This is a genomic window from Agromyces sp. Y782, from assembly GCF_059445405.1.
Genome location: NZ_JCAIUG010000002.1, coordinates 110,932 through 167,191, shown reverse-complemented (window position 1 = coordinate 167,191; position 56,260 = coordinate 110,932). Strand labels below are relative to the sequence as shown.

52 protein-coding genes and 1 pseudogene (1 of these 53 cut by a window edge) are annotated in these 56,260 nt (G+C 67.8%); 23 read left to right on the top strand and 30 right to left on the bottom strand.

All coding sequences use genetic code 11. From position 1 onward, the window contains the following. Positions 1-244 precede the first annotated feature (244 nt). A complete protein-coding gene (locus AC1C2S_RS15010; RefSeq protein ID WP_495354402.1) occupies positions 245-550 on the bottom strand; it encodes an arsenate reductase/protein-tyrosine-phosphatase family protein in 306 nt (101 codons plus the stop codon). A 340-nt stretch (positions 551-890) separates the two neighbouring features. Here AC1C2S_RS15010 and AC1C2S_RS15005 point away from each other — a divergent pair, with 340 nt between their 5' ends. Then, positions 891-1,688, top strand: coding sequence for a helix-turn-helix domain-containing protein (locus AC1C2S_RS15005; RefSeq protein WP_495353413.1), 798 nt, complete (start codon positions 891-893; stop codon positions 1,686-1,688). Between the two features lie 14 nt (positions 1,689-1,702). On the opposite strand, the gene AC1C2S_RS15000 is transcribed toward AC1C2S_RS15005, so the two are convergent. Beyond that, positions 1,703-2,251 (bottom strand): nuclear transport factor 2 family protein, encoded by a 549-nt coding sequence (locus AC1C2S_RS15000; protein ID WP_495353412.1) that lies wholly within the window; start codon positions 2,249-2,251, stop codon positions 1,703-1,705. Between the two features lie 448 nt (positions 2,252-2,699). Here AC1C2S_RS15000 and AC1C2S_RS14995 point away from each other — a divergent pair, with 448 nt between their 5' ends. Continuing rightward, positions 2,700-4,463 carry a lipase family alpha/beta hydrolase gene (locus AC1C2S_RS14995; protein WP_495353411.1) on the top strand — a complete coding sequence of 588 codons (1,764 nt, stop codon included), beginning with the start codon at positions 2,700-2,702 and terminating at the stop codon, positions 4,461-4,463. A 25-nt stretch (positions 4,464-4,488) separates the two neighbouring features. Here AC1C2S_RS14995 and AC1C2S_RS14990 read toward each other — a convergent pair whose 3' ends face one another. Together AC1C2S_RS14990 and AC1C2S_RS14985 are read right to left on the bottom strand one after the other, a co-directional pair. Then, a complete protein-coding gene (locus AC1C2S_RS14990; protein ID WP_495353410.1) occupies positions 4,489-4,614 on the bottom strand; it encodes a hypothetical protein in 126 nt (41 codons plus the stop codon). 630 nt (positions 4,615-5,244) lie between these two features. Further along, entirely contained in the window at positions 5,245-6,546 is a 1,302-nt protein-coding gene (locus AC1C2S_RS14985) for a glycosyltransferase (RefSeq protein ID WP_495353409.1), read from the bottom strand. 338 nt (positions 6,547-6,884) lie between these two features. On the opposite strand from AC1C2S_RS14985, the gene AC1C2S_RS14980 reads away from it, so the two are divergent. The 3 genes from AC1C2S_RS14980 to AC1C2S_RS14970 all read left to right on the top strand — a co-directional run bounded on the left by AC1C2S_RS14980 (position 6,885) and on the right by AC1C2S_RS14970 (position 12,326). Beyond that, positions 6,885-7,226: a PadR family transcriptional regulator gene (locus tag AC1C2S_RS14980; RefSeq protein ID WP_495353408.1), complete on the top strand. Its 342-nt coding sequence runs from the start codon at positions 6,885-6,887 to the stop codon at positions 7,224-7,226. Position 7,227: 1 nt separating this feature from the next. After that, on the top strand, positions 7,228-8,202 hold the full coding sequence (locus AC1C2S_RS14975; RefSeq protein ID WP_495353407.1) for a hypothetical protein: 975 nt from the start codon (positions 7,228-7,230) through the stop codon (positions 8,200-8,202). Positions 8,203-8,564: 362 nt separating this feature from the next. Continuing rightward, positions 8,565-12,326 carry a YobI family P-loop NTPase gene (locus AC1C2S_RS14970; protein WP_495353406.1) on the top strand — a complete coding sequence of 1,254 codons (3,762 nt, stop codon included), beginning with the start codon at positions 8,565-8,567 and terminating at the stop codon, positions 12,324-12,326. Between the two features lie 509 nt (positions 12,327-12,835). Here the strand turns inward: AC1C2S_RS14970 and AC1C2S_RS14965 are convergent. The 9 genes and pseudogenes from AC1C2S_RS14965 to AC1C2S_RS14925 all read right to left on the bottom strand — a co-directional run. After that, the gene (locus tag AC1C2S_RS14965; RefSeq protein ID WP_495353405.1) at positions 12,836-13,297 is read right to left on the bottom strand and encodes a hypothetical protein; all 462 of its coding nucleotides are present in this window, start codon (positions 13,295-13,297) and stop codon (positions 12,836-12,838) included. A gap of 74 nt (positions 13,298-13,371) precedes the next feature. Beyond that, entirely contained in the window at positions 13,372-13,980 is a 609-nt protein-coding gene (locus AC1C2S_RS14960) for a hypothetical protein (protein ID WP_495353404.1), read from the bottom strand. Then, entirely contained in the window at positions 13,977-14,585 is a 609-nt protein-coding gene (locus tag AC1C2S_RS14955; RefSeq protein ID WP_495353403.1) for a hypothetical protein, read from the bottom strand. The genes AC1C2S_RS14960 and AC1C2S_RS14955 overlap by 4 nt, the downstream gene beginning before the upstream one ends. Before the next feature lie 159 nt (positions 14,586-14,744). Beyond that, positions 14,745-15,506 carry an ABC transporter ATP-binding protein gene (locus tag AC1C2S_RS14950; RefSeq protein ID WP_495353402.1) on the bottom strand — a complete coding sequence of 254 codons (762 nt, stop codon included), beginning with the start codon at positions 15,504-15,506 and terminating at the stop codon, positions 14,745-14,747. Then, positions 15,503-16,450 (bottom strand): ABC transporter ATP-binding protein, encoded by a 948-nt coding sequence (locus tag AC1C2S_RS14945; RefSeq protein WP_495353401.1) that lies wholly within the window; start codon positions 16,448-16,450, stop codon positions 15,503-15,505. The genes AC1C2S_RS14950 and AC1C2S_RS14945 overlap by 4 nt, the downstream gene beginning before the upstream one ends. Then, positions 16,447-19,236 (bottom strand): hypothetical protein, encoded by a 2,790-nt coding sequence (locus tag AC1C2S_RS14940; protein ID WP_495353400.1) that lies wholly within the window; start codon positions 19,234-19,236, stop codon positions 16,447-16,449. Before AC1C2S_RS14940 ends, AC1C2S_RS14945 begins: the two co-directional genes overlap by 4 nt. Before the next feature lie 11 nt (positions 19,237-19,247). Further along, a complete protein-coding gene (locus AC1C2S_RS14935; RefSeq protein WP_495353399.1) occupies positions 19,248-22,652 on the bottom strand; it encodes an FtsX-like permease family protein in 3,405 nt (1,134 codons plus the stop codon). A gap of 278 nt (positions 22,653-22,930) precedes the next feature. Beyond that, entirely contained in the window at positions 22,931-23,311 is a 381-nt protein-coding gene (locus tag AC1C2S_RS14930; protein ID WP_495353398.1) for a hypothetical protein, read from the bottom strand. Positions 23,312-23,481: 170 nt separating this feature from the next. After that, positions 23,482-23,601: pseudogene (locus AC1C2S_RS14925) on the bottom strand (DUF6357 family protein); the annotation flags it as partial. A 107-nt stretch (positions 23,602-23,708) separates the two neighbouring features. Here AC1C2S_RS14925 and AC1C2S_RS14920 point away from each other — a divergent pair. The 3 genes from AC1C2S_RS14920 (at position 23,709) to AC1C2S_RS14910 (ending at position 25,158) form a co-directional block, all read left to right on the top strand. Then, the gene (locus AC1C2S_RS14920; RefSeq protein WP_495353397.1) at positions 23,709-24,293 is read left to right on the top strand and encodes a DapH/DapD/GlmU-related protein; all 585 of its coding nucleotides are present in this window, start codon (positions 23,709-23,711) and stop codon (positions 24,291-24,293) included. A 176-nt stretch (positions 24,294-24,469) separates the two neighbouring features. Further along, positions 24,470-24,760 carry an ArsR/SmtB family transcription factor gene (locus AC1C2S_RS14915; RefSeq protein WP_495353396.1) on the top strand — a complete coding sequence of 97 codons (291 nt, stop codon included), beginning with the start codon at positions 24,470-24,472 and terminating at the stop codon, positions 24,758-24,760. After that, positions 24,757-25,158, top strand: a complete 402-nt coding sequence (locus AC1C2S_RS14910) for a VOC family protein (protein ID WP_495353395.1) — start codon at positions 24,757-24,759, stop codon at positions 25,156-25,158. Before AC1C2S_RS14915 ends, AC1C2S_RS14910 begins: the two co-directional genes overlap by 4 nt. Positions 25,159-25,161: 3 nt before the next feature. On the opposite strand, the gene ychF is transcribed toward AC1C2S_RS14910, so the two are convergent. The 3 genes from ychF to AC1C2S_RS14895 are packed head-to-tail and all read right to left on the bottom strand — an operon-like array spanning position 25,162 to position 27,990. Beyond that, positions 25,162-26,235 carry a redox-regulated ATPase YchF gene (ychF, locus tag AC1C2S_RS14905; RefSeq protein WP_495353394.1) on the bottom strand — a complete coding sequence of 358 codons (1,074 nt, stop codon included), beginning with the start codon at positions 26,233-26,235 and terminating at the stop codon, positions 25,162-25,164. 6 nt (positions 26,236-26,241) lie between these two features. Next, a complete protein-coding gene (locus tag AC1C2S_RS14900) occupies positions 26,242-27,147 on the bottom strand; it encodes a DMT family transporter (RefSeq protein WP_495353393.1) in 906 nt (301 codons plus the stop codon). 27 nt (positions 27,148-27,174) lie between these two features. After that, the gene (locus AC1C2S_RS14895) at positions 27,175-27,990 is read right to left on the bottom strand and encodes a class I SAM-dependent methyltransferase (protein WP_495353392.1); all 816 of its coding nucleotides are present in this window, start codon (positions 27,988-27,990) and stop codon (positions 27,175-27,177) included. 138 nt (positions 27,991-28,128) lie between these two features. Between AC1C2S_RS14895 and AC1C2S_RS14890 the strand changes: the two genes are divergently transcribed. Together AC1C2S_RS14890 and AC1C2S_RS14885 are read left to right on the top strand one after the other, a co-directional pair. Continuing rightward, positions 28,129-28,746, top strand: coding sequence for a 3'-5' exonuclease (locus AC1C2S_RS14890; protein ID WP_495353391.1), 618 nt, complete (start codon positions 28,129-28,131; stop codon positions 28,744-28,746). Between the two features lie 195 nt (positions 28,747-28,941). After that, positions 28,942-30,342, top strand: coding sequence for a DNA recombination protein RmuC (locus tag AC1C2S_RS14885; RefSeq protein WP_495353390.1), 1,401 nt, complete (start codon positions 28,942-28,944; stop codon positions 30,340-30,342). 90 nt (positions 30,343-30,432) lie between these two features. On the opposite strand, the gene AC1C2S_RS14880 is transcribed toward AC1C2S_RS14885, so the two are convergent. Together AC1C2S_RS14880 and AC1C2S_RS14875 are read right to left on the bottom strand one after the other, a co-directional pair. Further along, positions 30,433-31,065 carry a MurR/RpiR family transcriptional regulator gene (locus AC1C2S_RS14880; protein WP_495353389.1) on the bottom strand — a complete coding sequence of 211 codons (633 nt, stop codon included), beginning with the start codon at positions 31,063-31,065 and terminating at the stop codon, positions 30,433-30,435. A gap of 93 nt (positions 31,066-31,158) precedes the next feature. Next, a complete protein-coding gene (locus AC1C2S_RS14875) occupies positions 31,159-32,109 on the bottom strand; it encodes a S66 peptidase family protein (protein WP_495353388.1) in 951 nt (316 codons plus the stop codon). Between the two features lie 176 nt (positions 32,110-32,285). Here AC1C2S_RS14875 and AC1C2S_RS14870 point away from each other — a divergent pair, with 176 nt between their 5' ends. After that, positions 32,286-33,167 (top strand): serine hydrolase, encoded by an 882-nt coding sequence (locus AC1C2S_RS14870; RefSeq protein ID WP_495353387.1) that lies wholly within the window; start codon positions 32,286-32,288, stop codon positions 33,165-33,167. A 6-nt stretch (positions 33,168-33,173) separates the two neighbouring features. On the opposite strand, the gene AC1C2S_RS14865 is transcribed toward AC1C2S_RS14870, so the two are convergent. The 4 genes from AC1C2S_RS14865 to AC1C2S_RS14850 form a co-directional block, all read right to left on the bottom strand. After that, positions 33,174-33,569 (bottom strand): VOC family protein, encoded by a 396-nt coding sequence (locus AC1C2S_RS14865; protein ID WP_495353386.1) that lies wholly within the window; start codon positions 33,567-33,569, stop codon positions 33,174-33,176. 75 nt (positions 33,570-33,644) lie between these two features. After that, positions 33,645-35,024, bottom strand: a complete 1,380-nt coding sequence (locus AC1C2S_RS14860; protein ID WP_495353385.1) for an MFS transporter — start codon at positions 35,022-35,024, stop codon at positions 33,645-33,647. Positions 35,025-35,101: 77 nt separating this feature from the next. After that, positions 35,102-36,103 (bottom strand): class II fructose-bisphosphatase, encoded by a 1,002-nt coding sequence (gene glpX / locus AC1C2S_RS14855; protein WP_495353384.1) that lies wholly within the window; start codon positions 36,101-36,103, stop codon positions 35,102-35,104. 148 nt (positions 36,104-36,251) lie between these two features. Continuing rightward, positions 36,252-37,229 carry a fructose-bisphosphatase class II gene (locus tag AC1C2S_RS14850; protein ID WP_495353383.1) on the bottom strand — a complete coding sequence of 326 codons (978 nt, stop codon included), beginning with the start codon at positions 37,227-37,229 and terminating at the stop codon, positions 36,252-36,254. Between the two features lie 121 nt (positions 37,230-37,350). Between AC1C2S_RS14850 and fbaA the strand changes: the two genes are divergently transcribed. Together fbaA and AC1C2S_RS14840 are read left to right on the top strand one after the other, a co-directional pair. Further along, positions 37,351-38,382, top strand: coding sequence for a class II fructose-bisphosphate aldolase (gene fbaA / locus AC1C2S_RS14845; RefSeq protein ID WP_495353382.1), 1,032 nt, complete (start codon positions 37,351-37,353; stop codon positions 38,380-38,382). A gap of 7 nt (positions 38,383-38,389) precedes the next feature. Next, positions 38,390-39,049, top strand: coding sequence for a DUF6264 family protein (locus tag AC1C2S_RS14840; protein ID WP_495353381.1), 660 nt, complete (start codon positions 38,390-38,392; stop codon positions 39,047-39,049). Between the two features lie 382 nt (positions 39,050-39,431). Here the strand turns inward: AC1C2S_RS14840 and AC1C2S_RS14835 are convergent, their stop codons facing one another. Continuing rightward, entirely contained in the window at positions 39,432-40,472 is a 1,041-nt protein-coding gene (locus AC1C2S_RS14835) for a 4-hydroxy-3-methylbut-2-enyl diphosphate reductase (RefSeq protein ID WP_495354401.1), read from the bottom strand. A gap of 87 nt (positions 40,473-40,559) precedes the next feature. On the opposite strand from AC1C2S_RS14835, the gene xseA reads away from it, so the two are divergent. From xseA to AC1C2S_RS14810, 5 genes are all read left to right on the top strand, one after another. Beyond that, positions 40,560-41,849 (top strand): exodeoxyribonuclease VII large subunit, encoded by a 1,290-nt coding sequence (gene xseA, locus AC1C2S_RS14830; RefSeq protein WP_495353380.1) that lies wholly within the window; start codon positions 40,560-40,562, stop codon positions 41,847-41,849. 1 nt (position 41,850) lies between these two features. Further along, the gene (locus AC1C2S_RS14825) at positions 41,851-42,114 is read left to right on the top strand and encodes an exodeoxyribonuclease VII small subunit (protein WP_495353379.1); all 264 of its coding nucleotides are present in this window, start codon (positions 41,851-41,853) and stop codon (positions 42,112-42,114) included. Further along, positions 42,114-42,755: a DUF4245 domain-containing protein gene (locus AC1C2S_RS14820; protein WP_495353378.1), complete on the top strand. Its 642-nt coding sequence runs from the start codon at positions 42,114-42,116 to the stop codon at positions 42,753-42,755. Before AC1C2S_RS14825 ends, AC1C2S_RS14820 begins: the two co-directional genes overlap by 1 nt. Before the next feature lie 10 nt (positions 42,756-42,765). Further along, positions 42,766-43,422 carry a carbonic anhydrase gene (locus tag AC1C2S_RS14815; protein ID WP_495353377.1) on the top strand — a complete coding sequence of 219 codons (657 nt, stop codon included), beginning with the start codon at positions 42,766-42,768 and terminating at the stop codon, positions 43,420-43,422. A gap of 67 nt (positions 43,423-43,489) precedes the next feature. Further along, positions 43,490-44,902 (top strand): class II fumarate hydratase, encoded by a 1,413-nt coding sequence (locus AC1C2S_RS14810; protein ID WP_495353376.1) that lies wholly within the window; start codon positions 43,490-43,492, stop codon positions 44,900-44,902. 57 nt (positions 44,903-44,959) lie between these two features. Here AC1C2S_RS14810 and AC1C2S_RS14805 read toward each other — a convergent pair whose 3' ends face one another. After that, positions 44,960-45,637: an HAD family hydrolase gene (locus AC1C2S_RS14805; RefSeq protein WP_495353375.1), complete on the bottom strand. Its 678-nt coding sequence runs from the start codon at positions 45,635-45,637 to the stop codon at positions 44,960-44,962. A 127-nt stretch (positions 45,638-45,764) separates the two neighbouring features. Between AC1C2S_RS14805 and AC1C2S_RS14800 the strand changes: the two genes are divergently transcribed. After that, on the top strand, positions 45,765-46,391 hold the full coding sequence (locus tag AC1C2S_RS14800; protein WP_495353374.1) for an MSMEG_1061 family FMN-dependent PPOX-type flavoprotein: 627 nt from the start codon (positions 45,765-45,767) through the stop codon (positions 46,389-46,391). A gap of 89 nt (positions 46,392-46,480) precedes the next feature. Here AC1C2S_RS14800 and phoH2 read toward each other — a convergent pair whose 3' ends face one another. The 3 genes from phoH2 to AC1C2S_RS14785 form a co-directional block, all read right to left on the bottom strand. Beyond that, positions 46,481-47,827, bottom strand: a complete 1,347-nt coding sequence (phoH2, locus tag AC1C2S_RS14795; protein ID WP_495353373.1) for an RNA 5'-3' helicase PhoH2 — start codon at positions 47,825-47,827, stop codon at positions 46,481-46,483. Positions 47,828-48,102: 275 nt separating this feature from the next. Continuing rightward, complete coding sequence (locus tag AC1C2S_RS14790; protein WP_495353372.1) at positions 48,103-49,221, bottom strand: aminotransferase class V-fold PLP-dependent enzyme; 1,119 nt, start codon at positions 49,219-49,221, stop codon at positions 48,103-48,105. A gap of 93 nt (positions 49,222-49,314) precedes the next feature. Beyond that, positions 49,315-50,100, bottom strand: a complete 786-nt coding sequence (locus tag AC1C2S_RS14785; protein WP_495353371.1) for an isoprenyl transferase — start codon at positions 50,098-50,100, stop codon at positions 49,315-49,317. 73 nt (positions 50,101-50,173) lie between these two features. Here AC1C2S_RS14785 and trhA point away from each other — a divergent pair, with 73 nt between their 5' ends. Further along, on the top strand, positions 50,174-50,977 hold the full coding sequence (gene trhA / locus AC1C2S_RS14780; protein ID WP_495353370.1) for a PAQR family membrane homeostasis protein TrhA: 804 nt from the start codon (positions 50,174-50,176) through the stop codon (positions 50,975-50,977). Between the two features lie 32 nt (positions 50,978-51,009). On the opposite strand, the gene AC1C2S_RS14775 is transcribed toward trhA, so the two are convergent. Beyond that, positions 51,010-51,339, bottom strand: coding sequence for a hypothetical protein (locus AC1C2S_RS14775; protein WP_495353369.1), 330 nt, complete (start codon positions 51,337-51,339; stop codon positions 51,010-51,012). A 90-nt stretch (positions 51,340-51,429) separates the two neighbouring features. Here AC1C2S_RS14775 and AC1C2S_RS14770 point away from each other — a divergent pair, with 90 nt between their 5' ends. Together AC1C2S_RS14770 and greA are read left to right on the top strand one after the other, a co-directional pair. After that, on the top strand, positions 51,430-51,840 hold the full coding sequence (locus AC1C2S_RS14770) for a DUF4307 domain-containing protein (protein ID WP_495353368.1): 411 nt from the start codon (positions 51,430-51,432) through the stop codon (positions 51,838-51,840). Between the two features lie 106 nt (positions 51,841-51,946). Further along, positions 51,947-52,438 carry a transcription elongation factor GreA gene (greA, locus tag AC1C2S_RS14765; RefSeq protein WP_495354400.1) on the top strand — a complete coding sequence of 164 codons (492 nt, stop codon included), beginning with the start codon at positions 51,947-51,949 and terminating at the stop codon, positions 52,436-52,438. Positions 52,439-52,482: 44 nt separating this feature from the next. Here greA and ilvA read toward each other — a convergent pair whose 3' ends face one another. Both ilvA and AC1C2S_RS14755 read right to left on the bottom strand, forming a co-directional pair. After that, a complete protein-coding gene (gene ilvA, locus AC1C2S_RS14760) occupies positions 52,483-53,730 on the bottom strand; it encodes a threonine ammonia-lyase (RefSeq protein ID WP_495353367.1) in 1,248 nt (415 codons plus the stop codon). Then, complete coding sequence (locus AC1C2S_RS14755) at positions 53,727-54,857, bottom strand: AI-2E family transporter (protein WP_495353366.1); 1,131 nt, start codon at positions 54,855-54,857, stop codon at positions 53,727-53,729. Before AC1C2S_RS14755 ends, ilvA begins: the two co-directional genes overlap by 4 nt. A gap of 203 nt (positions 54,858-55,060) precedes the next feature. Here AC1C2S_RS14755 and AC1C2S_RS14750 point away from each other — a divergent pair, with 203 nt between their 5' ends. Further along, a protein-coding gene (locus tag AC1C2S_RS14750; RefSeq protein WP_495353365.1) for a winged helix-turn-helix domain-containing protein crosses the window boundary here: on the top strand, positions 55,061-56,260 show its 5' portion. It continues 9 nt past the right edge of the window; the window shows 1,200 of its 1,209 coding nt (coding positions 1-1,200); it begins with the start codon at positions 55,061-55,063; its stop codon lies off the right edge, out of view.

The following is a 56,260-nucleotide window of genomic DNA, read 5'->3' as shown; positions in this document are numbered from 1 at the left end:
TTGGGCACACGCTACATCAGAGACCGCCGTGCCACCGAGATGGTGGGGAACAATACCAGTTCGCCGCTTCGGAGGTCAGAAACGGTCATTTCTGACCACGAGGCAGACAGGGCTCGCCAACTGGGGCCGATTGTGGCCGTTGAGGATCCTTCAACGGGACAACCGAACTTGGCTCGCACACGGGCTCTTGGCGCGACACGGTCCCCTTCGAGCGCCGCTCCATCCGCAAAGGGAGCTGACCGGGTCAGGTCAGCGCGAGCATACGTGGCGAAAAGTCGGGTGACCCGGGCGGTGAGATCCGCGAAGACGGCCTCGAACGCCTCGTCCGTGGAGGCGGGAACGGGATCCGGAACCGACCAGTGCACCGCCCCGGCCAGGGAACTCCTCGTGCGCGATCGCAGACGGTGACCACGAAATCGGTGTCATGGACGAGCCCATCGACTTGCTGCGGAACTACCCCTACGAAGTCAAGGCCGTGGCGAGCGGCGGCCGCGACTGCGCCAGGGGCGACACGATCAGCGGGATGCGTGCCGGCACTGACCGCAGGAATCTCGCTGGCTCGTACTGCCGATCATCGGCCTCTCCCGCGCCCATCAGAGCACTCCGGTGATCGCTGCCGCAGTCGGCTCCTACATCGGCGCCGCCTACTGGTTCACCAGCTCCACCTCATTTGCCAATACTGCCGTGACCATCGGCCGCGTCTTCACCGACACGTTCGCCGGCATCGCCCCTACCTCCGTCCTCCCCTTCGCCGCCGCCCAACTCATCGGCGGCGGCATCGGCATCCTCCTGGCCGTGCTGCTGTGGGTGAAGGTCTCGGTGGCGCCAGTCGCATTCATACTGGAACGCAGTCCAGTCCTCTCGCATCAGAAGGGGAGGAGAATGGTCGAATGCAGGTTCGCGCGCGTCCCGAGTTCGGAGAGTTCCTGCGCCAGCAGCGAGCCCTCAAACAGCCGCCGATACGCTCCGGGAACGCCAGAGCGTCTGCGCGGCGAGTTCCTGGATTGCGGCGTCAAGAGCTCGCGGAGGCGGCTGGAATTTCGGTTGAGTACTACACGCGCCTCGAGCAAGGCCGGGCGCCGCGGCCGTCCCGTGAAATTCTTACCGCTCTCCAAGAAGCCTTCGGACTGTCCATGGCAGAACGCGATCTGCTCTTCCGTCTCGCCGGCGAGCACCCACCGGAGCTCGACGCGCCATCCAGCGTCATCCGACCAGGGCTCGAGCTGCTTCTCCGCGGGCTCGACAAGGTGATGCCGGTGACCGTCCACGATGGTCGGCTCGACCTCCTGGCCGCCAATGAAGCAGCGATCGACCTTCTCGGGCCACTCCTTGAGACAGGCCCGTTCGGCCGAAACGTGGCCCACCTCGCGTTCACGTCGCTCCGGGTGAAGGCGATCGTCGGCGAGGAAGGCGCGGAGCAGCTGGCCCGCATCACAGCCTCGGAACTGCGGATGGCACTGAGTCGCTACCCGGAGGATGCCTATCTCCGCGCGATCTTTCGTGACCTCGCCGAGCGAAGCGCGCGGTTCCGCGAGTACTGGGACATCGGTGAGGTCGGCACCTGGCGATCCGCGATGAAGGAACTACACCATCCTGAGAGGGGCTGGCTACGGTTCGAAAGCGAGATGCTCCACGACCCCGAGAACGACCACTGGATCATGCTGTACACGCCTCGCGGCGACGCGTAACACGTCGCACCAGATCAGTGTCCAGACGTGGCCGAGAGGGTCGGATTGACCATCCGACCCACCGCGCGCAACAATGCCCGGAATTCTGCGCCATTGGGGCGAACGCCCAGACCCGCGTATAGGAAGGCGTTGGCGTACTCCGCCATCTTCACGATGTGGCCGCTCTCGACGTCGAAACGAGTCACGTAGGTGTTGCGGTACGGCTTCCGGTTTGATGTGAGGAGCATGTCGCCCCGCCCAAAGAAATACACCGCCCCGTCTTTCTGCGAGACGGTCCAGCTGTGGTCGCGCCAGATCAGCGGGGTGAATTTTCGAAACAGTGCCTCCGTGTAGGCCATGATCTCGTCTCGGCCGTCGACATCGGCCACACAGAAACCCTTGGCGCGGTCGGCGATGAGGTCGGCTGCACCGGCCTCTGTAGTGGTGCGGCCCGAGTGCATGAAGAGCTGACGAGCATCAGATGAAAGGGTCGCCTGGACTGCGTCGAAGTCCTTGGCCTCGACAGCCCTGATGAACTCCTGGGCCGTCTCCAGCACGGTGCGGACGGCAGGTGTGATGGTCATGTGTTCTCTCCAGAGTCCCGGGCGGCTGATCGAGAACCAAGTCTTGCTTCAACCAAGACGTCCCGGAAGACCCCGTCGAGACTGGTAACGCCAGGGACAGGCAGTCCAGGGCGGTCCCAGCCGTGTATGACCGAGCGCCCACGCTCGAGCTTCGACACTGTGCCGGGCGCACCCGCCATTGAACGATCACAGATCGCCGCCAAAGAACGGCAAGGTCCACAGCTCCCCTGAGCAGGCTTGAGTAGGTGCCCGATAGACGGTCCCCCACCGCGACACGTCGAGTCGCGGAAACGGATCCTCTACCGAACTTGGGTTGAAGTTCCTTTATGGATGGCACAGCCCACACCCCGAGCTGTCTAAACATGTCGTGGTCGTCGAGAACTCACGGTTACAGCGCCGCTCGGCAACGGAGTAGGCTCCAGCCACGACTGTCCATGGGGAGGACGGGATGGCGCACGACGGTACCGGCGGGCTTGTAGTGTTCATCCGCGGTCTGCCGCAGGGTGAGCGTGGAAACCGGCGCGGGGGCGGCTCGCAGTCATTCGCGCAATTGATCAGCCGCCTCAAGGGAGACCTCGGTGATGGCTGGCGTGTGGAGGTCTACGATCACGGGCAGAAGGCCACGAGCCGAGCCGACTTGGACGGCATCGTCCGCGACCTCGCGGCGCACATCCGCGAGTGGGCCGGAGAGATCTCCGAGGGCGTCGAGCCGCCCGATCGGATCATTCTGATCGGACACAGCTTCGGCGGGGTCCTCGCGCGCGCCGCGTTCGTGCTCGACGCAAACGATCCGCGGTCCGTCAACGGCCGCCGATGGACCCGAGTGGTCGACCGGATCGTGCTGCTCGGCAGCCCGAATGCCGGCTTTCGGCTCGAAACTCGCTACACGCCCTTGGCGTGGAAAATCGCCTGGTACCTCACGACGCCGTTCGTGGACTTCACGATCGAGAAAGTCGTCGTGGGTGGCTACTGGATTACGAACCTGCGTCTCAGATGGCTGGAGACCTTCCGTCGGCTCGCACGAGACGGTGAAGCGGGTGATGCATCCCGACCACCGACGGTCGTACAGGTACTGGGTACCCGCGACGACCTCGTCGAGCGCGAGGACATCCTAGACACGCGGTACATGGGCGACACCATCGTTGTCGAGATCCCCGGCGCCACGCACCTTGGCCTGATCGACTTGTCGATCGCCGCCGACCCCGACCTTCGGTGGGAGCAGCTGCGCGGAGCGATCCTCGGCCGGGCCGACGAGGTGGCCTCGCCGCCGACGCCCCTATCTAGCGCGCCGACCTACTTCGTGCTGCACGGGATCCGCGCGTCCGCGTACGTGGACTGGGGCCGCGACCTCGAGGCGGCGATCCGCCGGGCCGAGGGCGACGAGAACGAGGTGCAGGTCGTGCGACCCGACACCGGATACTTCAGCGCGATCGAGTTCGCGCTTCCCTTTACGAGGCGGCGCAAGATTCACGAGTTCCTGAAACTCTACGGCGACGCCTACGCGTCCACCGAGCCCGACCGCTTCCGATTCGCGGGGCACAGCAACGGGACATACATGATGGCGCACGCGCTCGACCGCATCCCCGCGATGCACTTCGAGCGCATCTACCTCGCTGGGACGGTGCTGCCACGCAACTACGCGTGGGGCGACGTAGTGGACCGCGGTCAGCTCGCGGGGCGGGACACGTCGTCGGTGCGTGTGCGAACCGATCGTGCAACTGCCGACGTCCCCGTCGGCATCCTGTGCTCGTGGCTTCGCGGTCTCGGCAGTCGCGACATCGGCACCGCCGGCGTCGACGGCTTCGAGTTCGCGCCGGACCTCGTGCGCGACGGCGGGCTGATCCGAGGCGGTCACGGCGCGGCATTCATCCAGCCGCCGGCGCCGAATGAAGCAACGAAGACGCTCGCGGCGACGGCGACGGCGACGGCGACGTCGGTCGATCCGCCGGATAATCCGAACATCGAGTCGATCGCCGGGTTCCTGGTTCGGGGCGACGCCGGCACACCCGGGAATGCGGCCCAGCACCCCCTCTTCCGGTTCCTGAGCCGGTTCGTTGGTAACCCCGTGGTCGCTTGGACAGTCGCCGGCGGGCTCGCCGTCGGCGCGTGCGTTGGATTCGTCGCATTGGTGGGTCTGATCGGGCGCACGCGAGCGTCCATACTGGCGGGAGGCGCGCTGGCCGCCATCTGGGCCGTGCTCCGGACGATCTAAGTAGCTGCGGCATACTCTCGCCGCCTCAGGCCGCCGTACTCGCGAGTTCTGGCGCGACTGACGCTTGGATGCCATCGGGGCGAAGGTTGAGGCCAGGATTGAGCGCCGCGACCTCGAACGCCTGGCGGATCGCGCCCATCTGTGCCGCCACGGCTGGTTCGTGGCGAACTGCTGTCACTAGGAGCCATCCCCGCCTAAAGAAGCGACCGCACGCAGCGGTGACGGACCGCCCTCTCGACGGGTCTGCCATCGTGTGCCGCCCCGGGCGGCACCTCGCTACGGATGTGTTCATCCTGAGCCTGCCCGTTCGACGGTCGTTATTCGGCGTTCCGCAGAGGAGTCAGAAACTCCCGCCCCCGCCGCCGATCCCTGTGCCGCGCCCAGCATCTGCCGCATATGCGCGGCCCATCGCTGCTGCATGCGACGCATCTCCGTGAGCCCCGGAGTGATGCTCGCTCAGTGAACGATTCCGGCGCTCGCGAACGACGAGGAGCGCCGTCGCGACGACTGCGAGTACGGCGGCTACGACCGCCGCAACAACTACCCACTCCATTGTGATCCTCCGCATCGGTTGGGCACACGCTACATCAGAGACCGCCGTGCCACCGAGATGGTGGGGAACAATACCAGTTCGCCGCTTCGGAGGTCAGAAACGGTCATTTCTGACCACGAGGCAGACAGGGCTCGCCAACTGGGGCCGATTGTGGCCGTTGAGGATCCCGATGAGCGATCGATGCCCGCGATGGTTTCGGGAGTTGGTCGGTGTGCCTCATAGTCGGTGTCAGCCGCCGGATCGAAGGGTCGACTCGTTCGCCGGTTGAGCGAGCTGCTCGAGCAGTTCGGCTGCTCGAGCAGCCCCGCCGAGCGACCGCAGTTGTGTGCCGACGCGGGCTGCGGCATCCCGGTATGACGGGTCTGTCGTCACTCTGTCGACTGCGGCTGCGACCTGAGCCGCGGTTGGCGAGCCGGTCTTGAGATTGACGGCTGCTCCGGTCCACGCGACGCGGGAGGCGATCTCGGGTTTGTCGAGGTCCCCTCCAGCGATCACGAGGGGGATGTCGTGGGCGAGCATCGCGAGCGTTCCGCCCCATCCCCCGTTCGTCAGGGCGACATCCACTCGCGGAAGGAGCTCGGCGTAAGGGAGGAATCCTGCGACCCGCGTGTTGGACGGGACGGGGAAGGACAGCTCATCATCTCCGTCGACGCCCGTCGCCACCACCACGAGCAGGTCGTCGCGGTCGGCCAGGGCCTTCAGCGTGGGCACGATGAGGTCGGCGGGATCGATGTTCAGGGTCCCCTGCGTGACATGCACGACCCGTCGGCCTTCGAGTTCGCTCCACCACGCCGGCCGCGTATGCGACGCCTGCGGAGGCAACCGGAGCTCGCCGACGAAGTGCAGGTAGTCGGGCCGATCGGCGCGCTCAAAATCCAGCAGCGGGGATCCGCTCGCAACGATGAGCTGACGTGAGAAGGTGACCTCCTCCATGGTCATCCCTCTCGGCCGGAGGCCGATAGATTCCTCGGATCTCGCGATCGCCTTCACGAGCGATCGGGCTATGAGCGGCGCAGTCGCGCGGAGGGCGGCATCCCTCACCTTGGTGAACGGATTCGTACCGGGCCACAGACCCATCCCGGCGGGAGGGCCCTGCGTTCCGGAGAGATTCAGCGGGGTGATCGAGACCGTTGCCCAGGGGCCGCCGTTCTGCGCCGTGTACAGCGCCGCGCCGATCGAGACGTCGTCGCCAGCGATCGCATCCCACGGTTCCCGGACCCACTCCTCCCGCAAATCCTGCACCTGCCCGGCAGAGGTGTTGATGAAGACGTCTTCGACGTTGATGAGGAGCTGACTGAGCCCCTTCTTGCCCCTGAGCCGCGGGAACGTCGCGGTGAGGTCACTCTCATCGAAGTCGGGAGCGTGATGCCACGGGACGAGCCGCGAGCCCGTCGACTCGACGGCCGCGCGGAACGCCTCGCCCGAATAAACGCGCACGTCGTGTCCGCGAGCAACGAGCGCAGTCGCCAGGGCGCGAACGGGGTTGACGTGCCCCGTGAACGGCATCGCCGAGAGCAGGAAGCGAGCCATGCGACCCAGCATGCCGTGCGGAATAGGATCCCGCCACCGGGGGGCTTCACAAACCGCAAGCCCGCCGGCAATACGAACGGCGAAGCAACCAAGCTGGCGAATGCCCGAAAGCGGGCCCCCTTCGTGCATCGCCCGATTCCGGATCCGCCTACGCGACATCGGCTGCCGCGCCTGCATCGCAAATCAGCAGTGGCAATACGGGGCTGCGATATTCGCCCTCGTGTGGCGTGGCGGCGGTGTCAAGACCGAGCCGCCGCACGTCACCAATAGTGGGGCGGCTCGATGAGGTACGTGCGTCATGGTTGCGACACTGTGTGGCGCTATGTACTATACGCGGCATGGTAGATAGCCCGACACAGCTCGGTCGGCTCGAGCAGGACCTCCGCAAGGGCGTCCTCGTGCTGGCCGTGCTCTCCCAGCTGCGAGCCCCGCAGTACGGCTACTCCCTGCGACAAGCACTCGCCCAGCGCGGGATGCCGATCGAGGAGGGAACGCTCTATCCGCTTCTGCGGCGGCTGGAGAGCCAGGGACTGCTCGCTTCGCAATGGCAGGCGGACGACGGGCCCCCCCGCCGCTATTACGAGCTCAGCGTGCTCGGGACCGGCGTGTACCAAGATCTGACCTCCGCGTGGGGGTCGCTGGCGTCGGTGATGAACCGTCTCCTGACCGAGGAGGACTGAAGTGGATCCCAACGCCATCATCGACAGCTACGTGGCCGACGTCGTGCGTCACCTGCCGCGACGCCAGCGCGCCGACGTCGCCCTCGAACTCCGCTCACTGCTCGACGACGAACTCGGCGGCCGGGCAACGGATGCCGGCCGCCCCGCCGACTCCACGCTCGCCATGGAACTGCTCACAATGTTCGGCGCACCCCGGGATGTGGCCGATCGTTATCGACCCGCCGGCTTCACGATCATCCGCCCCTCCGACGCCCCGCGATTTACCTTAATCGCACTCGGCGGGGTCGCGCTGATCTGGGCGATCACTCTCCCGGCAACCATGTTGGGCGTCATCCCGGTCACCGGCTGGGACTACGGCGCAGACGCCTGGTGGGGTCGCCTCACCGTCTGGTGGCTCGGCCCGGGCATCGGCGCCCTCTGGTGGCCCGGCGTCGTGATCACCTTCACACTCATCGGGGCGCTGATCGTTCGCCGCCGCGAGTCCGCTGCAGAGGCGTGGATCCCTGTCCCGCCCCGGACGATCGACCGCGACCTGGTTAGTCGCCCGGCCACGGTCGTTGGAATCGCGGCCGGGGTGATTTGTGCCACCCTCGTCATCGCCCTCCCCTGGCTTGCCTCCTGGGCGCCCGGGCTGCCAGAACCCGCCATCGAAGCCCTCGCACTCGACCCCGAGTTCCTGCAGTGGCGTGCGCCCTGGGTGCTTCTCTTGTGGGCGGCGGAGCTGGTCCTCTACGTGCTCGTGCTCATCGCAGGGCGTTGGACTGTGCCCACTCTGCGCGCCCGCAGCCTGCTGTCTCTGGCCGGGGCCAGCCTGCTGCTTTGGTGGTCGCTTGCGGGGCCGGTGTTCACTGCCCCAGTGACAGACAGCACAGCGAGGATCCTCTTGGGACTAATCGCCATATACCCAGCAATCGACGCGGTCATCGCCTTTCGACGCAGTAAGTCAACGTCCCGAAGAACACCCAGCCTGGCTTGACATCAAACGCTCTGGGCACACGAGGTCCCGCCGGAACTTTGCCGGCGGGACCTCGCCGTACATCAAGCGAGCCGTTTGGTCAGTTGCGCGCGTGGTTCAGGCGAGTCGTCCGGTGCAGCAGAACCGCGCGAAGAGAGCCAGACGCATGAGCGTGCCTCTCACGCCACCTTCCGCAGGGCTAGCCGTAAGCCGATCGTCATCCGGCCTCTTCTCATCGCGACCCGCGTCAGCAATGTCGCTTTGCACAGGTGAGCGGACGGTGCGGTGACGACATGCTCCTAAGAATGCGCCTGTCTCGTCGGTCTGGCCTATAGCGTGGCGAAGGGCGCGCGCCGTCACCGCGCGCGTTGGGAGAGTTTGCCGTGTTGAGGGCAAGAATATGGTGGGAAAAGGCGGAGGAGTCTGCGTCTGCCAAAGTGGATGAGGCGGCACCACAGGAGCAAGCTAGCTGGGATCTACTCGACCTCACCCCTGGCTTCATAGAGGAACAGCACGGTGGCTACTCCCGAGCGTTGGTGAAAGCCCTCAAGAACGATGAGCTGCGCAACATCGCCTTGTCTGGCAACTACGGTGTCGGCAAGAGCAGCATCCTTCGAAGAGTCGGCGAGCTCGAGGGTAGGCGCGTCGTCGAGCTTTCTCTCTCTACCCTGGCGCCAATACAAGCCGGAAAGACTGCCGATGCGATTCCCGCGCAGGCGACAACTGCAACCAACCGAATCCAGCAGGAGATTGTCAAGCAACTCTTGTATCGGGTGCCACCGCGGAAGTCACCAGCGTCTCGCTTTCGTCGAATCGAGCGCCCGAGCTGGCTTCGCCAGCTCGGATTCAGCGTGTCAGTCGGGCTCGTGGCTACAGTTGCGTTTCTGCTGACGGGATGGGCAACGACCATCTCAACGGTTATCACGCCACTTTGGTCCCCGGATCTCTGGATATACCCATTGTTGTTCATCACTCTGACGGCGGGAATCTTCACCATTGCCCGTTCGCTGCGCGGAGGATTGCGGATTAGAGAGGTCTCAGCGGGCTCCGCAGCCGTCACACTTGACGACAATTCCGTCTCGTACTTCGATCAATACCTGGATGAAATCGTCTACTTCTTCGAGACGTCGAAGAGGGAAGTTGTCATCTTCGAAGACATCGACCGCTTCGATGATGCCCATATCTTCGAGACTCTGCGTTCCCTCAACACCCTGCTCAACGAATCGCCTCAAATCCGGCAGAAGATTCGATTCGTTTATGCCATCAAGGACAGCATCTTTGACCAGCTAGGTCTCGAAGAGAAGGAGCGGCTCGCTGTGGGCAACAGCGCGCCAAACCCAGCGCAGAGCGCCACAAGTTCGACGAGTGCGGAGATCCCGGAAGGTGTGACAAATGTAAGTGACTCGACTGCTGGCGATCCCGCGCGGTCAGAACTCGCACGCGCGAATCGAACGAAGTTCTTCGACCTTGTGATCCCGGTCGTGCCATTCATCACACATCGCAGCGCGCGTAGCTTGGGTGCACAAGTCTTAGAGGGTTTGCCGCACAAGATCTCCCCAGAGCTCATGGATCTCGTGGGACGGCACGTGCCGGATATGAGGTTGCTCAAGAACGCCCGCAACGAGTTTGTGGTTTTTCGCGACCGGGTGTTCTCGGGCGACGGCGCGCTTCTCGGGCTTACCGAGACGAAGCTTTTCGCCATGATGCTCTATAAAGGCACGCACTTGACGGAGTTCGAGAACGTGCGGTTGGGGAGAAGCAAGCTCGATGACTTGTACGCGTCTGGTCGTGAACTTGTCACCGGGAATATGGATCGCATCGACGCAGAGGCCAGGCAAGCTCAGCGAAATATCACCACATACGGCGATCCAAAGCAACGAGCAGTCCGCCTTGGAAAGAAGTTACTCGAGTATGTTGACGCCGCACGTAGGGTGGCTGGATTCCAATCGAACCCGGAGTCATTCCGCCTAGGACCCAATACGAAGAGCCGCGACGAGATCCTGAGGCCTGCGTTCTGGGAGGAGTTGTCAAGCTCGGCGGAGGACATCGCCTTCGTGTGGGTGAACACGAGCTACGGGCAGACTCTGACATTCACACGTGATGACCTTAGGCTCCCGCTTGGGGCGATAGCCAATCCCGGTGGCTGGCGCGTGGTAGACACTCAAGATCTTGAAGATGATATAGCTGCAAAGCGCGACGAACTCGATATCCTCCGGGGCGCAGATATGGATGTCTTGATGCAGCACCCAGAGTGGAAGGTCGGAGTAGCGAACGAGTCGCTTGAGGAGGTTGCGGAGCGATTGCTATCGCGCGGACTCGCATTCGAGCTAGTGCGAGCGGGTCATATTGACAGCAACTTCACCCTGTATACGTCAACGTTCTACGGTGACCGCGTCAGCCCGGCCGCAACCTCTTTCATAATCCACCACGTTGAGAAAGCGGTGATGGACGCACAGTTCCAGCTGACGCCCGACGACGTGGACGCCATCGTGCGCGAACGAGGCGTTTCCTCGATGCGAGACGCCGCCTATTTCAATATCAACATCCTCGATCGCGTCCTACGAACGAACCCCAAGGCCACGGACGCCATACTCAGGGGGCTCATACATTTCGACCAGAATGCCAGCCGATTCCTTAAGTCGTACATGGACAACGGGATCGAACGCGAGCTCTTTGCGGAGCGGCTGGCTGGTCGCTACTCTGACGTGCTTCCCTTCCTGGCCGGCGACCTCGAGGTCGAATTGCCAGTGCGAACAGCTCTCATCAGCCGTGCCCTCCGGGGTTTGCGAGGACGGCCCGCACCGGCGATCGACCAATCTGTGGCTGATTTCCTCCGCGAACATCACGACGCACTGGCCGCACTTCGCGAGGAGAAGAGTCAGAGCTCAGCATTCCGCATCGCGAGAGTTTTCGAGCAGGCACAGGTCCGAGTCACGCGTCTAACCCCGATGAGCGAGCAGATCCGCGACTCGTTCATCGCGCGGGACCTCTATGTGCTCAGCCGCGAGAACATCGCCATAGCAATTGGTGGCGACAGATCACTGGCGCTCGACTCGATTCGATCGGCGGACGACCGGGTCTACCAGTACGTCCTACACCACCTCGGCGACTACCTGTCCGCGATCGGCGACGACCTCTTCACGAATGATGTTGAGGATGAGTTCGCCGAAACCGTCGATAACGTCCTCGAAATGGCCCCGGAGCATCTTGATGAAGTTGTACGTAAATCCTCCCCAAAGAGTCGAATCGAGCACCTCACAAAGGTCGCAAACGGTGCGTGGGGTTCGCTAGCACGCGATCGCCGCTTCGACGCTTCTTTCGGCAACGTCTCCGCGTACATCGGTGCCGGTGTGATGGTCGACGCGGACCTTGCGGAAGTGCTCCGGGCCGATGGTCGCATTCGGACTGGCAAACAGCGCCAACAGTCAGAAAGGATGAGGATCGCGCGTGTGGTGCTTCAAAGCGCCGACGTGCTCGCACCCAGGCTTCGCGCCGAACTGGTCGGAAGTCTAGGGCTCACCTCATACCTCGACGTTCAAGAAATAGCCGTCGAGAATTCTGTGTTGTTTCCCGCGCTGCTTGAACTTGATGTGATCGCGGATGACGCGGTAACGTACGCGCGCCTGGAAACTGCAGACTGGGAAACACGCAAGCGACTCGTAGGGGCGTCGCCGATAGCCCACGAGTTGCTTACGCCAAGCTTCGTCGGGGGCGATCTTGCTCTACTGCTGCGGGACAGCGGGGTCAGCGACAACGTCAAGCTCGCAGTTGTTGAGAGGGCGAGCGAGTTCGTGCCCACTGCCTCGCGAGGTGGGCTGCTCGCGCTCGCCCAGTTCGCGGTGGAGCGCTCAGTCGATCTGCCGCTGACGGTTCTCCCCTTCATGGGCACCGCGCGAGTGGAGGCGGAACTGGTACTGGTACTTCTCCGTCCGTGGTTGAAGACAATTGACGGCCCAACCCTTGAAAAGCTTCTGACCGACCTCGGGGGGAAGTTTGCGCAGCTCGCCACAGTCGGAAGCCATCGTCCGAGCTTCACCTCCTCGCCGCCACTCGTCGCGCTACTGGACGAGCTGAAGCGGCGGCGAATCGTCGCGTCATTCGACCGGAACGCCGACCTGATTCGCGTGCACAAACGACAGAAGTAGCGGACCGAGCTAGGCTCGCGGGCGCGGCGTGTCGGCCCAGTGGCTTCACGTTGCTGCAACAGATCTCGGCGAGATTGAGAATCCGGCTGTGACGGCGCCGGAGCTACCCATCCCGCTCATCAGTGCTGGCGCGGCATTTAGTCGCCGATCGACGACGCACGCCGGCGACCGCCCGATAGCCGGTCCCCCAGCGGTGCTCGCGCTCGAGCGGAGCAGCTCGAGGGCAAGAACCGGCCGCGATTCCCGTATGCCCCGCCCGCGTCACTTTCGCGTTGACGGGGCGCTAAACGCTTCAGGTGCGAGCTTTGTGGAAAAACGATTGAGGGACTTCACCATCACAGCGGGGCTGCTCGCCCGGCACGAAGTAGCGCAGCGGGGACATGCTTGTGCGCACGACTGCGTCGCCCGCCGCATCGACGCAACACTGATCGAACCGGACGGATCGGCGATCATCACATTATCGACCACCGGCAGCAGCGTCGCAGTGCCCTTCGGCCATGCCGCGAACGTTACCGTTGCGCCGCAGTCGAGCACCGGATTTTGGGGTCGGCGAGGTGAATATCGGGACGCTGCAGCGCTACGGTCTGAGCCTCGTACGCACGCACGCCGAACAGTCGAAGCATCCGCTGGATGCGCAGCTCAAGCGCCGGGAACCGCTCAAGCCATGGGAAGCGAGCCCACACGCCGTCAGCAAGAACGACCGGGTGGGCGCTCACGAGCGGGCCGCCCGCGTCATACAATTCGTCGCCCAGATCCAAGACGCGCGCGATGCCAACTTCATCATCCGCTCCGACGACCACAAGCCGATCGCGAGACAGTGCGAACACGACGGGAACACCTACGTGCCGCGTCCCTGCGACGACCCGCGCAGGATCGAGTAGGACAGCGGAGGCCGCCTCCTCATCGTCGACGATGATCGTGCCTTCGACGGGCTCAGGCAGCGGCCGTGGCGGTACGATCGCCGCGGTCACCACCTCACCGAAAGGACGAGCCCATCCCGTGGACTGTCCCTGCGTCACCGGCACGCCGGCCTCGCCGAGCGCCTTCAGCCTGACATCGACGCGGAATCCGCGTCATCGGCGTCTCCGCCATCAGCAACGACCAGGGGCCACGCCCACGCCGCATCGGCAGCCTTCAACTCGCGCATGAGCCGTCGATGGCGCGACAGCTCTCGCTTGTGTGGGGTGCCAAAGGAGACGTACCACACCCAGTCCTTCGGGATCACGTGGAGGGACAGGCTCGTGAACGCCCGACTCTGATCAACCGCGTGAACGAGCACGACGGCGAAGTGCTCGACCGACCACCAGCGCGGCAGCCTTTCGAGTGCTCCAGCCTCAGCGAGTGTACGACCGTACGTTTCGTCCATCTCGACGCTCGACAGCCGGTCGTAGTTGCCTCCGTGTGCGCGTCCCCATTGGCTCTCCAGAGCGTTCGCCACCTTCTTCAGGAGCTGTTCGTCGTCGGAATCTCCGCCTTCTGTGACGGCCGCGGCCGAGAGCGGGAAGATCGCATATCCACCCCGGTCGACCACGGGGAGGCCAAGTTCCGGCCACCGCGGGGTCCTGCCGATCTGGCTGCGGATCGCGCCATCGATCACGTTCGCCGTCGACACGGCACTCCCGTATTCCTTCAGAAATTGCTCGTACTCGGTCACGAATTTTCCGCTTCTACCACTGACGACTGGCCCGCGAGTTCTCTTCTTGCCTGAGAGGCGAGCAGCAACATCAGGAGCGCCCACACTGACGCCAGAACCGCACCGATGACGGGGATCAAATACAGCCAGAAGTGCGGAGAAAGCTGCTCCTCGTTGATCCGCCACACCATTCCGACAATGGTTACGAGTCCGAAACCCGGGGTCCATAGCGCACTCCGGGTCATCGCCGCTGCGTGCGGCACGTTCGGCGCGTCCCGGCGCACAACCAGTATCAGACACACGATGCCGACAAGAGCGAGTGTGAAGAACACTGCGGATGCCGGGTACACCACATCTGCCGTCCACACTGGAGTACCCCACGAGAGCTGACCGAGATTCGACCACCGCAGTACATCGCGCACTGTGTAGATGGCCCATATGCCGATCGCGCCCGCCGCAGACAACAGCGCGGAGTACCCGGCGACGACGACGAGGAGCCCCGCCTCTCTTTGCGTACGCAGGCTGGCCCAGGTGTCTCGCTTCCACCGTTTCCAACCGCCGTAGCGCCGAACACCGACGAACGCGCCAATGATGATTGCGGCAGAGACCAACAAAATCGTTATCATGTCTCGTTCCTGTGAGGAGTAGCGCCTTGGGGCAGACCGGTACCTCCACGATAGAGCGGGGGCGCGATCCGCGTGCGTACGCGCACCACCGGTTTCGTCATCGCGCTGTTTGCGATGTGGTGGCTGCGGCGTCGTAGCGGCGGGCGCGCAGCCCCGTCGTCAGCCGCGATGCCGTCCGGATGCCGGCATCCGTCCGGCGCCGTCCTGAAGCGTGCCGTCGGCCAGCACGAGCACGACGTCGGAGCGCTCGCGGATGCGCAGGTCGTGGGTCGCCACGATCGCGGTCATGCCCTGGTCGCGTACGAGACCCTCGAGCAGCACCATGATCGATTCGCCGGTCTCGGCGTCGAGCTGGCCCGTCGGCTCGTCTGCAATGAGCACGCGGGGCGAATTCGCGAGTGCCCGCGCGATGGCCACCCGCTGTTGCTGCCCGCCCGAGAGCTCCGCCGGGCGCTGCCGGGCGTGATCTGCCAGCCCCACGAGGTCGAGCAGCTCGGCCACCCGCTGCTCGCGATGCCGTGAATCCACGCCGCGCATGCGCAGGGGCAGGCCAACGTTCTCGGCGGCCGAGAGCATGGGCACCAGCCCGAAGGTCTGGAACACGTAGGCCAACCGGTCCCGCCGCAGCGCGGTGCGGCCACGGTCATCCAGCGCCCCAACCTCTGTCCCGTCGACGATGACCGAGCCCGAGGTCGGGGTGTCCAGCCCGCCGAGGCAGTTCAGCAGTGTGGTCTTGCCAGATCCCGACCGGCCGACCAGGGCGATCAGGGCGCCGACGGGCAGGCTGAAGGTGACGCCGGCCAGTGCGTGCACGTCGCCGCCGCCCGAGGAGTATGTGCGGGTCAGGCCCGTAACGACCACGATCGGCGCGGGCTCCGGTTCCCGCTCCACGACGACAGACGGATCCGGTGTCGCGCTCATGCCTCGTCCTCATTCCCGGGCTCGCGGTTCCCTCGCTTGCCATTCCCTGGCTCGTGTTGCTCCGCCCAGACCCCGACATGGTCGGTCTCGAGTTCCAGTCGCACCCGCCGCTCGAGTCCAAGCGCCTGCCGATAGCCGGCAGGCAGTTGCAGCCGACCGGCACGGTCGAGCACCGCGAACTCGCGCGCGATCACGTGCGAATCGCCGAATTCATCGACGCGCGTGCTGCGCTGCACCTCCGATGACGTGCGGCCGTCGCGGATGGCGAAGGTGAGCTGCACCTGGTCTGAGACCGCCGAGTCGTGTGTGACGATCACCACGGTCGTACCGCGCTCGGCATTGACACGGCGGAAGGCCGCGAACACCTCCTCGCCGGTGTCTGAATCGAGCTCGCCGGTCGGCTCGTCGGCGAAGACCAGCTGCGGCTCATTTGCCAGCGCCACGGCGATGGCGACCCGCTGCTGCTCCCCTCCTGAGAGCTCACCAGGGCGCCGCCCGGCCTTGTCCACCATGCCGAGGGATGCCAGCAGCTCGCGGGCGCGCTCCCTTCTGGCGGAGGCGCGGGTGCCGCGCAGACCCATCGGCAGCTCGACGTTCTCCAGCGCGCTCAGGTAGGGCATGAGATTGCGGCCGGTCTGCTGCCAGACGAAGCCGACGGTCGAGCGTCGGTAGGCGAGCCGATCCGCAGCCGACATGGTCATCAGGTCCCAGCCCGCGACCCTCGCCGCGCCTGCAGTGGCTGCGTCGAGTCCAGACAGGATGCCGAGCAGGGTCGACTTGCCCGATCCGGATGCGCCGACGATGGCGACCATCGCACCCTCCTCCACGTGCAGGTCGAGGCCCTGCAGCGCCTGCACCTCGACCTCCTCCGTCTGGTAGATGCGCACGAGGTTCTCGCACACGATCAGCGGATCCTTCGCCGGTGTCGTCGTCGTCACACTCATATCGTCTCCCCTGCTCTCAGCACATCCCGCGAACGCCGCTGCCGTGAGGCCAGAGCGTCGATTCCCAACCCGACCACGAGGGCTGCGACCAGTCCGCCTACGAGCACCGCAGCCGTCCCGGCCGGCACGACCGGATGCGGTGCACCGATCCCGCCGGTGAGGGTCGCGAGGCCGAGACCGGAACTCGTCATCCACACGATGGCCACGCCCGTCGCAGCACCGCCGAGCAGGGCGGCGAGCACGAGCGGCAGCTCATCCGCAAGCCCCAGCCAAGCCCGCACAGAAGCCGGCATGCCGACGGTGCGCAGCAGTGCGGCCGATCGAGCCCGCTCCCGGCTGCCTCCGGCGATCCAGCCGGCGAAGCCGATCAGCGCGAGAACCGCCAGCACTGCGATGCCCCAGGTGAGGCCGGCCTGCACACCGGCGACGTCGGCCTGGTCTCGCCACCGCGCCAGCCAGCTCGCTCGGGTCGTCACCTGTCCGACATGCGCATCCCGCGCGGCCTGGGCCGCACCGGGCCCGACCACCAGGAGCGTGTCGGGGTGCCCCGCATCCGAACCGGCATCGGCGAGCGCATCGGCGAGCCCCGCGAGGTCGACATAGAGGAATGGACCGGCCCCCGAGCCGGTCGGGCCGGCATCGATCGTGGCCACGACGTGCACGGGTACTTTCGCTTCGCCGATCTTGAGCGTGATGTCGTCGCTGATGAGCCGATCGGCGAGCGCACGGTCGACGATGGCTGGCAACACCGCCCCGGCGGATGGACGGAGCGAGTCGAAGATGGCGGCATCCGTCGAGGCATCCGCACCGACCGACCCCACGACCCCGGGAAGTGCAGGCAACGCGGCCACCAGCTCGGCGTGGTGGCTGTCGACCGCGAGCACTGTCGCAAGCGACGATGCCGTGCCGAGGTCGATCGACGTCTCGGGGGAGGTGAACTGGGCGGATGCCGCCTCCACGCCGGGCGAGCTCCTCGCCTGGTCGGCGATCTCGGTCGTCACCGGGCCGTCGACGCGCGCATCGGCACCGACCCTGGCCCATGCGGCATCCTCCTGCCCTGACCTCACCGTCGTCGCCAGCGTCGCGTCGGCCGCGAGGAGTGCGACGGCCAAAGTCAGGGCCAGCAGTGGCAGCACAGCCAGTGAACCCTCCGCGCGCACGGATGCGAGCAACCCCCACGGACCACGAGCCCGACGAGTCACGGCCGCGACGCCGCGTACCGGCCAGCGGTACATGCGCAGCACGAGCACCGTCACTGCTGCCGCGGCCAGCACGGGAGCGCCGGCTGCGATCAGGTCGATGCCGCCGCCACTGATCGTCAGACCGCGCGACTGCAACGAGGCCATCGCGAGCACGGCGAGCACGACCACCGCGATGTCGACGACCGCCCGGCCGGTCGTCCTCCGCCGCTGCAGTGCGTCGCGATCACGCCGATTGGCCGGCGAACGCCGACCGCCTGCCTGAAGGCGTGCCACCGCGATGGTCTGCACGGGCAGGGCCAGCACCGCCAGAGCGAGCACCGCGATCGGCCAGGCGGGTTCGACGATCGGGCCGGACTGGATGACCGCGGCCACCCCGACTCCGATCACGAGGGCCACGGCGCCGAGCAGCAGCGCCTCCCATCCTGCGCGCAGCGCAACGGAGGCAAGCGATGACCCCCTCGCCCGTTCGAGGGCGACATCCGCAGCCCTCCGGCGCACCAGGATGCCGCCGACGATCAGCTGCACGAGCACCGCGACGGCGAGGATCCCGACGATGAGCACGGTGAAGTGGGCACGCACCGTGCGCTCCATGGCGGCGAAGGCGTTCTGCACGTCATCGAAGTCGCTGCGCACCTGGATGGTGTATGCCGAGTTCTGCAGCAGCAGCGAGGGGTCGAGCTCGAGCTGCCGCGACTCGAGGGCGACCTCCTCGAGCAGCGCACCGGTGAAGGCGTCGGCGTCCGCACGCATCCGCAACGTCGCGGTTGCGGGCTCGCCACCTGCTCGAACGGATGCCGCCAGCCCGGCCGGCGTCACCAGCACGGTCACTCCCACTGAGGTGTCGCCGCTGCCCGGCGCCCGGGCGACGTAAGACGCCGGGATCTGGCGGGCGCCGTCGTCCGCGTCCGCGTCCGCACCGGCAGCCGCATCCGGCCGCGGCGCAACCGTGATGCCGACGATCACCACGTGCGCTGAGACCTCGCCGGCGAAGAGGATCCCCAGGCGCGATCCGACCACGAGGCCGGCCGCGCGCGCAGACGGCTCCGAGACGACGGCCTCGATGTCGTCGGGCGATGCGTCGGCCGGCAGCCGACCGTCACTGATCGTGAGCGTGCCCGATGCGGCGTCGGTCAACAGGCCGGTACTCAGCAGCACGCGGCGCGATGGCGATGGCGCCATCGAACCGTCGATGGGCGCGGCCGCGATGGCCGGTGTCATCACCGAGAAGGTCGTGTCCCGGTGCACGGTGGCGAGCGCGATCGGCAGGGTGCCGGCCAGGGAATCGGCGACCTCGGAGATCTGATCGGGCGGAATCACTGGAACCTGGATCGACATGCTCGGCTCTGCCACGCGCGCCTGCACCACGAGATCGGCGGATGCGCCTGCCGTCGCCACGGACTCACGTGCCGCGGCGTCGATCACGACAGCGGCCAGTCGTGGGCCGCCGATCGCGACCAAGAGGGTCAGGGCGAGCAGCGCCGTCCAGCTGACCAGCACGCCGAAGTCGCGGCCGGCACGGCGACGCGGCAGCGTGAATCCGAACGCGGTCAGTGCCCGCCACCGCACTCCGATTCCCGGTCGCATCCGCAGCTCGTTCATTCGGCGGCCCCCCGCAGCGCGCGCGACGGCTCTTCGGACCGCTGCCGAAGGCCGACGGCGCTCACCACGACCGCGATCACCGCCACGAGACCCAGTGCGAGCGCAACGACCTGCAGCCACAGGATCGAGACCACGACCGATGGCACGGCGGGAACACCGCTCGGCGACACGGCCACGACCGGTGCCGTCATCATCGACAGCAGCAGTCCGATGGCAACTCCGAAGACGATGCCGAGTGCGCCGACCACGAGTGCCTCCGCGGCGATCACTCCCGTCAGGGCGGCGCGGGTGAGGCCGATGGCGCGCAACTGCGCGAACTCCAGCCGGCGCGCTCGCACGGTCGCGGCCGTGTGCGCCGCGAATCCGATCGCGGCCAGTACGGCCGATCCGCCGATCACCAGGAACAGGGCAGCCTGAGCAGCGATGCGCAGCGGTCCGCTCTGCAACGCGCGGGCGACGCCGTCGACGCTGAGGGTGGGCTGGTGGCCGGCGGGCGACGGATGCCCGGCCGCATAGGCCTCGCCCGTGCCATCCGGCACGTCGACCCACCACTCGTCGACCGATGCACCATGCTGGCCTGCCTGAACGAGCGCCCGGGAGAGGGCCTGCTGGTGCACCACGACGACAGCGCCGTCCGGCTCGTCGGTCCCGGTGCGCAGGCTGCTGCCGGATGCACCGGGTACGAGGGCAGCCGAACCGCTCAGCACGATCGGCACCCGCGCCCCCGCGATGCCGAGCGACAGCGGCAGAGCGTCGCTGAGGCCGAGCTGCTCCACGAGTTCCGACGACACCACGGCCGCCATGCCCGTGGTCGGGAGCCAGCCCAGCAGCACATAGCTCGCCGGATTCACGGCGAGGTCGCCGGGCAGCTGCACGTTCAGACGCAGTTGTGAGCCGGCCGGGGCATCGCCGGTGATGGGTGCAGAGCCGTACGCCACATTCGTGGACGCTTTCCAGGCCGTCGCGGGCGCCATCTCGAGAGGACTCGCGGTGAGCTCGGCCGGCTCGGCCGCCGGTGCTCCGGTCAGCGCTGCGACGTCGCCGACCAATACGTCGGCGGATCCTCCCGGCTGGCCGGCGTACCCCTCGGGATCGCTCACGAAGACATCGACCTGCAGGCCGACCAGCCGCATCGGCTCATGGGATGCGGGTGCGGATGCGGATGCGGTCGCGGGTTCCTTCGCGGATACCGCGGGCAGCGCAGCCCTCAGTTCGACCGGCCGACCGTCGAGGGCTGCTGACCCGAGGTCGAGGGTGTCGAGCAGGCCGGCGGCATCCTCGAGCACGGCGTAGATGCGCGCCGTCGCGCCCAGCAGGGGCGCATCCGCATCGCCGACGCTCACCGTCGCGGCCACGCCGCGGGCATCGACGCCGAGATCGACCCCCTCCGCAGTATCGATCGAATGCTCGGCGGCCAGCCCCTTCGCCACGTCATCGCCGCCCTCCGCGCCGAGCCGACCGCGCTCGATCAGCGGCATGGCCGTGGCCGGCAATCCGAGCACCGTCGCGGATGCCACCCCGCTCGAGTCGTCCACGGTGAGGTCGGCGGCGGCCCTCGCCAGCCTGGCCGATCGCCGGATGACCGGCTGCGGTTCGCCGATGGCGCCGCCCGCGAGCTCGGACCGCTGCGAAGCGGCGTCGACACTGTCGGCCGAGACCACAACGGGCGCGCCGAGGGCGAGCGCGGCCTGGTCCACCTGCGCCTGCCGCCAGGTGGAGAGGAAGACCACGCCGAAGCTGCTGACACCGAGGGCGAGGGTCAGCAGCAGCACGGCCGCCGTGGCACTGCGAGTGCGCCTGGCGACCTCCCACGTCGCCAGTGGAAACACCACCCGGCGCGAACTGGACGCGATCCGATCGAGCGGCCTGGCCGCGAGAGGAATGAGGTGGGCCGCCACGAGCGCACCGGCCACGAGCACGAGCGCCGGCGCTGCCACGAGAACCGGATCGATGGCGAATGCCGCCTGCGCATCGACCGGGCTGCGGTAGGCCAGCAGGCGCGCGAAGGCGACCCCGGCGACTACGACGACGGCCAGGTCGATGCCGGCGCGCAGCAGGCCTCCGGCACGGCCCCGACTGGAGCGGTCATCCTCGCGGTCGGCGCGCAGCACGGGCGCGGCGAGCACCACCACGAAGGCCGCGGCGACGAGCGCCGAGACCGCCCACACGGATGCCGGAACCAGGACTGCGCGTGGCATCCCCGCTGCCGTCATCGCCGGCAGGGTCGCGATGGCGGCATAGACGAGCCCCGCAAGCACCGGCGCCAGCGCGAAAGTCACGACGGCCAGAACCACGCCCTCGAACACCGACATCGTCAGCAGCTGCCCGGTCGATCCGCCACGGGCACGGAAGAGCCCGCGCTGCACGGTTCGACTGTCGGAGAGCAGGGCGGCGGTCTGCGCGAGGGCGACGAGAGCGACCACGAGCAGCAGCAGCGCGACCACGGCGACGGTGGATCGTGTGACGACGAGGTTCGCCGATGCCCGCGACACCGTCTCGGCGAGGTCGCTCGATGACGAGACGCTGTCGGCGATGTTCCCGACACCAACGGTGATCGCCTGCGACAGCTCACCCAACTGCTCGTTGAGAACGGGCAGCTGCTCGACGGTCAGGGTGCTGAAGTCGGGATGGAAGTCGATGTCGATGCGCTGGACCGGCACCTCCGCGGCATCCAGTGCACCCGCAGCGGCCACGAGCGGCCCGAAGCCGTGCATGGGAACGTAGACGCTGACTCGCGGCTTCGGGAACCCGGGCACATCGCCCTGCCCGGCAAACGGGTCACTCGCCCAGAACGCACTCGTGGGGTCGTCCGCCCGGTACACCCCCACGACGCGCACCGATACCGGCGCGCCTCCCGCGCCGGCCTCGACGCTCAGTCGATCGCCGACAGCGAGCCCGAGTGCCTGGGCCGCCGCGTCGGGTATGGCGACGGCCACTTCCGACGTCGACACTGCTCCGGATGCCGCATCCGGTGCTGCATCCGGGAAGGAGCCGCTCACGAGATCCGCGTGGTCGGCGAAGTTGTCGTACTGCGCCAAGTAGGTCAGCGCCGGGGTATCCGCATCACGATCGGGCACACGCGCGAAGTCGGTGAGCGCAGCGGCCTCCGTCGTCACGTCGAGCCCGCCGAGAACGTCGTCCTGCACGGCGCGCGTCGCGGCGTCGGTCACGACCTCGACAGCCACCGCGGGACGAGAGATGTGCACCGAGATGTCCACGCTGGCATCCGATGCCCCCGCGAACGTGGCGCGCAGGCCGGCGGGCTCGCTCACCACGACCAGGAGCACCAACGCAGCGATCGCGGTGGTCGCCGCGACGGCGAGTGCGAACGCCACCAGCAGCAGGCGAGCATCCGCCCGCATTCGTCGCAGCGCCGTGCGCAGCATCCAGACTGCGCTCACCGGGCGCTCACCGGTGCGTTGCCCGCGGCGCTCACCACGCGGTTCCGCGCCGGTCTCGGCAGTCCACGCATCCCCCGTCTCCCCCGGCGAACGTCAACGGGCGCCCGGCAATACTAGTAGGCCCGGTCGCCGATCATGTCGAGCCCCTTCCCCTGTACCCAGCCGCAACGCGATGTCGGCAGTTAGGTCCAACAATCCACCGGGGTAGCATCTTGGCCAATCCCCGCACGAGAATCGGGTTAATTCACTCGCCACCTCCGCGGTTTCACGAACGCTCCTCAGCTGTCGAACTTCGGGCGCAACTCCTCGACAAGCTCCGTGTAGTTCCGTAGGGTCACCTTCCAGCGCGTCACGTCAGCCTCTTCGAAGGTCACGTTGTATCGCCCCGACGTACGGTCGAACTGAACGAGGAGCTTCACCGGCAGTTTCTCATCCTGCTGGTAGTAGCCGTCCGTATACGCCTTCACCGCAGGCGCGACGGCCCACGGGTCTGAAACCACAGCCGAGATGACGTTTCCGGGAGAGTACGCGTATCCATGCGCCTCGTTGAACTCTGATTCGGGGAACTCGAGGATCATCGCGAACGAGTCCCAGCCGCTGTCGCCCTTCATGTTCTCGACCAGCGCTCGAATGAGTTCGACTGTGACGTCGCTTGGCATAGGACTCCTTGTTGTCGGATCGAAGAGCGTTCCTGTATTCGCGGGCTCGCGCTCGGCCGTCTGGCCGGACACATGATCACTCATCGGCCAATCAGCGTGCATGATCTCCCCACCCGTCAGGGTCGTGATCGCTTACGAGACTCGACAATACTGCGCCCGACGTAGAGGTATCACTGAGAGGACGGGACGTGCTGATCGGGGTCGTCGCGTCGCCGACGCGCCGCCTCGAGCTCAGTATGGTCAGACATCCAGGGCGCAAACCCATCCAGGGCGTCGAATCCGCCAGTGGCGCGGGATCGCGCGCTCGAGCGTCTCGAGGTCGGCGAGGATCAGCTCGGTGTTGAAGGACGCCCGAGACCCCGTTCCTGTGCCGTCGATGGCACGATACCGTCGGTAGATGGTTGAAATTCAGGGACTCGACGATCTTCTGGCGGCATTGAACGCCGGGGAGACGATCCCAGGAAGTTCGGCGCACCACGCAGCCATGCACGCCACGAGCCAGGAGTCGCTGCGAATCACCGCCGAGCTCAACGGGCGATACCACTCTCCCGATGGGGTACGAGCCCTGATGAGTGAACTGACCGGGCGCGAGGTCCCCGACTCCTTCCAGCTCTTCCCGCCATTCAGCGCTGACTTCGGCAAGAACATCCGCTTCGGTGAGGATGTGTTTGTCAACAGCGGTTGCCGGTTCCAGGACCAGGGCGGAATCGATATCGGCGATGGCGCCCTCATCGGCCACAACGCCGTCATTACGACGTTGAACCACGACATGTCGCCCAGTCGACGTGCTGACATGCACCCGGCGCGAGTAGTCATCGGCCGAGGCGTGTGGTTCGGGGCGAACGTGACGGTACTACCGGGCGTGTCGATCGGCGATGGGGCGGTAGTGGGCGCGGGTGCGGTCGTCACGAAGGACGTACCTGCGGGGGCAGTGGTCGTTGGCGTGCCAGCGAAGCAGGTCGGCACGGTGTCGGACGGGTAGTCGAAGCGCAGGCCAACTCGCTGTGCTCAGGATCAGGAGTCCTTCCCAACCGATGAACCGGAACGCGACTACACGTTGAAGCGAAACTCCACCACGTTCCGCTACGGAGCAACCTCTCCAGGTCGGATTCTGTCGGGTAGTTGACATGCAAGCGGGCACTTGCATAAAGTGACGATGTGGATCACACCCCAGAGCTCTACCGGGCGCTCGCCGATACGACGCGTCGCCTGATCCTGGATGAGCTCGTCGAACGCGACGGGCAGACGCTCTTCGAGATCTGCGGACGGCTCACGATGAAGCACGGTTTGACATCGTCTCGCCAGGCCGTTTCCCAGCACCTCGATGTCCTCGAATCCGCGGGCCTCATCCATACCCGCCGCGAGGGCCGATACAAGTTCCACGATCTCCACACCGAACCGCTCGCGGCGATCGCTGAGCGGTGGCAGCGAAAGGCATCCGCATCATGATCAGCATCAAGATCACCAGTATCTACGTCGATGACCAGGGGAAGGCGCTCGATTTCTACACCGAGAAGCTCGGTTTCATCAAGCAGCTCGACGTGCCGACCGGCGAGTACCGCTGGCTCACGGTGAGCAGCCCCGCCGATCCCGACGGTGTGCAGGTGCTGCTCGAACCCGATCAGCACCCCGCCGCAAAGGTGTACAAGGCCGCCCTGGTCGAGGACGGCATCCCGTTCACGCAGCTGGCCGTCGACGACATCGACAGGGAAGTCGCGCGCATGAAGGACCTCGGCGTCACATTCACGCAAGACGTGACGGACTACGGAAACGTGGCCGTCGCTGTCTTCGACGACACGTGCGGCAACCTCATCCAGCTCGCGATGATGAAGGATCCCAACGCCTGATCGTCACACGTTGAAGCGAAACTCCACCACGTCGCCATCGTGCATGACGTAGTCCTTGCCCTCCATGCGGGCCTTGCCCTTGGCGCGGGCCTCGGCGACCGACCCGGTCTCGACGAGGTCATCGAAGGAGATCACCTCGGCCTTGATGAAGCCGCGCTCGAAGTCAGTGTGGATGACGCCGGCCGCCTGCGGCGCCTTCGCGCCCTTCGGGATCGTCCAGGCGCGCGATTCCTTCGGGCCGGCCGTGAGGTAGGTCTGCAGACCGAGGGTGTCGAAGCCGATACGGGCGAGCTGGTCGAGGCCCGACTCCTCCTGCCCGGTCGAGGCCAGCAGCTCTGCGGCGTCGGCGGGGTCGAGATCGATGAGCTCCGACTCGATCTTCGCGTCGAGGAAGACCGCCTCGGCGGGAGCGACGAGCGCTGCGAGTTCGGCCTTCTTCGAGGCATCCGTCAGTACCGCCTCGTCGACGTTGAAGACGTAGATGAAGGGCTTCGCGGTGAGCAGGCCGAGTTCCCTGATGGGCGCCAGGTCGACGGATGCCGCGGAGAGCGGCGTGCCCTTCTGCAGCACCTCCTGCGCTTCCTTCGCCGCCTCGAGCACCGACGGGTCGATCTTCTTGCCCTTGAGCTCCTTCTCGTAACGCGGGATGGCGCGTTCGAGCGTCTCGAGGTCGGCGAGGATCAGCTCGGTGTTGATCGTCTCCAGGTCTGACTTGGGGTCGACGGCCCCCTCGACGTGCACGACGTCGTCGTCGGTGAAGCCGCGCACGACCTGCGCGATCGCGTCGGCTTCGCGGATGTTGGCGAGGAACTTGTTGCCGAGGCCCTCACCCTCCGAAGCGCCGCGCACGATGCCGGCGATGTCGACGAACGACACGGCGGCGGGCAGGATGCGCTCGGAGTTGAAGATTCCGGCGAGCGTCTCGAGCCGCGGGTCGGGCAGGTTCACCACGCCGATGTTCGGTTCGATCGTCGCGAAGGGGTAGTTCGCCGCGAGCACCTGGTTCTTGGTGAGCGCGTTGAACAGGGTGGACTTGCCGACGTTGGGCAGGCCGACGATGCCGAGAGTGAGAGCCACGGGGGTCTATCGTACCGGCAGGCCGCCCGAGGCATCCGCTCGGCTGCGTCGGCCGACTCTGAGCGTCAGGTAGACGCCGAGGATCACGAGTGCTCCGCCCACCATCGTGATGGGCTCGAGCGACTGGCCGAGCAGCACCGCGATGAGCACCGTGAAGACCGGCAGCAGGTTCAGGAAGATGCCGGCGCGGGTCGGGCCGACCGCGCCGGCGCCGAGGTTCCAGAACGCATACCCGAGCATCGACGGGAAGATCACGATGTACGCGAGCCCAAGGGCGCCGCCCGTCGAGGCGGGGAGCGTGACACCGACGACGGCGATGAGCGGCAGCATCGTCACGACGGCCATCACTGCCTGCACGGCGGTCGCCGTGATCGGCGGCGTCGTGAGCCGCCGGGAGAGGATCGAGTACGCGCACCACGAGATGACCGCCGCCACGATGAGGAGGTCGCCGAGCTGGAAGCCCTGCCGCACGACGGCGATCACGTCGCCGCCGGTGAGCACGAGCAAGACGCCCGCGAACGCGACGACGAGACCCGCGATCTGTGGGCCGCGCAGTCGCTCGTGCAGGAAGATCGCCGCGGCGAGCGCGATCGTCGCGGGGTTGATCGCCGAGATGACCGAGGCGTTCACCGCCCCGGTGAGTCCGAGCCCGCTGTAGAGGAAGAGGGTGTACCCCGTGAGGCCGAGCACCGAGAGCAGCAGATGCCACGGCCACTCGCGGGCGGCACCACGCCAGTCGGGGCGCTCGATCGCCCACGCGAGCACGAGCAGCGGGATCGCGGCGAACGCCCAGCGCCAGAAGGTGAGCGAGATCGGGGAGATCTCGGCGATGACCATCTCTGCAGAGATGTAGTTGCCTGCCCAGAAGAGATTGGCGAGCGCGAGTGCCAGGTACGCCCGTCTGCGATTCATCCCCTCAGGATATGGGCGGAGTCGGACTCACTTCGCGAGCACGGTGCGGAAGCACCGGGTGACGTACGGCACCACGAGCTCCTCGGCGCCCGCGATGTCGGGATGCGTCGTGAGCAGCGTCTCGAGAGCGCTGATGGTCGCCTGCTGCTCGACGGATGACGCGGTGATGAAGTAGCTGCGCGAACGAACGAGGTCGAGGAACCCCTCACGCGACATCCGTGCGCCCCATTCGACGGTGTGTTCGGCGATCTCGCCGAACGGTGGCCCGACCTTCACGTAGCTCTCGAACGTCGCGCTCGCATCGTGCCGCTCGTGCATGATCTCACCCGCCTCGCGCAGCCAGTCGACGCTCGTGTCGCGGCTGTTCCAGACGAGGCCGAGCACGCCGCCCGGCTTCAGCACTCGGGCTATCTCGGGGATCGCGCGATCGGGCTGGAACCAGTGCCAGGCCTGGCCTGCGACGACCGCGTCGACGGCGTCGTCTTCGATCGGGATGTCTTCGGCCGTACCGAGGATGCGCGGAACCCCCGGCACCGCGACCTCGAGTTCCTCGAGCATCTCCTCGACGGGGTCGACGGCGATCACCTCGCGGTCGAGCGCGACGAGCGCTTCGGTGAGCTTGCCGGTGCCTGCGCCGAGGTCGAGCACTCGCGTCGCGTCGCCGATGAGCCAGGCGACGGCTTCCACCGGGTAGCCGGGACGGGCCTGATGATAGACGGATGCCGCTGAGCCGAACGAGCGCGCACTCGCGAGCGTCTCGGGGTCGGCCGGGTCGGCCGGGTCGGCCGGGTCGGCCACGAGACCGTACTCGCGCGTCGCGTCGGCGTCTTCGTGCATTCTCATGCTCCGCTCCCTCAGCCTGTCGAAGGGAGCATCCTGCTCCACCACGGCCATTCCACGCCCTGCCCGGGGCATCCGTCAACCTCGGCGTTCGCGGCGGGGGCGTCGGGCGGTGTCGGCCTGACGTGCGACGATGCATGTGTGCCAGTGGACTTCACCGCGATCGACTTCGAAACCGCCAACTCCTCTGGCGCATCCGCCTGTTCAGTGGGGCTCGTGAAGGTGCGGGCCGGCGTCGTCGTCGATCGCGAGCACTGGTACATCCGGCCGCCGTTCCCGCACAACGAGTTCTCGGAGTGGAACATCCGCATCCACGGCATCACGCCCGAGATGGTGGCGGGCGCGCCCGACTGGTCGGTGCACCTGCCCGCGCTGCGCCAGTTCGCGGGCGACGACATGCTCGTCGCGCACAACGCGGGCTTCGACATGGGCGTCATCGCAAAGACCTCGACCGCGCTCGGCCTCGACGTACCCGACTTCCGCTACCTCTGCAGCCTGCAGGTCGCCCGGCGCACCTACCACCTCGACTCGTATCGCCTGCCCGTCGCCGCGATGGCCGCCGGCTTCGAGGGCTTCTCGCACCACGATGCCCTCGCCGACGCCGAGGCGTGCGCTGCGATCATCGTGCACGCGGCGGCGCGCCATGAGGTCGACGACCTCGACCGGCTCGCGCACATCACCCGCGTGAAGGTCGGCGCCATCGGGCCGGTCGCCACGCGCGACGACCGTGCCGCGCACGGTCCCATGGCCCTGCAGTAGGCCGGCCCGCCGGTCGAGGAGCGAGCGCCGGCGAGCGTATCGAGCCCCACCCGTCGGTCGAGGAGCGACCGATGAAGGAGACCGCGTATCGAGACCCACCCGTCGGTCGAGGAGCGACCGATGAAGGAGACCGCGTATCGAGACCCTCCGTCCGCGTCGCCCGCCGTTGTCGGTAGCCCCTGCGACACTGTCGACATGGACATCCTCGCGCTCGTCATCGGCCTCCTCGTCGGCGGCGCCATCGGCGCGCTCGTGGTCGCGCTGCTCCTGCAGCGGCGCACCACCGCCTCCCCCACCGAAGACCCCGCGCTGATCGAGGCGCGCCACCAGGCGCAACTCGCCGAGGGCCGTGCTGCCGAGGCTGCGGCCCTCGCCGAGCTGCGAGCCCACGAGCAAGAGGTGCGCGCGAGCCTGCAGGCCGAGCTTGCCTCGACGCTCTCCACTGTCGATGCCCTCGAAAAGCAGATCGACGAACACCGCGCCCGATACCGCGACCTCGTCGAACAGCAGCGCACCGACCAGACCGAGCGAACAGAGCGGGAGAAGCGCGAGAGCGCAGTGCTCCAGGCGCTCAGCCCCGTTCGCGAGACACTGCAGACGATGCAGACCAAGGTCACCGAGCTCGAGCGCCAGCGCAGTGAGCAGTACGGCTCGCTCGCCGAGCAGCTCAAGCAGGCCCAGGTCTCCGGCGCCGAACTGCGTGCCACGACCGAGTCGCTCGCGTCCGCACTGCGCTCGAACAGCACGCGCGGCGTGTGGGGTGAGACCCAGCTGCGACGCGTCGTCGAGGCTGCAGGCCTCACGCAGTACGTCGACTTCTACACCCAGCAGAGCATCGTGACCGATGCCGGCTCCGGCCGGCCTGACATGGTGGTGCGTCTGCCCGGCGGCAAGTCCATCCCGCTCGATGCCAAGGTGCCGCTCGAGCACTACCTCGAAGCGAGCCAGATTCCCGTCACCGCCACCGGAGACGAAGGCGCCCGTCGCAAAGAACTCGTGAACCGCCATGTGAAAGCCGTGCGCGGTCACATCGACGCGCTCGCGAAGAAGACGTACTGGGAGGGGCTCGACGCCAGCCCCGAGTTCGTCATCGCGTTCATCCCGAGCGAGTCGCTGCTGTCGTCGGCACTCGAGGCCGATCCGGCGCTGCTCGACTATGCGTTCGGCAAGCGCGTCGCGCTCGCGTCGCCTGTGAACCTCTGGGCCGTGCTGAAGACGGTGGCGTTCACGTGGCAGCAGCAAGCCGTCTCCAACGAGGCGAAGAAGCTCTTCGACCTGGGCAACACCCTCTACCAGCGCATCGGCACCCTCGCAGGGCACGCCGACGGGCTGCGCAAGGCCATCGAACGCACGGTCGACAGCTACAACAAGTTCGCGAACTCGCTCGAGACTCGCGTGCTGGTCACCGCCCGGCAGTTCCCGGGCATCGACGAGACGAAGATCGAGCTGCTCACGACCCCTGCCGCGGTGCACGAGCAGCCGCGGCGGCTGACCGCGCCCGAGGTCACGGGCGGCGACACCGCCGATGTCTTCGACGAACGCGACGCCGAGGGAGAGCCGCTCCTCGAACTCGACCCCGACATCCGTTCGATCTGACGGCCTGGCCGGGTGCCGGCCGTCGGGTGAGCGCGCTCACTCGTCGTGCAGCGCTCACTCAGCGTCGAGATCTCGGTCCGAGTGCAGAGCTCAGTCGTAGTACAGGTCGAGACTCTCGCTCAGCCGATCCCGTTCCCGCAGGCGCCGACCCGCGCCTTTCGCGCTGGCAGTCGTCAGGGTGACGAGCAAGTGGATGACGAGCGCAACCGTCGTCGGCGAGTTCGCGAACGACGCGCTCTCGGTGTTGACGATCAGCTGCTCCTTCGCCACGGACACCAGCGGCGCGTCCGGCGAATCGGTGATGACGATGACCGTGCCGCCCGCCTCGGCGAAGCGGCGCGCGATGTCGACGGTGTACTTGCGGTACCGCGCGAGCGAGATCGCCACGAGCACGTCGGTCGGGCGCACGTCGCTCAGTACGTCCAGCGGCCGCACGATGGTGCCGTCGATGAGCGTGACGTTCGCGAGGCCGGCGCTCAAGTCGATCGCGAGCAGGGAGGCGTACGTGAACGACTTGGCCGCGCCGAGGATGAACCGTCGACGGGATGCGACGATCAACGCCGCGACGCGCTCGAAAGAACCGTCGTCGCGCGCCCATTCCAGCGCGGCGAGGTAGTGCTCGCGTTCCTGGTCGACGATGCGGCGCTTGAGGAGGATCGCGGAGCGGCGCTGCAGGCGCGCGTCGAACCGCTCATGAGGACTTCCGAGACTTTCTGGCGACATGTCACCCCTTCCGATGCCATCGTGCCCGGTCGGCGGGGCGCCGACAACCGCGACACCCCGAGAGACGCCCCGGATTGGGGGCTGTGCGCCGAATCACCCGATCGCGAGGTGCGGTGAGGCGCCCGCATGAAGCGTGCCACGCACCCCGAGCGGGATGCTCGATGCGTGCGGCCCGTGGCCGAAGCCGAGTTCCCAGACCAGTGGGATGCCGAGCGGAACGAGCAACTCCTCGACGAGGGCGCGCACCTCGGCGAGCTCGCCGCACGTCAGCCAACTCCCCAGGGCGATGCCGGTCAGCCCATCGAACCACCCCGCCCGCAGCAACGAGCAGAACAGCCCGTCGAGACGATAGACGTCCTCGCCGACGTCTTCGAGCAACGCGATGCACCCGCCGTTGTCGGGCGCCGGGCGCCCTCGTGCCCCGAGCGTCATGGCGAGCAGACTGAGGTTGCCGCCGACCAGTCGGCCGCTCGCCTCGCCCGAGACGAGCGTCTCGGTGGCGGGCCCGCTGAAACGCCGCCCTTCGGCCGGCTCGAAGACCGCACGTCTGAGACTCGAGACGGCCTCGAGGTCGTCGAGCAGGGCGTCGGTCGCCGGCATCGGGGTGAACCACGTGGCGAGTCCCAGCCGCTCGCACCAGTACTCGTGGATGCCGGTGATGTCGGAGCTGCCGTAGAGCGGCTTCGGCCTCGCGGTCGCAAGTGCCTCGGGGTCGAGGAGATCGAGTATTCGGACCGAACCGTACCCGCCCCGCGCACAGAACACGGCGTCGATCGTCGCGTCGCACCAGGCCTCCTGCAGGTCGGCGGCGCGCTCGTGGTCGGTGCCGGCGAGATAGCCCGCCCTCGGGTGCGCCGCCGTCGTGCTCGGATACACGACCGGATCGAGGCCCCACGTCGTGAGCAGCTCGATCGAGCGCACGAGCAGCTCCGCCGGCGGCGGTCCGCTCGGTGCGACGAGGGCGACGCGGGCTCCGGGAGCAAGCGGTCCGAGTTCAGGGGCGGTCATCGCGGGCATCTCGTCCTTCGGTTGGGTGACAAGCATACGTTCCGCATTCTTCAGCAACGGCGGCCGGATGGCCTGATCGAATCGCGCAATCGATGAGCACTGGTACGGAATCGAGCCGACTGACTGCCCGAGTGCTGCTCGATGATACGGTGCGTAACAGGCGCATTCACGACTTCCCCACTCTCCGGCGCCACCGACCCGAAGGAGCCGGCATGGCCGATCACTGGACGCTGCAGGGCCTCGATGACATCGTCTCAGCCGACCCCGAGAGCGTCGGTACTGTCGAATGGTCCGCCGCCGTCGCAGATGCTCGCACTGGTGTCGTGCTCTGGTCCCACGACGCTGAGCGGGTGCTGAAGACCGCGAGTGTGGGCAAGGTGTTCCTCCTCATCGAAGCGGCACGACAAGCGGAGGCCGGCGAGCTCGATCTCGACGAGCTTGTGCAGCGCACACCGGAAGACCTGGTCGCCGACTCCGGCCTCTGGCACATCCTCGACGCCAGTGAACTGAGCATCCGCGATGCCTGCGCCCTGATCGGGGCGGTCAGCGACAATCTCGCCACGAACGTCCTCGTGCGCCGGCTCGGCATCGACCGCATCGGGCAGACCGGTCAGGCGCTCGGGTTCACCGACTCGGCGCTGCTCGACCGAGTACGTGAAAACCGCGGCCCGGAGCATCCGCCCACTCTGTCGCGCGGCAACGCGGTCGAACTCGTCCGGCTGATGGCCGAACTCTCGCGCGGCCGGATCATCTCACCGGCGGTCTCGGCCCGCGTGCTCGACTGGCTCGCGCTCAACACCGACCAGTCGATGGTCGCCGCGCCGTTCGGTGTCGATCCGCTCGCGCACGCCGAACCCGACAACGACTTCGTGCTGCGCAACAAGACCGGCACGATCAGCACCGCTCGCATCGACATCGGCGTCTGCGACATCGACGGCGGCGGCGGGCTTGCATGGGCCGTGCTCGCGAACTGGGATGGCACGGTCGACCGACGGGATGCCGTGCTCTCTCGCATGAACGCGATCGGCACCGTGCTGCGTGCCGCGCTGCAAGAATCGGCCGCGATCACCGCGAACGCCGCGAACGCCGGGTGATGCGCGTCAGCCGACGAGCACGCTGAGCACGTTGCCGGCCGGGTCCGTGAACCAGGCGATGTCGGGCCCCTGCCCCGACTCCGATCCGCGCGCGATTCCGCGTTCGTCGGTGCCGAAGTCGTCGGGAGCGGTGTAGATCTTCGTCACGACACCCGCGGCATTGAGCTCAGCGACGGCCCCGTCGATGTCGTCGACGACGAGGTTCAGGATCGTGAAACTCGCAGGCGTGTGGTTCGGCTTCGGATAGACGAACACGCCTTGACCCGACGGCAGGGTGACGCGCAGCGCGCCGGCCCCAGGCTCGTCATCGATGGGAAGCCCCAACTTCGTGCCGTAGAAGTCGCGTGCCGCCTCGATGTCATCGACGCTGAACCCCGGGAATGCATCTCGAATCGTGACCATCGTGGTCCCCTCTCGCAACCGTGTGCGCTCACACTCGCACGATGCCATGTCGGCGTCGACCCCCTGCTCGGTCCGCTAACGAAGCTCGGGGGCGGCCGGAGGCTCGAAGCCCGCAACGGCTTCCGCCCCAGGCACGCCCTCGACCTCGACATCGCCCTGGACCTCGCCCTCGGCCTCGGCGTCCAGCATCGCGTCGAGCGGATGCGCGAGCTCGTCTTTGCCGAGGCGGGCGAACGCGAGCGTCGCGAGCGCAAGCAGCGGCGAGACGAGCCCGGCGATGAGGAACGCCGGTGCGAGGCCGATCAGCTCGCCGACCGGGCCGGCGACGGCCATCGAGATCGGCATGAGCGCCAGCGACACGAAGAAGTCGAGACTCGACACCCGACCGAGCATCGAGGGCGGCACCCGCCGCTGCAGCAGGGTGCCCCACACCACGCTCGCCGAAGAGAACAACAGTCCGCAGATGAAGAGCGCCGCGACCATCACCCAGAGCAGCGAGGTGAAACCGATGATCGCGAGCGGGAGACATCCGAAACCCCACGCCAGGATCATCAGGGTGAGGTAGCGGCGTGGCAGCCGCATCGAGGCGACGGCGAGCGAGCCGATGGCGCCGCCGACGCCGAACGCGGCGAGCGCGAGCGCGAAGGCCCCTGCGCCGCCGCCGGTCTGGTCTTTCACCGCGAACGGCAGGAGCACCTCGATCGGCCCCATGATGAGGAAGACGAGCACGATGGAGAACAGCAACGTCGCGAAGAGCCAGCGCGTGCGCAACAGGTAGGCGAAGCCGTCGCGCAGGTCGATGAGCGTCTGGCGCACCGGATGCACCGGCGGCCCGTCGAGCTCGCGGCGCACGGGTGTCGTGTGCATCATGGCGAGCACGGCCGCTGCGACGACCTGCAGACCGGCGACGACCGCGAATGCGAGCCACGGCCCCTGCATCGCGATGAGCCCGCTCGCGACCGCCGGCCCGGCAGCGTTCATCACCGACGGACGCAGCACTCCCTCGATGCCGTTGGCGGCGAGCAGCTGCGACTCGGGAATGATCGCCGGAAGCCACGCCGAGTAGGCGGGGTAGAAGAAGCCGTCGGCCACACCGAGCGCGAACGAGATGACCGCGATGTGCCACACCTCGATTTGCCCGCTGATCGCGAGGAACGCGGCGACCGAGAACCCGACGCCTCGCACGATCTCGACGGTCAACAGGATGCGTCGCTGGGGTATTCGGTCGGCCGCGACGCCGCCGAAGAGCACCGCGAGCACGAGCCCGAGGCTCGAGCCGACCGCGACGAACGAGAGGTCGATCGGCGTGCCGCCGAGGTCGATCACCTGCCACACTGCGGAGACGATCCAGGCACCGGCGCTCAGCAGCGACGCGGCGAGCGCCGCGGTCAGCAGGCGGTACTGGCTCGACCCGAACGGGCGGAGCGCCCGAGGCAGTCGTTCGACAGTGGTCACCGATCCATCATGTTCGGCGGCACCGACATCCGCACTCTGCCGAAAGCGAACGACGGGTCGGCAAACGCGGCTGAGCCTCAGAGCACGTCGTCGACGAGCCACTTCGCAGCGAGGTGATCGGCCCGCACGCGCCGAATCGTGCCCGACTTGCCGCGCAACACGATCGACTCGGTGCGGATGATCGGCCCTTTTCGCGAGACGCCGTCGAGGAGCTCGCCGTCGGTGACCCCCGTCGCGACGAAGAAGGTGTTGTCGCCCTTGACGAGGTCGTCGAGCTCGTAGACCTGGTCGCAATCGAGGCCGGCCGCCTCGCCGCGCGCTCGCTCGGCATCGTCGCCCGGCGCGAGCCGGCCCTGCATGAATCCGCCGAGCGCCTTGATCGCGCAGGCCGTGGTGATGCCCTCGGGGCTGCCGCCGATGCCGACGCACATGTCGATGCGCGACTCGTAGCGCGCGGCGTTGATGCCGCCCGCGACGTCGCCGTCGCTGATGAGGCGGGTGCCGGCTCCCGCCGCACGGATGTCGGCGATGAGCTGCTCGTGACGCGGACGGTTCAGCACGGTCACCCGCAGCTCGCTGACCTCCTTGCCCTTGGCCGCGGCGAGCGCCCGCAAGTTCTCGCCGATCGGTTTGCGGATGTCGACGACGCCGATGCCCGCGGCATCCGTCACGATCTTGTCCATATAGAAGACGGATGACGCGTCGAGCATCGAACCCCGGTCGGAGACCGCGATCACCGAGAGCGCGTTCTGGCGCCCGGCCGCGGTCAGCGAGGTGCCGTCGATGGGGTCGACGGCGATGTCGCAAGCGGGGCCGCGGCCGTTGCCGACCCGTTCGCCGTTGAAGAGCATCGGCGCTTCGTCCTTCTCGCCCTCGCCGATCACGACGACGCCGTCGAAGTCGACCGTTCCGAGGAATGCGCGCATCGCGTCGACTGCCGCACCGTCGGCGCCGAGCTTGTCGCCCCGGCCGATCCACGGGTACGAACGGATCGCCGCCGCCTCGGTGGCGCGCACGAGTTCGAGGGCGATGTTGCGGTCGGGGTGCAAGAACAGGCTTGCCGTATCGGTGCTCACCATCGAGGGTCCTCCCGGACGCTAGTGCGATCGGCCGTCGAGGCCGGCATGGATGGACGATCGTCCTTCTTCAGCCTAGGCAGCCACGGCGGGGAAGACCGCTCGGATCACGCCGAAGGCGATGAAAGAATGTGCATTCTTAACACGTCGTTCAGGGAAGCCGCGACTCGACGAGGGTCGGGCCGACACCCGGGCCGGCGTGCCAGGTGGCGACCTGCGCGCTGCCATCGGGTGCGAACCGCACGCCCGGCACGGTCGCCCCACCGGGTGCACACTCGGTCACCGCGCTGAGGAACACCCACGCCGGCGCACCGCACAGCGCGTCGAGCGGCAACACCAGCTCGAGGTCGAACCCGGCCGCCACGAGCCGGTCGCGCTCGGCGGCGGATTGCGGGGCGAGCCTCGCCCACATCGAGCCGCCGAGCGCACGCACGGCGGCGGCGGTCAACACACCCTCGGGAGCGCCGCCGACACCCGAGACGAGATCGAGCCCCGTGCCCCGTTGCGCGGCGCGCAGGCTCCGCTCGACGTCGCCGTGCACGAAGAGATCGACGGATGCCCCTGCGGCCCGAGCCTCGGCGGCGAACTGCTCGTTCCTCGGCCGCTCCTGCACGGCGACGCGCACGTGGCTCGCAGGTACGTCCCGCGCCGTCGCGATGCGAGCGACGAGCTCGCCGACCGATGCGCCGGCCGGGGCATCCGGAAGCCACGTGACGTGCTTCTCGAGGTAGTGGGCGGCGCCGAGTGCCGCGAGCGAGCCGCGCGGGGCGACGGCGAGCACGGCCATCGCACCGGGTTCGCCGGCCGCCGCGAGCCGGGTGCCGTCGACGGGGTCGACGGCGAGGTCGATGGCGGGCGCGGGTGGGCGCGTCCCGTCGGCAGCCAGGCCGAACCGCTCCCCCACGTACAGCATCGGCGCCTCGTCCTTCTCGCCTTCGCCGACCACGACCACCCCGTCGACGTCGAGCTCGGCGAGGGCCGCTCGCAGTGCTCGCACCGCGAGCGCGTCGACACCGTGCCCGTCGCCGGAACCGACGAGCGGTGCTGCGGCGAGCGCGGCGAGCGCCGTCGCGCGGCGGAACCCGTCGACGAGTCCGAGGTCGGCGAGGCGGAGCTGATCGGTGGGCATCCGTCCATCCTGCCGTGCACGCATGATGCGCCGTCGCATCGGCCGCGGCATCCGACACCTGAGTACCCCTCGGCAAGTCGGTAGACTCGACCCCAACCCCACCGTCGTCCGAAGGAGCACCATGCCCATCGCAACACCTGAGCAGTACGCCGAGATGCTGGACACCGCGAAGGCCAAGGGCTTCGCGTTCCCGGCCTTCAACGTCTCCTCCTCGCAGACGCTCAACGCGGTGCTGCAGGGCCTCACCGAGGCGGGTTCCGATGGCATCATCCAGGTCACGACAGGCGGCGCCGACTACTTCGCCGGCCACACCGTGAAGGCGCGCGCCACCGGCGCGCTCGCGTTCGCGCGCTTCGCCCACGAGGTCGCGAAGAACTACCCGATCACCGTGGCGCTGCACACCGACCACTGCCCGAAGCCCGCCCTCGCCGACTTCGTGTTCCCGCTGATCGAGGCCTCCGAGGCCGAGGTCAAGGCCGGCCGCAACCCGATCTTCCAGTCGCACATGTGGGACGGCTCGGCAGTGCCACTCGCCGAGAACCTCGAGATCGCGAAAGAGATCCTCCCCCGCATGAAGGCGATCAACGCGATCCTCGAGGTCGAGATCGGCGTCGTCGGCGGCGAAGAAGACGGCGTTCAGCACGAGGGCTCGAACGAAGCGCTCTACACGACGCTCGACGACGCGATCGCGACCGTCGAGGCGCTCGGTTTCGGCGAGCAGGGCCGCTACATGGCCGCCCTCACCTTCGGCAACGTGCACGGCGTCTACGCACCCGGCAACGTCAAGCTGCGTCCCTCGCTCCTCAAAGAGATTCAAGACGGCCTCGCAGCGAAGTACGGCACCAGTGCGAAGCCCCTCGACCTCGTCTTCCACGGCGGCTCGGGCTCGACCGACGCCGAGATCGCCGAGGCCGTCGCCAACGGCGTCGTGAAGATGAACATCGACACCGACACGCAGTACGCGTTCACGCGTTCGATCGCCGGTTACATGTTCGACAACTACGACGGTGTGCTGAAGGTCGACGGCGGTGTCGGCAACAAGAAGCAGTACGACCCGCGCGCATGGGGCAAGGTCGCCGAGACCGCCATGGCCGCACGCGTCGGCGAGTCGACGCGTCAGCTCGGCTCGGCCAGCCAGTCGATCAGCGCGTAAGGCCCGGATGTCGCAGCACGAGATCGCTCGAACGCCCGACGAGTCGGGTGACACCGCAGTGACGCACGGCGACGGCGCGGCGAGCACGCACGCCGCTCCGTCACGTCGCGACGAGCGGCCTCGACCGCAGTACGGCGAGTACGCCCCCGAGGGCTGGACGTGGACTCCGCCGGTCGACCCCGTCGCGACTCCGGATGCCCCGGTCGAACCCGCGGCCGCCGCGCAGGCCGCTCCGGCGACCGCGGCGAGCGGCACTGGGAGCGCCGCTGCCCCTGGCACGCGCCCGATCGATCGCATGTGGACCATCGCACTGCTCGTGCTGGGTGTGTTCGGCGCGCTCTACAACAGCCTCGTGCTCTTCCAGCTGCCGACCACCGCCCTCGAGTCGGCGAAGCTGTCGGCGTCGATGCTCGGCGTCGACGCACCGACTGAATTCACGCCGGGCCCCGTCGTGCCTGCGGCCATCATCGTGGGCATCGCCCTGCAGCTCGCGCTCTGGATCGGGGCGTTGCTCTGGTCGCGTGCGCGCCTGCGCGCGGGCCGGGCGACGTGGTGGGTGCCGCTGCTCGCGGGCGTGGCGGCGTTCATCGTGGTGCTCGTGGTCGGCATGATCGTGTTTGCGAGCGACCCCGCCTTCCTGCAGTCGCTGAGCCCCGCCCAGACGTAGCTCGCGTCGACGGAACAGCCGCGTCGAACCGTCGAAGTCCGCCCCGACAGCGTTGAACGGGCGGACTTCGACGTTTCGTTCGCGAGTCAGCTCGCGGCGCCCTCGGGTACGACCTGTACGCGACCGGTCTCCAGTCCCCGGGCATCCTCGGGGTCGACGAGCTCGGAAGCGTCGACCGGTGCCGCGAACTGCGCCTCGTAGAGCCGCGTGCACGCGCCGCCGACGACGAGCGAACAGGTCGATCAGGTTCTGCGCCGTCGCCGGGAGTCGGGCGGCGAGGCATCCGCCATCTGGAATCGCAGCACACCGTCGCCAGCGCACGGCGGCCGTGAAAGCGAGACCCGATCACCCGTTCGCAGCGGATGATTCGATGCGACGGCGATCAGCGCTGGGCGCGACCCCGCCCGCCGATCGCCCGCGCATCGGGCTTGCCCGCGAGGTCTTTGCGCAGCTCTTTCGGGAGCGAGAACATGAGGTCTTCTTCGGCCGTCTTGACCTCGGCGACGTCGCCGTAGCCTGCATCGGAGAGCGCCTCGAGCAGTTCGTGCACGAGTTCTTCGGGCACGGATGCCCCGCTCGTCACGCCGACCGTCTCGACGCCGTCGAGCCACTCCTGCTGCACCTCACTCGCGTAGTCGACTCGGTAGGCCGCCTTCGCACCGTACTCGAGGGCGACCTCGACGAGGCGCACACTGTTGGAGCTGTTGGCCGAACCGACGACGATGACGAGATCGGCGTCTTGCGCGACCTTCTTGATCGCGACCTGCCGGTTCTGGGTGGCGTAACAGATGTCGTCGGAGGGAGGGTTCTGCAGATTCGGGAACCGCTCGCGGAGGCGCCGCACGGTCTCCATGGTCTCGTCGACCGAGAGCGTGGTCTGCGAGAGCCAGACGACCTTATCGGGGTCTTGCACCTCGATGTTGTCGACGTCGTCGGGGCTGTTGACGATCGTGACGTGGTCGGGCGCCTCGCCCGCCGTGCCCTCGACCTCTTCATGACCTTCGTGGCCGATGAGCAGGATCTCGAAGTCGTCGCGCGCGAAGCGCACCGCCTCGCGGTGCACCTTGGTGACGAGCGGGCAGGTCGCGTCGATCGCGTGCAGGCCGCGGTCTGCTGCGGCGTTCACGACAGCCGGTGACACGCCGTGCGCACTGAAGACGATGTGGGCGCCCGCCGGCACCTCGTCGACCTCTTCGACGAAGATCGCTCCCTGCGCCTCGAGCTCGGTGACCACGTGGATGTTGTGCACGATCTGCTTGCGCACGTAGACCGGTGCGCCATAGTGCTCGAGCGCCTTCTCGACGGCGATCACGGCACGGTCGACGCCGGCGCAGTAGCCTCGTGGCGCCGCGAGCAGCACGCGCTTGTGTCCGGGGACCGGGTTATCCTTGAGCCGGCCGCGCACGCCCGGAACTCTGGGCATGCCGAGGCCGATTCGCGGGGCACCAGTCAAGCTCGTCACGGTGTCCATCCTACGTGGCTGAGACGGGCGGGCGGCTGGGAGGCCCAGATGACGGATGCACCGGCGACACGCGATGCACCGTGGCCGGTCGCGCTCCTCTCGGGCAAGCTCAAGCAATACATCGACCGGCTCGGCACGGTGTGGGTCGAGGGCGAGATCACGCAGTGGGGGGTCTCGGGCGGCAACGTCTACGGCAAGCTCAAAGACCTCGACGCCGAGGCGACCCTGTCGTTCCAGGTGTGGTCGTCGGTGCGCGCACGCTTCGACGAGCAGTTCAAGCAAGGCGACCGGGTGATCGCACTCGTGAAGCCCGGCTGGTGGGTCAAGGGCGGCTCACTGTCGATGCAGGTCTTCGAACTCAAGCACGTCGGCCTCGGCGACCTGCTCGAGCGACTCGAGCGGTTGCGGACCCAGTTGGCTGCCGAAGGGCTGTTCGACGCCGGGCGAAAGCGCCGGCTGCCGTTCCTGCCCGGGGTCGTCGGCCTCATCACCGGCAAAGACAGCGACGCCGAGAAAGACGTGCTGCGCAACGCCCGACTGCGCTGGCCCGCCGTCGAGTTCCGCGTCGTGCACGCCGCAGTGCAGGGCGACCGCACGGTGCCCGAGGTCGTTGCGGCCATCGAGCGGCTCGACGCCGACCCCGAGGTCGAGGTCATCATCGTCGCGCGCGGCGGCGGCGACTTCCAGAACCTGTTGGGGTTCAGCGACGAGCGCGTCGTGCGGGCGGCCGCCGCGGCATCCACCCCGCTCGTGTCGGCGATCGGCCATGAGGCCGACCGCCCCCTGCTCGACGAGGTCGCCGACCTTCGGGCCTCCACACCGACCGACGCCGCGAAACGCGTCGTGCCCGACGTCAACGAAGAGCTCGTGCGGGTCGAGCAGGCACGCGCGCGCCTCGGCATGCGGCTGCAGGCGATCCTCTCCCGCGAGATCGACCGCATCGGCCACCTCCGTTCGCGCCCGGCGCTGGCGGAGACCTCGTGGATCGTCGACCGGCGTGCCGAAGACCTCACCCGCTGGGTCGCCCGCGGCGCCGAACTCGTCGAGCGCATCATCGACCGCCAGACGCACCGCGTCGCGGAACTGCGCGGCCATCTGCGCGCGCTCTCCCCGCAGGCGACGCTCGACCGCGGATACGCCATCGTGCAGGGCGGCGACGGCCGCGTGGTCCGGGGTCCTGCAGGGGCACCCGATGGCACCGAACTCACGCTCACGCTCGCCGAGGGCTCGCTCGCTGCCGTGTCCCGCGGCGCCGTGCCGTCGGTGCACGACGCAGCGCCGGCGGAGTCGTCGGCATCGTCCTCACCCGCGACCGGCTCTGTCGGTCGCGGCGAATAGAATGGATGTCATGCCCACCTCCACCGACGTCGCCGAGCTGAGCTACGAGCAGGCGCGAGACGAACTCGTGCAGGTCGTCGGCGAACTCGAGCAGGGTTCCGCGACCCTCGAGCAGTCGCTCGCGCTGTGGGAGCGCGGCGAGGCCCTCGCGGCACGTTGCGAGGAATGGCTCATCGGTGCGAAGGCGCGCCTCGACGCGGCTCGCGCCGGCACCGCGGCGTCCGGCACGGCCCGCACTGCATCCGACGACACCGGCGCCCGCTGATGGCGACGCGCCCGCCGCAGGTGGTCGCCGAGCTCGGCCGGCCAGAGACGCCTGAAGAGACCGCGGCCCGCAAAGCCGAGAACTCGCGGAACCACCGGCAACGTCAGAACGTGACCAACCTGCTCCTCGCGCTCGGTGCGAGCCTCATCGTCGTGCTCGTCATCGTGCTCCTGGTGCCGCGCAGCGACACGGCCATCGAGCGCGATGTCGACGTGGCATCCATCGCCCAACAGGCGCAGGTCGCCAGCGACGACCCGCTCGCCGTTCCCGAGCTGCCCAAGGGGTGGCGTGCCAACGCCGCCGAACTGCGCACGAGCCAGGGCGACGACGTCACCGCGTGGTACGTGGGTTACCTCACACCCGGCGACGAGTTCATCGGGCTGTATCAAGGGCTCGATGCGAACCCGACCTGGACGGCCGGCCTCCTCGCTCGCACACTCGCCGCGGGCACCACCACGATCGACGGCGTCGAGTGGACCGTCTACGACAACCGCGACTCGGCCGACGACGTCGGCAACGCCCGTTACGGACTCACCACCGAGGCGGGCGGCAGCACGTTCGTGCTGCTCGGCACCGCGACACCCGATGAATTCGAGACGCTCGCGTCGGCGCTCACGCCGACGATCGAGGCGCAGAACTGAGAGGCACGCCGTGACCACGCAGCCGATCGAACGCCCTGAGACACCGGCCGAGACGTGGCGCGAGCTGCGCAGCGGCAACGCGCGATTCGTCGAGGGCAAGCCGCAGCACCCTCGCCAAGACGTCGACCGCCGGGCCTCGCTCGCCCACCAGCAGCGCCCCCTCGTGACGATCTTCGGTTGCAGCGATTCCCGCCTCGCCGCCGAGATCATCTTCGACGTGGGCCTCGGCGACGCCTTCGTCGTGCGCAACGCCGGCCAGGTGGTCACGCCGTCATCGCTCGGCTCCCTCGAGTACGCCGTCGGCCTGCTGCACGTGCCACTCATCATCGTGCTCGCCCACGACGAATGCGGTGCGGTGCGCGCCGCCATCGACTCGCAGGTCGCCGACGCGCCACCGCTGCCGCCGCACATCGCCGGTCTCGTCGAGAAGATCGTGCCCGCCGTACGCAAGGTCGCCGGTGGCGCAGCCGATGCCCCCGTCGATGCCGATCACGTCGATGTCGGCTTCGTCGGTCGCGAGCACCTGCGTAACACCGTCACCGAGCTCGTCGAGTCGTCCGAGATGATCAGCGACGCGATCGCAGCGGGTACGCTGGCTATCGTCGGAGCGAACTACCGACTCTTCGAGGGTCGCGTCGAGACCGACATCGTCGTCGGTGCGGTCTGACGGCCGACACCTCCACACGAGCGACACCGGCCGGGGCATCCGGCAAGCACATCGAAGGGAACACACCGTGGTGGACAACGCCGCCGACTATCGCATCGAGCACGACACGATGGGCGAGGTGCGGGTGCCCGCATCGGCGCTCTACCGGGCGCAGACGCAGCGCGCCGTCGACAACTTCCCGATCTCCGGTGCAGGCCTCGAGCCCCAGCAGATCCAGGCGCTGGCCCGCATCAAGAAGGCGGCCGCGCAGGCCAACGGCCAGCTCGGCGTGCTCGACCCCGCCATCGCGAAGGCCATCGAAGACGCCGCCGATGAGGTCATCGCTGGCGTGCACGGCTACACCGAGCACTTCCCGGTCGATGTGTACCAGACCGGTTCCGGCACCTCGTCGAACATGAACATGAACGAAGTGCTCGCGACCATTGCAACGGGCAAGCTCGGCAGCCCGGTGCATCCCAACGACCACGTGAACGCGTCGCAGTCGTCCAACGACGTCTTCCCGACCTCGGTGCACATCGCGGTCACGGCGGCGCTCATCGACGAACTCATCCCGGCACTCGACCACCTCGCGGTCGCCCTCGAGGCGAAGGCCGTCGAGTGGGCCGACGTCGTGAAGGCCGGCCGCACCCACCTGATGGACGCCACCCCGGTCACCCTGGGTCAGGAGTTCGGCGGCTACGCCCGCCAGGTGCGTCTCGGCATCGAGCGCGTGCGCACCGCGCTCCCCCGCGTCGCCGAGGTTCCGCTCGGTGGCACTGCCGTCGGCACCGGCATCAACACCCCGGCCGGCTTCCCGCAGCTCGTGATCTCCCTCCTGCAGGCCGAGACCGAACTGCCGATCACCGAGGCCGCCGACCACTTCGAGGCGCAGGCCAATCGCGACGGCCTCGTCGACGCTTCGGGGGCCCTCCGCACGATCGCCGTGAGCCTCACGAAGATCTCGAACGACCTGCGCTGGATGGGCTCCGGCCCGAACACCGGTCTCGGCGAACTGCGCATCCCCGACCTGCAGCCGGGCTCATCGATCATGCCTGGCAAGGTGAACCCGGTCGTGCCCGAGGCTGTGCTCATGGTCTGCGCCCGGGTCATCGGCAACGACGCGACGATCGCGTGGGCCGGGGCATCCGGCGCATTCGAACTCAATGTGCAGATCCCCGTCATGGGCACCGCACTGCTCGAGTCGATCCGCCTGCTCGCCAACTCGGTGCGGGTGCTCGCCGACAAGACCGTCGACGGGCTCGAGGCCGACGTCGAGCGGGCGACCGCGCTCGCGGGAATGTCGCCGTCGATCGTGACGCCGCTGAACAAGCTCATCGGCTACGAGGCCGCCGCGAAGATCGCGAAGCACTCGGTGGCCGAAGGCATCACGGTGCGCGAGTCCGTCATCGCCCTCGGCTACGTCGAGCGCGGCGAGCTCACCCTCGAGCAGCTCGACACGGCCCTCGACCTGCTCTCGATGACGCGTCCGCCGCAGGCTTGAGCCTCCCGCCCCTCGCGCCACGACCTTTTGCCGCGTGACGACTCACGCAGATGACCGTCACCCGTCGAAAGGTCGTGGCGCGACGTCAGGCGGATGTCGCGGGGACGTCATTCCCCGCGAGAACTCGATGATGTCGGCCGCTGCGTCGGCGAGCGTGCGAAAGTGCCGGTGGGCGCCCGCAACCGGCGTCGCGCCGTTCACGCTCCACGTCGTCATGCCGGCGGCGAGTCCCGCGACGACGCCCGCCGGAGCGTCCTCGATCACGAGGCAGTCGCGGGGTGCCGCGCCGAGACGACGCGCCGCGAGCAAGTAGGGGTCGGGCGCAGGCTTGCCGGCGGGGGTTGCCAGGTTGTCGACGATGACCCCAGGCAACGGCAGCCCGAGTCGTCGGAAGCGTGCCGCCACTCGACCTTCGGCGTTCGAGGTCACGAGGGCCCAGCTGTTCGGCTCGAGCGCCGAGAGGAGTTCCGCCGCGCCGTCGATGCCCCGCAGCTCTCCGTGCTCGGCTTCGGCGTCCTCGAGCCGGTCGAACGCGGCGACGAACGGGGCGGGGTCACGCCCCGGCAGCAGTTCGGCCACGGTCTCGAGCGGCCGCGTGCGCAGCGCCGTCTCGTACACGACCGACGCGTCGAGCCCGAACTGCTCCGCCCACTCGTGCCAGATGCGTCGCTGGCCCGCCATCGCGTCGATCAGTGTGCCATCGACATCGAAGAGCACCACACGATTCGGCCGCATGCCCTCAAGCCTCGCGGGTGTCGAGTTCACCGGCGAATCCGGCCCGCACGCGGCGGATCCTCCGCGTCGGCACGTCCCCCTCCGCGAATGAATCCGCGGCCCGCCCCGCAGGCGTAGCTTGGAAGCCATGGACCACGGAGGCACACCAGTCACGACCATCGACGAGCTCGAGGAGATCATCGGTCGGCCGTTGCCCACCGTTCGCGACAAGACGCGCCCTCGACTTCACGACCTCGATCGGCAGTGGCTCGCGGCATCCCCGTTGTGCTTCATCTCGACGGCCGATGCAGCCGGCAACGCCGATGTCTCCCCCAAAGGCGACCCGCCCGGGTTCGCGATCGCGCTCGACGACTCGACGATCGCGATTCCCGAGCGACCCGGCAACCGCCGCGCCGACGGCTTCCACAATGTGCTCGAGAATCCGCACGTCGGACTGGTCTTCGTCATTCCGGGCCGCGGCGACGCCCTCCGAATCAACGGCCGCGGACGGCTGCTGCGTGATGCCCCCTACGCCGATCGCATGCAGGTGCACGGCCACGAGCCCGACCTCGTGCTCGAGGTCGCGATCGACGAGGTCTTCTACCACTGCTCCAAGGCCTTCCTCCGATCTCAAGCGTGGAAGCCCGAGACGTGGGATGCCGCCGCCGCCCCACGACGTGCCGTCATCTCCCAGACCTTCGAACGCTCGGGCGAAACGCTCGAAGCACTCGACGCGTACTACGGCCCCTCGTACGCCGCGAAGATCTACGACTGACGCAGCGTCTCCGGCCGACGGAGGTCTCCGGCTGACGCGACGCGGGCCCCGGTTCCCCGGGGCCCGCTCGCTGCCGTCGATCGCGGCCGCTACGCCAGTTCGTGCCCGTCGAGCATCTCGGAGACGAGCGCCGCGATCGCCGAGCGCTCCGATCTGGTCAGCGTGATGTGAGCGAACAGCGGATGCCCCTTCAGCGTCTCGATCACGCTCGCGACCCCGTCGTGGCGCCCGACGCGGAGGTTGTCGCGCTGAGCGACGTCGTGGGTGAGCACGACGCGCGAGTTCTGGCCGATGCGTGAGAGCACGGTCAGCAGCACGTTGCGCTCGAGCGACTGCGCCTCGTCGACGATCACGAAGGCGTCGTGCAGCGAGCGCCCGCGGATGTGGGTGAGCGGCAGCACCTCGAGGATGCCTCGGCCGATGACCTCTTCGAGCACGTTGTCGGAGACCACCGAGCCGAGGGTGTCGAACACCGCCTGGCCCCACGGGTTCATCTTCTCCCCCTGATCGCCCGGCAGGTAGCCGAGTTCTTGCCCACCCACGGCGTAGAGCGGCCGGAACACCATGATCTTCTTGTGCTGCTGGCGTTCGAGCACGGCTTCGAGACCGGCGCACAGCGCGAGCGCCGACTTACCGGTGCCTGCACGTCCGCCGAGCGAGAGGATGCCGATCTCGGGGTCGAGCAGCAGGTCGATCGCGAGCCGCTGTTCGGCCGAGCGTCCGTGCAGTCCGAAGACCTCACGGTCGCCGCGCACGAGCCTCACATCGCGCTCGCCCACGACCCGGCCGAGCGCCGAACCGCGGTCGGAGTGGATGACGAGCCCGGTGTTGATCGGCTGTTCGACATCGGCCGGCAACGTGAGGTGTTCGTGCTCGTACAGCTTGGCCATGTCGTTGGACCCGAGGTCGAGTTCGGCCATGCCGTTCCACCCGGAGTCGATCGCGAGCTCGTGCCGGTACTCCTGCGCGTCGAGGCCGACCGAGGCGGCCTTCACGCGCAGCGGCAAGTCTTTCGAGACGACCGTGACCGCGAGACCGTCGTTGGAGAGGTTGAGCGCGCACGCGAGGATGCGTGAGTCGTTGTCGGAGAGGCGCAGGCCGGACGGCAGCACGCTCTGGTCGCTGTGGTTCAGCTCCACGCGCAGAGAGCCGCCGTCGCCGACGGTGATCGGGAAGTCGAGCCGCTCGTGTTCGACGCGGAGCTCATCAAGGATGCGCAACGCCTGACGGGCGAAGTATCCGATCTCGGGATCGTTCCGCTTGGCCTCGAGTTCCGTGATCACCACGACGGGCAGCACGACGGCATGCTCGTCGAAGCGGAACAGGGCCTTCGGATCGGACAGCAGCACCGAGGTGTCGAGCACGTAGGTGCGCTCCTGTTGTGCTGCTGCGGCATCCACCGCGAGATCGGTCGACTTGGAGGTAGAGAGTGACACGCCAGCTCCCGCCCCGAGCAATCAGCTCGGCGTTCCGCGCCGGCGGCGATCCTCCCACGAGCGGTTCACGAGCCGACTCGATCGGACACCATGCCCGATGTCTCAGACGCTACGACGAGGTCGGCGATTCGGCCCGAGCGACACGCGGTGCGACACGTGCCGTTCATACGGAGAGCGCGTGAGTCGAGCGGATGTCGCGGCTCGACAAGCCCGCACAGACCACGCCGATCGCGACGACGCCCCGACCACGACGAGGCCGCTCAGTACGACGCGGCTCAGTACGACGCAGCTGTGCCGTACGACACGAACGCCGCTCGCAGCATCTCGAGCGTCTCGTCGGAGGTCGCCGCATGCACCGACAGCCGCACGCGCCCCGCCCGGGTCGTCGCCGTCACGCCGTGATTGTGCAGCGACGCGGTCAGCAACGTGACCTGCTCGGTCGGCGGCTCGAGCACGACGATGCCGGCGCGCTCCCGCTCGGCGCGTGACGAGATGACGGCGATCGCGTACTCGTCGGCCAGCTCGATGGTGCGGCTCACCCGGTCGGCGACGGCCGAGTTGATCGCGGCGACGCCGACGCTCGCGATCTCTTCGAGGCCCGCGGCCAGTCGTGCTTCGGCGATCGGGTCGGGGTTGGACACACGGAACGCGCGGGCGTCGGCAGCGGGCGGCGGAACCTCGCCCCACGGCTCGGCCTCTTCGGTGCCGGTGAAGCCCGAGAACACGGGCGTCAACTGTTCGAGCGCGCGCGCCGATACGGCCATGAAGCCGGTTCCCCAACCGGTGCGGCACCATTTCTGACCGCCCGTGAGCACGATGTCGGCTGCCTCCCATGGCGCGTCGACCACGCCGAAGCCCTGGATGGCGTCGACGATCAGCAGCCGGTCGCCGATGACCTGCCTGATGCCCTCGATGTCGCACAGGTAGCCGGTGCGCGAGTCGACGAGGCTCACGGCGACAGCGGCGACGTTCGACTCGAGCTGCTCCCGGATCTGACCCGGAGTCACCTTGCCGTGGTCGGTCTCGAGCCAGACCGGCTGCACCGTGTGCAGCGCTTCTTGCGCGCGCACGGCGGCGATGGGCAGGCTCGGGAACTCCTCGGCGGAGAGCAGCACGCCGCCGGTGAGACCGAACATCGCGTGCATGATGCCCTGGGTCGTGTTCGGCTGGAAGACGATCTGGTCTGCGGGAAACCCGGTGACGGCCGATGCGGCATCGCGCACCCGTCGGTCTTGCTCGGTGAACGCGTCGAGGCTGCCGTAGCGCGCGCGCTGGAGCACCTGGGTGAACACGAGGGTCTCTTCAGCCGCGACCGTCGAGAGCGGCCCCACCCGGCCGTAGTCGAGATACCCGGGTTCAGCGGTGAATCCGGCGGTGAAATCGTCAATGGTCACGTGTGCGTGCCCCTTCGTCCGAGGCAGAGATCTGCCAGCCAGCACAGTCTTTCAGACCGAGGTGACGCCGGTCACCCTCCGAAGCGACGCCGGTCACCCTCCGAAGCGACGATGACGCTTCGCGTAGTCGCGCAGCGCCCGCAGGAAATCGACCTTGCGGAGGTCGGGTCCGAGCGCCTCGACGAAATAGAACTCGCTGTGCGCGGCCTGCCAGAGCATGAAGTCGCTGAGCCGTTGCTCCCCCGAGGTGCGGATGACGAGGTCGGGGTCGGGCTGGCCGCCCGTGTAGAGGTGCTGGCCGATGAGGTCGGGGGTCAGTCGTTCGGCGAGGTCTTCGAGGCTCCGGCCTTCGGCGTGGTGGGCGGCGACGATCGAACGCATCGCATCGGTGATCTCCTTGCGCCCGCCGTAGCCGACCGCGAGGTTCACGTGCAGGCCGCCCTTGTCGGCCGTGCGATGCTCCGCGGCATCGAGGGCCGCGATGAGGGGCTCGGGCAGCCCGGCATCCGAGCCGACGTGCTGCACCCGCCAGTCGCGATAGTGCGAGAGTTCTTCGGCGAGTTCGGCGATGATCTCGATGAGGTCGGCGAGTTCGGCGCTCGGCCGGTTGCCGAGGTTGTCGCTCGAGAGCAGGTAGAGGGTGACGGTCGAGATGCCGGCGTCGTCGCACCACTCGAGGAACTCGCGCATCTTCGCCGCGCCGGCCCGGTGGCCGTGCGCCGCCGTGTCGTAGCCGAGCTGCTTCGCCCAGCGGCGGTTGCCGTCGATGATCATCGCGACATGGCGCGGCATCGCCGCCGGGTCCAGTCCGCGGCGGAGCCGGTTCTGGTAGAGGCGGTAGAGGATGCCGCGACCGAGGGGCTCATCGCTCGTCTGCACGGCACTACGCTACCGCTCCGGCGCATCCGCCACTCGCAGACGGACGCGCGACGAAGGCGGATACGCTGTCTGCATGCCCTCGAAGCGCCGCCGCGCAGCACACGATCCAGCGGAAGAGCTCTCCCGCCCGGTCGCGGCGGAGGATGTGGGCGACACCGCGGTGGCCCGCGAGGCGCACGGCCCCGACCTGCCGAACATCCCCCTGCTCGACGACTCACTCGCCCAGACCGGCGAGGTGAAGCCGACGTGGCGGGGCTGGATCCATGCCGTCACGTTCCCCGTCACCGTCGTGGCCGGCGTCGTGCTCATCGTGCTCGCCGAAGGCGCCCCGGCGAAATGGGCGTCGGCGGTGTTCGTGCTCACCTCGATGCTGCTCTTCGGCAACTCCGCGCTGTACCACCGCTTCGACTGGAATCCGAAGACCAAGCTCGCGCTGAAGCGCATCGACCACGCGAACATCTTCCTGCTGATCGCCGGCACGTATACACCGCTCGCGATCCTCGCGTTGCCGCCCGACAAGGGCTGGCTACTGCTCGGCCTCGTCTGGGCCGGCGCGCTCGTCGGCATCGGCTTCCGGGTGTTCTGGATCACCGCACCGCGCTGGCTCTACGTGCCGCTCTATCTCCTGCTCGGCTGGGCGGCCGTCATGTACCTCGGCGACCTACTCGCGGTGAACGCCGCGATGATGGTGCTCGTCATCGTCGGCGGCGTGCTGTACACGGCCGGCGCGATCGTCTACGCGCTGAAGAAGCCGAATCCGTGGCCGGGCGTCTTCGGCTTCCACGAGATCTTCCACGCCTGCACGGTGCTCGCGTTCATGTGCCACTGGACCGCGACGCTGCTCATCGCCATGGCACCGGCGTACCATCTCGGCTGAACCGAGGGGCGCTGCCGACCGCGAGAGACTTGTCAGCGAGCGGATGCCCCGTCGGGGCCGTCGTTCGTGTCGTTCGGCGTCTCACCCGAGGCATCCGTCGCCTGGCCGTCGGCCTCGCCCATCTCGGCGTCGTGCTCCCCTGATTCGAGCCGTTCCGCCTCGAGACGTTCCGCCTCGAGCTGCTCGCGCACCTCGGCTCGATAGTTGACCCTGCGGATGCGTCGCACCATGTCGACGACGAGGAGCACCACGACCAGCATGACGAGGAACGTGAGCACGAACCCCCAGATGCCCGGTGTGACGGTATTCGGGTCGAACTCCTCGTCTTCTGCCGAGAGGATCAGCGTGGGCAGGACGAGCATCGGACTCTCTTTCACGGGCGAGCTACGGCTCCACCGGGCGGGTTAAGCTTGGGTACAAGACTAGACGATCGAGATCGAAGGAGCCGTGCGGTGGCAGAGCTCGAGAACGACGCGCTCGCCGCGCGCTACGGGCGCACCCGCTCGCATCGCACCCGTGATCGACTCCTGCTGGTCGCCGGTGCGGTTGCCGTCGCGATCGTGCTCGTCGCATGGGTCGTCTGGGCCGGTCTCGATGGCCAGAAACCGCAGATCGAGGTCACCGACACCGGTCACCGCCTCATCAACGAGGAGCGCGCGGTCGAAGTCAGCTGGAACCTCTCCGTACCGGCCGGCAACGACAGTGCCTGCATCGTGCAGGCTCTGAATGAAGACTTCACCGTCGTCGGCTGGAAAGTCATCGAGGTGCCGGCCTCGACACGGCATATCCGCAGCCTCACCGAGACGGTGCGGGTCGCGCAGGAGGCGAACACGGGTTTGATTTACCGCTGCTGGCTCACCTAACATGGGACATTCGCCCCGGCATTCGTCGGGGCGTCACGTCTCTACAGCATGAAGAACGTATACAGCGTGAAGAACGCGAAGCGTGAAGAACACGGGAGTGTGCATCATGGCGCAAGACGCCACCGTCACCTGGCTCACCCAGGAGGCCTACGACCGCCTCGCGGCGGAGCTCGAGCACCTCTCCACCCACGGCCGTGAAGAGATCGCGAAGCGAATCGAGTCCGCGCGCGAAGAGGGCGATCTCAAGGAGAACGGCGGCTACCATGCCGCCAAAGACGAGCAGGGCAAGCAAGAGGCCCGCATCCGACAGCTGAAAGAGCTGCTGCGCACCGCAGAGGTCGCCGACGCGCCCGTGTCCACGGGGGTCGTCGAGGCGGGCACCGTCATCACCGCGATCATCGCGGGCGACGAAGAGACGTTCCTCATCGGCAGCCGTGAGATCGCCGGTGACTCCGAGCTCGACGTGTGGAGCACGCAGAGCCCTCTCGGCGCCGCGATCCTCGGCCTGAAGGTCGGCGCGAAGACCAGCTACACCGCACCCAACGGGCGCGAGATCCCGGTCGAGGTCACGGGCGTCGCGACCTGGGGCGGCCAGTAGGGCGAGCTACCGCGCTCGAGCGGCGGCTCCACGCTGCAGGGCGGCTACTCGTTGTAGATGACCGGTTCGTATCCGGCACGACGCAGCACGGCGACGACCTGGGCACGATGATCGGGGCCGCGAGTCTCGACCGAGAGCTTCAGCTCGACCTCCGAGATCTGCAGGCCAGAGCCGTGCCTGGTGTGCAGCACCTCGATCACGTTGGCGTTGGCTTCCGCAAGCAGCTCTGCGATGTGCGCGAGCTGCCCCGGGCGGTCGGGCAGCCCGATTCCGAGCGTGAGATAGCGGTCGGATGCCGCGAGCCCGTGCGCGATCACCCGTTGCATGAGCAGTGGGTCGATGTTGCCGCCCGAGAGCAGCGCGACGACGGGGCCGTCGGAGGAGATCTGTCCGGTCATGATCGCGGCGACCGAGACCGCGCCGGCCGGCTCGACCACGAGCTTCGCGCGCTCGAGCAGCACGAGCAGCGCCCGGGCGATGTCGTCTTCGGTGACGGTCACGACCTCGTCGATGGCCTCGCGGATGATCTCGAAGTTCAGCTCTCCGGGCCGATAGACGGCGATGCCGTCGGCGATCGTCGGCACCACCGGCACGTGTTGCGGCGACCCGGCGGCGAGGGATGCGACGTACGGCGCCGCGTTCTCGGCCTGCACCCCGACCACTCGGATCGTGCGCCCGAGTTCGGCGGCGCGTTGCTTGACCGCGCTCGCGATGCCCGCGGCGAGACCGCCGCCGCCGATCGGCACGACGATGGTCGCGACATCCGGTGCCTGGTCGAGGATTTCGAGACCGAGGGTGCCCTGGCCGGCGATCACGTCGGGGTGATCGAACGGCGGGATGATGACCGCGCCCGTCTCGTTCGCGAAGGCGGCCGCGGCTTCGAGCGTCTCGCCGACCGAGTCGCCGCGAAGCACGACCTCTGCGCCGTACGCGCGGGTCGCCTCGAGCTTCGGCAACGCCACGCCGACCGGCATGAAGATCGTCGCGCGGATGCCGAGCTCACGCGCGGCGAACGCGACGCCCTGCGCGTGGTTGCCGGCCGAAGCCGCGACGACGCCCCGCGCCCGTTCGGACTCGGTCAGTGCCGAGATGCGGTGGTAGGCGCCACGGAGCTTGTAGGAGCCCGTGCGCTGCAGGTTCTCGCACTTGAGGTGAACGGGAACACCCAGCAGCTCGGCGAGGAACCGGGACGACTCCATCGGAGTCACCCTCGCGATGGCGGAGACCACGCCCCGCGCGTGCTCGAAATCGTCGAGGCTCGGCCCGGGAATCGCAGTCTTCAACTCGTTCATTCTCCTCGCTTGTACCCGGGACGTCGCGGCACGGTGCGCCAGAGCGGTGCGCGCCCCGGCGCACCGGGCGGAGTCGCATCGTCTTTCCATGCGCCACTCGCGACGGAGAGGACCATGACATTGAGCACGGCAGCCACGGGCACGGCGAACAGTGCGCCCGGGATGCCGGCGAGGAACCCTCCGGCGGCAACTGCGAGGACGACGCCGAGCGGATGCACCTTCACGGCCGTACCCATGATGAGCGGCTGCAGCACGTGCCCCTCGACCTGCTGCACGAGCAGCACGATGCCGAGCATGATCACGGCCGGCCAGAACCCGAGGTAGACGAGCGCGACGAAGACCGCGAGAGCGCCGGTCGCCACCGCACCCACGATCGGGATGAACGAACCGAGGAAGACGAGGATCGCGATCGGCACAGCGAGCGGCACGCCGAGGAAGAACGCGCCGAGGCCGATGCCGATCGCATCGATCGTGGCGACGAGGATCTGCACCTTCACGAAGTTCTGGAGTGTCATCCACCCCGCGTTGCCGGCATCGTCGATGGCGGTGCGCGCCCGTCGGGGGAAGATCCCGACGATCCAGTTCCAGATGCCGCGGCCGTCGATGAGGATGAAGAGCGTCGCGAAGAGCGCGAGCAGCATGCCTGCGAGGAAATGACCGGCCGAGGTGGTCACCGAGAGCGCGCCGCTCACGAGCACACCGGTGTCTTGCTGCACGGACTGGATGATCTGATCGACCCAGTCGTTCAGTTGGGACTCGGTGATGTGCATCGGACCCTCGAGAAGCCACTCGCGGAAATCGTCCCATGCGACGAGCGACTGCGCGGCGAGCTCACCGGAGCCGCGCACGATCTGCGTGATGCCGAGCGTCAGCAGCCCACCGACCACCACGAGCGCCGAGAGCATCGCGGCCGTCACCGCGAGCCACTTCGGCCAGCGATGCCGCTGCAGGAGGGCTGAGAACGGCACGAGCAGGGCTCCGACGAGCACCGCGACGAGGATGGGAATGACGATGAGTCGAAGCTGGATGATCAGGAAGACGACGACCGCGAGCACACCGCCGATGAGCAGGAGCCGCCAGGCCCAGCCTGCCGCGAGCCGCACCCCGAACGGGATCGACTCGGTCACTGCATCTGGTGCGTCCTCCGGCGGCTGCGCCGGCGCCGAAGCGTCCGTCGTGCGCCGTGACAGTCGGCCCCGTATCCGCCCCCTGGACTCCGTCATAACTCCATTCTAGGCGCGGCGTATGAACCGAGCGGTATGAGGCATCGGATGTCTCGCGATCGCCCGAACCCCGCGTGTCGGCGGTCCCGGCTATCGTCGAAATCATCATGGTCGACGTCGTCAGCCCAGCCCTCGCCCGCCGCATCGCCCTGGCCGCGCAGGGCTTCGCCCGACCGCTCCTCGAAGCGCCGGGCACCCGCGCCGTCAACGGGGTGATCGATCGACTCGGCCTGCTGCAGATCGACTCGGTCAACGTCTTCGAGCGCAGCCACTACCTGCCGGCGTTCAGTCGCGTCGGAGCCTACGATCGGGGCGCGCTCGACCGCATCACCACGGGGCGTCGCGGCCGCATGGTCGAGTATTGGGCGCACCAGGCGGCGTACATCCCGCGCGAGCTCTGGCCGCTCTTCGAGTTCCGGCGCACGGCCTTCCGCACGAAGGGCACCGACTGGGGCGGGTGGGTCGCCGAAGACGCCCCACTGGCCGAATGGCTCAAGGCCGAGCTCGCCGCGAACGGCCCCATGCGGGCGAGCGAGATCGAGCACGACGCCAACGAACGACGCGGCCCCTGGTGGGGCTGGTCCGACGTCAAGCGCACGCTCGAGATGATGTTCCGCACCGGCGAAGTCGTGTGCGTCGAGCGGCGCCGTTTCGAGCGTGTCTACGCGCTGCCCGAGCAGGCGCTGCCGAGCCACTTGCTCGACACCGCGCCCATCGAGGCCGACGCCGTGCGCGAGCTCGTGAGACTCGCAGCATCCGCTCTCGGCATCGCTACAGAAGCCGACCTCGCCGACTACTGGCGCATGAAGCGCGTGCCCGTGCGGCAGGCGATCGGCGAGCTCGAAGAGGCCGGCGTGCTGCTGCCGGTGGAGGTGCCAGGCTGGACCACCGGCGCTCGCCAGACCCCCGCGTGGCTGCACCGCGACGCGAAACGGCCACGTCGAATCGAGACGGCCGCGGTGCTCTCGCCGTTCGACCCCGTGGTGTGGTTCCGGCCGCGCACCGAGCGCCTCTTCGACTTCCACTACCGCATCGAGATCTACACTCCCGAACCCGATCGCAAGTTCGGGTACTACTCGCTCCCGGTGCTCATCGACGATCGGGTCGTCGGTCGCGTCGACCTGAAGAGCGATCGCAAGGCCGGGGTGCTCAGAGTGCAATCGGCCTGGAGCGAGCCCGGGGCTCCCGATGACGCTGCGGCGCGCATCGTACCGGTGCTGCGACGGGCTGCCGCCTGGCAGGGGCTCGGGGACGTCGCCGTCACCGGCCGCGGCGACTTGTCCCCCGCGCTGACGGCGGAGTTGCGC

Excerpts from the sequence above, each read along its gene's own strand:
- AC1C2S_RS15005 (WP_495353413.1), top strand. The coding sequence starts at position 891 with ATGCAGGTTCGCGCGCGTCCCGAGTTCGGAGAGTTCCTGCGCCAGCAG.
- AC1C2S_RS14995 (WP_495353411.1), top strand. The coding sequence starts at position 2,700 with ATGGCGCACGACGGTACCGGCGGGCTTGTAGTGTTCATCCGCGGTCTG.
- AC1C2S_RS14885 (WP_495353390.1), top strand. The coding sequence starts at position 28,942 with ATGGACATCCTCGCGCTCGTCATCGGCCTCCTCGTCGGCGGCGCCATC.
- trhA (WP_495353370.1), top strand. The coding sequence starts at position 50,174 with ATGCCCTCGAAGCGCCGCCGCGCAGCACACGATCCAGCGGAAGAGCTC.
- AC1C2S_RS14840 (WP_495353381.1), top strand. The coding sequence starts at position 38,390 with ATGTCGCAGCACGAGATCGCTCGAACGCCCGACGAGTCGGGTGACACC.
- AC1C2S_RS14875 (WP_495353388.1), bottom strand. The coding sequence starts at position 32,109 with ATGCTTGTCACCCAACCGAAGGACGAGATGCCCGCGATGACCGCCCCT.
- AC1C2S_RS14805 (WP_495353375.1), bottom strand. The coding sequence starts at position 45,637 with ATGCGGCCGAATCGTGTGGTGCTCTTCGATGTCGATGGCACACTGATC.
- AC1C2S_RS14835 (WP_495354401.1), bottom strand. The coding sequence starts at position 40,472 with ATGCCCAGAGTTCCGGGCGTGCGCGGCCGGCTCAAGGATAACCCGGTC.
- AC1C2S_RS14940 (WP_495353400.1), bottom strand. The coding sequence starts at position 19,236 with ATGCGACCGGGAATCGGAGTGCGGTGGCGGGCACTGACCGCGTTCGGA.
- AC1C2S_RS14850 (WP_495353383.1), bottom strand. The coding sequence starts at position 37,229 with ATGCCCACCGATCAGCTCCGCCTCGCCGACCTCGGACTCGTCGACGGG.
- ilvA (WP_495353367.1), bottom strand. The coding sequence starts at position 53,730 with ATGAACGAGTTGAAGACTGCGATTCCCGGGCCGAGCCTCGACGATTTC.
- AC1C2S_RS14900 (WP_495353393.1), bottom strand. The coding sequence starts at position 27,147 with ATGAATCGCAGACGGGCGTACCTGGCACTCGCGCTCGCCAATCTCTTC.
- AC1C2S_RS14865 (WP_495353386.1), bottom strand. The coding sequence starts at position 33,569 with ATGGTCACGATTCGAGATGCATTCCCGGGGTTCAGCGTCGATGACATC.
- AC1C2S_RS14820 (WP_495353378.1), top strand. The coding sequence starts at position 42,114 with ATGGCGACGCGCCCGCCGCAGGTGGTCGCCGAGCTCGGCCGGCCAGAG.
- AC1C2S_RS14825 (WP_495353379.1), top strand. The coding sequence starts at position 41,851 with ATGGATGTCATGCCCACCTCCACCGACGTCGCCGAGCTGAGCTACGAG.
- AC1C2S_RS14955 (WP_495353403.1), bottom strand. The coding sequence starts at position 14,585 with ATGATAACGATTTTGTTGGTCTCTGCCGCAATCATCATTGGCGCGTTC.
- AC1C2S_RS14800 (WP_495353374.1), top strand. The coding sequence starts at position 45,765 with ATGGACCACGGAGGCACACCAGTCACGACCATCGACGAGCTCGAGGAG.
- AC1C2S_RS14870 (WP_495353387.1), top strand. The coding sequence starts at position 32,286 with ATGGCCGATCACTGGACGCTGCAGGGCCTCGATGACATCGTCTCAGCC.
- xseA (WP_495353380.1), top strand. The coding sequence starts at position 40,560 with ATGACGGATGCACCGGCGACACGCGATGCACCGTGGCCGGTCGCGCTC.
- greA (WP_495354400.1), top strand. The coding sequence starts at position 51,947 with ATGGCGCAAGACGCCACCGTCACCTGGCTCACCCAGGAGGCCTACGAC.
- AC1C2S_RS14945 (WP_495353401.1), bottom strand. The coding sequence starts at position 16,450 with ATGAGTGTGACGACGACGACACCGGCGAAGGATCCGCTGATCGTGTGC.
- fbaA (WP_495353382.1), top strand. The coding sequence starts at position 37,351 with ATGCCCATCGCAACACCTGAGCAGTACGCCGAGATGCTGGACACCGCG.
- AC1C2S_RS14910 (WP_495353395.1), top strand. The coding sequence starts at position 24,757 with ATGATCAGCATCAAGATCACCAGTATCTACGTCGATGACCAGGGGAAG.
- AC1C2S_RS15000 (WP_495353412.1), bottom strand. The coding sequence starts at position 2,251 with ATGACCATCACACCTGCCGTCCGCACCGTGCTGGAGACGGCCCAGGAG.
- AC1C2S_RS14950 (WP_495353402.1), bottom strand. The coding sequence starts at position 15,506 with ATGAGCGCGACACCGGATCCGTCTGTCGTCGTGGAGCGGGAACCGGAG.
- AC1C2S_RS14930 (WP_495353398.1), bottom strand. The coding sequence starts at position 23,311 with ATGCCAAGCGACGTCACAGTCGAACTCATTCGAGCGCTGGTCGAGAAC.
- glpX (WP_495353384.1), bottom strand. The coding sequence starts at position 36,103 with ATGGTGAGCACCGATACGGCAAGCCTGTTCTTGCACCCCGACCGCAAC.
- AC1C2S_RS14985 (WP_495353409.1), bottom strand. The coding sequence starts at position 6,546 with ATGGCTCGCTTCCTGCTCTCGGCGATGCCGTTCACGGGGCACGTCAAC.
- AC1C2S_RS14880 (WP_495353389.1), bottom strand. The coding sequence starts at position 31,065 with ATGTCGCCAGAAAGTCTCGGAAGTCCTCATGAGCGGTTCGACGCGCGC.
- AC1C2S_RS14980 (WP_495353408.1), top strand. The coding sequence starts at position 6,885 with ATGGTAGATAGCCCGACACAGCTCGGTCGGCTCGAGCAGGACCTCCGC.
- AC1C2S_RS14775 (WP_495353369.1), bottom strand. The coding sequence starts at position 51,339 with ATGCTCGTCCTGCCCACGCTGATCCTCTCGGCAGAAGACGAGGAGTTC.
- AC1C2S_RS14920 (WP_495353397.1), top strand. The coding sequence starts at position 23,709 with ATGGTTGAAATTCAGGGACTCGACGATCTTCTGGCGGCATTGAACGCC.
- AC1C2S_RS14895 (WP_495353392.1), bottom strand. The coding sequence starts at position 27,990 with ATGAGAATGCACGAAGACGCCGACGCGACGCGCGAGTACGGTCTCGTG.